54 protein-coding genes (2 of these 54 running past the window's edge) are annotated in these 57,263 nt (G+C 60.9%); 20 read left to right on the plus strand and 34 right to left on the minus strand.

Features of this window, described 5'->3' with window-relative positions:
• The 4 genes from EGM97_RS00565 to EGM97_RS00580 all read right to left on the minus strand — a co-directional run.
• Positions 1–1,035 carry the 5' portion of a CheR family methyltransferase gene (locus EGM97_RS00565; RefSeq protein WP_238961391.1) on the minus strand. 240 nt of this gene lie to the left of the window's left edge, so the window shows 1,035 of its 1,275 coding nt (coding positions 1–1,035); its start codon is at positions 1,033–1,035; its stop codon lies off the left edge, out of view.
• Entirely contained in the window at positions 1,032–1,568 is a 537-nt protein-coding gene (locus EGM97_RS00570; protein WP_238961392.1) for a chemotaxis protein CheW, read from the minus strand. Before EGM97_RS00570 ends, EGM97_RS00565 begins: the two co-directional genes overlap by 4 nt.
• Positions 1,568–3,190, minus strand: coding sequence for a methyl-accepting chemotaxis protein (locus EGM97_RS00575; RefSeq protein ID WP_238961393.1), 1,623 nt, complete (start codon positions 3,188–3,190; stop codon positions 1,568–1,570). Before EGM97_RS00575 ends, EGM97_RS00570 begins: the two co-directional genes overlap by 1 nt.
• 230 nt (positions 3,191–3,420) lie before the next feature.
• Positions 3,421–4,128, minus strand: coding sequence for a tellurite resistance TerB family protein (locus EGM97_RS00580; RefSeq protein WP_238961394.1), 708 nt, complete (start codon positions 4,126–4,128; stop codon positions 3,421–3,423).
• Positions 4,129–4,301: 173 nt separating this feature from the next.
• Between EGM97_RS00580 and EGM97_RS00585 the strand changes: the two genes are divergently transcribed.
• From EGM97_RS00585 to EGM97_RS00615, 7 genes are all read left to right on the plus strand, one after another.
• Positions 4,302–5,216 carry a LysR family transcriptional regulator gene (locus tag EGM97_RS00585; protein WP_238961395.1) on the plus strand — a complete coding sequence of 305 codons (915 nt, stop codon included), beginning with the start codon at positions 4,302–4,304 and terminating at the stop codon, positions 5,214–5,216.
• A 97-nt stretch (positions 5,217–5,313) separates the two neighbouring features.
• Positions 5,314–6,771 carry a gamma-aminobutyraldehyde dehydrogenase gene (locus EGM97_RS00590; protein WP_053152639.1) on the plus strand — a complete coding sequence of 486 codons (1,458 nt, stop codon included), beginning with the start codon at positions 5,314–5,316 and terminating at the stop codon, positions 6,769–6,771.
• 89 nt (positions 6,772–6,860) lie between these two features.
• Positions 6,861–8,012: a putative ABC transporter substrate-binding protein YdcS gene (ydcS, locus tag EGM97_RS00595; protein WP_238961396.1), complete on the plus strand. Its 1,152-nt coding sequence runs from the start codon at positions 6,861–6,863 to the stop codon at positions 8,010–8,012.
• Between the two features lie 226 nt (positions 8,013–8,238).
• The gene (locus EGM97_RS00600; protein ID WP_238961397.1) at positions 8,239–9,276 is read left to right on the plus strand and encodes an ABC transporter ATP-binding protein; all 1,038 of its coding nucleotides are present in this window, start codon (positions 8,239–8,241) and stop codon (positions 9,274–9,276) included.
• A 1-nt stretch (position 9,277) separates the two neighbouring features.
• Positions 9,278–10,225 (plus strand): ABC transporter permease, encoded by a 948-nt coding sequence (locus EGM97_RS00605; RefSeq protein ID WP_238961398.1) that lies wholly within the window; start codon positions 9,278–9,280, stop codon positions 10,223–10,225.
• Positions 10,215–11,036, plus strand: coding sequence for an ABC transporter permease (locus EGM97_RS00610; protein WP_238961399.1), 822 nt, complete (start codon positions 10,215–10,217; stop codon positions 11,034–11,036). The genes EGM97_RS00605 and EGM97_RS00610 overlap by 11 nt, the downstream gene beginning before the upstream one ends.
• A 130-nt stretch (positions 11,037–11,166) precedes the next feature.
• Positions 11,167–12,591: a gamma-aminobutyraldehyde dehydrogenase gene (locus EGM97_RS00615; RefSeq protein WP_238961400.1), complete on the plus strand. Its 1,425-nt coding sequence runs from the start codon at positions 11,167–11,169 to the stop codon at positions 12,589–12,591.
• A gap of 72 nt (positions 12,592–12,663) precedes the next feature.
• Here the strand turns inward: EGM97_RS00615 and EGM97_RS00620 are convergent, their stop codons facing one another.
• The 3 genes from EGM97_RS00620 to EGM97_RS00630 form a co-directional block, all read right to left on the minus strand.
• Complete coding sequence (locus tag EGM97_RS00620) at positions 12,664–13,065, minus strand: type II toxin-antitoxin system VapC family toxin (RefSeq protein WP_238961401.1); 402 nt, start codon at positions 13,063–13,065, stop codon at positions 12,664–12,666.
• The gene (locus tag EGM97_RS00625; RefSeq protein WP_238961402.1) at positions 13,065–13,358 is read right to left on the minus strand and encodes an AbrB/MazE/SpoVT family DNA-binding domain-containing protein; all 294 of its coding nucleotides are present in this window, start codon (positions 13,356–13,358) and stop codon (positions 13,065–13,067) included. Before EGM97_RS00625 ends, EGM97_RS00620 begins: the two co-directional genes overlap by 1 nt.
• A 65-nt stretch (positions 13,359–13,423) precedes the next feature.
• The gene (locus tag EGM97_RS00630) at positions 13,424–13,609 is read right to left on the minus strand and encodes a hypothetical protein (RefSeq protein ID WP_238961403.1); all 186 of its coding nucleotides are present in this window, start codon (positions 13,607–13,609) and stop codon (positions 13,424–13,426) included.
• A gap of 378 nt (positions 13,610–13,987) precedes the next feature.
• Here EGM97_RS00630 and EGM97_RS00635 point away from each other — a divergent pair, with 378 nt between their 5' ends.
• Positions 13,988–15,616: a glucan biosynthesis protein D gene (locus EGM97_RS00635; RefSeq protein WP_238961404.1), complete on the plus strand. Its 1,629-nt coding sequence runs from the start codon at positions 13,988–13,990 to the stop codon at positions 15,614–15,616.
• A gap of 181 nt (positions 15,617–15,797) precedes the next feature.
• Here EGM97_RS00635 and EGM97_RS00640 read toward each other — a convergent pair whose 3' ends face one another.
• The 3 genes from EGM97_RS00640 to EGM97_RS00650 form a co-directional block, all read right to left on the minus strand.
• Entirely contained in the window at positions 15,798–16,904 is a 1,107-nt protein-coding gene (locus EGM97_RS00640; RefSeq protein WP_238961405.1) for an NADH:flavin oxidoreductase/NADH oxidase, read from the minus strand.
• Positions 16,905–17,188: 284 nt separating this feature from the next.
• Positions 17,189–18,898, minus strand: coding sequence for a single-stranded-DNA-specific exonuclease RecJ (recJ, locus tag EGM97_RS00645; RefSeq protein ID WP_238961406.1), 1,710 nt, complete (start codon positions 18,896–18,898; stop codon positions 17,189–17,191).
• A gap of 169 nt (positions 18,899–19,067) precedes the next feature.
• The gene (locus EGM97_RS00650; protein ID WP_232776102.1) at positions 19,068–19,610 is read right to left on the minus strand and encodes a YaeQ family protein; all 543 of its coding nucleotides are present in this window, start codon (positions 19,608–19,610) and stop codon (positions 19,068–19,070) included.
• 130 nt (positions 19,611–19,740) lie between these two features.
• On the opposite strand from EGM97_RS00650, the gene EGM97_RS00655 reads away from it, so the two are divergent.
• Positions 19,741–20,940 carry a CaiB/BaiF CoA transferase family protein gene (locus EGM97_RS00655; RefSeq protein WP_238961407.1) on the plus strand — a complete coding sequence of 400 codons (1,200 nt, stop codon included), beginning with the start codon at positions 19,741–19,743 and terminating at the stop codon, positions 20,938–20,940.
• Positions 20,941–21,107: 167 nt separating this feature from the next.
• On the opposite strand, the gene EGM97_RS00660 is transcribed toward EGM97_RS00655, so the two are convergent.
• The 11 genes from EGM97_RS00660 to ffh form a co-directional block, all read right to left on the minus strand.
• Entirely contained in the window at positions 21,108–21,395 is a 288-nt protein-coding gene (locus EGM97_RS00660; protein ID WP_238961408.1) for a DUF3509 domain-containing protein, read from the minus strand.
• 187 nt (positions 21,396–21,582) lie between these two features.
• Positions 21,583–22,941: a transporter substrate-binding domain-containing protein gene (locus EGM97_RS00665; protein WP_238961409.1), complete on the minus strand. Its 1,359-nt coding sequence runs from the start codon at positions 22,939–22,941 to the stop codon at positions 21,583–21,585.
• A gap of 122 nt (positions 22,942–23,063) precedes the next feature.
• Positions 23,064–24,473 (minus strand): threonine synthase, encoded by a 1,410-nt coding sequence (gene thrC / locus EGM97_RS00670; protein WP_238961410.1) that lies wholly within the window; start codon positions 24,471–24,473, stop codon positions 23,064–23,066.
• 105 nt (positions 24,474–24,578) lie between these two features.
• Positions 24,579–25,883, minus strand: a complete 1,305-nt coding sequence (locus EGM97_RS00675; RefSeq protein ID WP_232776100.1) for a homoserine dehydrogenase — start codon at positions 25,881–25,883, stop codon at positions 24,579–24,581.
• A gap of 132 nt (positions 25,884–26,015) precedes the next feature.
• Entirely contained in the window at positions 26,016–26,747 is a 732-nt protein-coding gene (locus EGM97_RS00680; RefSeq protein WP_238961411.1) for a DsbC family protein, read from the minus strand.
• Positions 26,748–26,962: 215 nt separating this feature from the next.
• Complete coding sequence (gene xerD, locus EGM97_RS00685) at positions 26,963–27,859, minus strand: site-specific tyrosine recombinase XerD (protein WP_238961412.1); 897 nt, start codon at positions 27,857–27,859, stop codon at positions 26,963–26,965.
• A 133-nt stretch (positions 27,860–27,992) separates the two neighbouring features.
• Complete coding sequence (gene rplS, locus EGM97_RS00690) at positions 27,993–28,343, minus strand: 50S ribosomal protein L19 (protein ID WP_003175895.1); 351 nt, start codon at positions 28,341–28,343, stop codon at positions 27,993–27,995.
• A gap of 9 nt (positions 28,344–28,352) precedes the next feature.
• Entirely contained in the window at positions 28,353–29,162 is an 810-nt protein-coding gene (gene trmD, locus EGM97_RS00695; protein WP_172834632.1) for a tRNA (guanosine(37)-N1)-methyltransferase TrmD, read from the minus strand.
• Entirely contained in the window at positions 29,144–29,680 is a 537-nt protein-coding gene (gene rimM / locus EGM97_RS00700) for a ribosome maturation factor RimM (protein ID WP_238961413.1), read from the minus strand. Before rimM ends, trmD begins: the two co-directional genes overlap by 19 nt.
• 5 nt (positions 29,681–29,685) lie before the next feature.
• A complete protein-coding gene (gene rpsP, locus EGM97_RS00705) occupies positions 29,686–29,937 on the minus strand; it encodes a 30S ribosomal protein S16 (protein WP_007927680.1) in 252 nt (83 codons plus the stop codon).
• A gap of 230 nt (positions 29,938–30,167) precedes the next feature.
• On the minus strand, positions 30,168–31,544 hold the full coding sequence (ffh, locus tag EGM97_RS00710; RefSeq protein ID WP_053152599.1) for a signal recognition particle protein: 1,377 nt from the start codon (positions 31,542–31,544) through the stop codon (positions 30,168–30,170).
• Positions 31,545–31,747: 203 nt separating this feature from the next.
• On the opposite strand from ffh, the gene EGM97_RS00715 reads away from it, so the two are divergent.
• From EGM97_RS00715 to cmoB, 7 genes are all read left to right on the plus strand, one after another.
• Positions 31,748–32,560 (plus strand): cytochrome C assembly family protein, encoded by an 813-nt coding sequence (locus tag EGM97_RS00715; protein WP_238961414.1) that lies wholly within the window; start codon positions 31,748–31,750, stop codon positions 32,558–32,560.
• 12 nt (positions 32,561–32,572) lie between these two features.
• Positions 32,573–33,814: a transporter associated domain-containing protein gene (locus tag EGM97_RS00720; RefSeq protein WP_238961415.1), complete on the plus strand. Its 1,242-nt coding sequence runs from the start codon at positions 32,573–32,575 to the stop codon at positions 33,812–33,814.
• Between the two features lie 119 nt (positions 33,815–33,933).
• The gene (locus EGM97_RS00725) at positions 33,934–35,247 is read left to right on the plus strand and encodes an MFS transporter (RefSeq protein WP_238961416.1); all 1,314 of its coding nucleotides are present in this window, start codon (positions 33,934–33,936) and stop codon (positions 35,245–35,247) included.
• 166 nt (positions 35,248–35,413) lie between these two features.
• A complete protein-coding gene (gene lon / locus EGM97_RS00730) occupies positions 35,414–37,828 on the plus strand; it encodes an endopeptidase La (RefSeq protein ID WP_238961417.1) in 2,415 nt (804 codons plus the stop codon).
• A 207-nt stretch (positions 37,829–38,035) separates the two neighbouring features.
• Positions 38,036–38,428 carry a protease inhibitor I42 family protein gene (locus tag EGM97_RS00735; protein ID WP_238961418.1) on the plus strand — a complete coding sequence of 131 codons (393 nt, stop codon included), beginning with the start codon at positions 38,036–38,038 and terminating at the stop codon, positions 38,426–38,428.
• 57 nt (positions 38,429–38,485) lie between these two features.
• Complete coding sequence (gene cmoA, locus EGM97_RS00740) at positions 38,486–39,268, plus strand: carboxy-S-adenosyl-L-methionine synthase CmoA (protein ID WP_238961419.1); 783 nt, start codon at positions 38,486–38,488, stop codon at positions 39,266–39,268.
• Entirely contained in the window at positions 39,265–40,221 is a 957-nt protein-coding gene (gene cmoB / locus EGM97_RS00745; RefSeq protein ID WP_238961420.1) for a tRNA 5-methoxyuridine(34)/uridine 5-oxyacetic acid(34) synthase CmoB, read from the plus strand. The genes cmoA and cmoB overlap by 4 nt, the downstream gene beginning before the upstream one ends.
• A 39-nt stretch (positions 40,222–40,260) precedes the next feature.
• On the opposite strand, the gene tadA is transcribed toward cmoB, so the two are convergent.
• The 7 genes from tadA to EGM97_RS00780 all read right to left on the minus strand — a co-directional run bounded on the left by tadA (position 40,261) and on the right by EGM97_RS00780 (position 45,687).
• The gene (gene tadA / locus EGM97_RS00750; protein ID WP_053152582.1) at positions 40,261–40,758 is read right to left on the minus strand and encodes a tRNA adenosine(34) deaminase TadA; all 498 of its coding nucleotides are present in this window, start codon (positions 40,756–40,758) and stop codon (positions 40,261–40,263) included.
• Positions 40,758–42,134, minus strand: a complete 1,377-nt coding sequence (locus EGM97_RS00755; RefSeq protein WP_238961421.1) for a multicopper oxidase family protein — start codon at positions 42,132–42,134, stop codon at positions 40,758–40,760. The genes tadA and EGM97_RS00755 overlap by 1 nt, the downstream gene beginning before the upstream one ends.
• 148 nt (positions 42,135–42,282) lie before the next feature.
• Positions 42,283–42,807: a helix-turn-helix transcriptional regulator gene (locus EGM97_RS00760; protein ID WP_238961422.1), complete on the minus strand. Its 525-nt coding sequence runs from the start codon at positions 42,805–42,807 to the stop codon at positions 42,283–42,285.
• Positions 42,808–42,811: 4 nt separating this feature from the next.
• Complete coding sequence (locus EGM97_RS00765; RefSeq protein ID WP_238961423.1) at positions 42,812–43,087, minus strand: hypothetical protein; 276 nt, start codon at positions 43,085–43,087, stop codon at positions 42,812–42,814.
• Between the two features lie 243 nt (positions 43,088–43,330).
• Positions 43,331–43,726, minus strand: a complete 396-nt coding sequence (locus EGM97_RS00770) for a DUF6632 domain-containing protein (RefSeq protein ID WP_238961424.1) — start codon at positions 43,724–43,726, stop codon at positions 43,331–43,333.
• Between the two features lie 164 nt (positions 43,727–43,890).
• Entirely contained in the window at positions 43,891–44,754 is an 864-nt protein-coding gene (locus EGM97_RS00775; RefSeq protein WP_238961425.1) for a class I SAM-dependent methyltransferase, read from the minus strand.
• Positions 44,755–44,793: 39 nt separating this feature from the next.
• A complete protein-coding gene (locus EGM97_RS00780) occupies positions 44,794–45,687 on the minus strand; it encodes an NAD(P)/FAD-dependent oxidoreductase (protein WP_238961426.1) in 894 nt (297 codons plus the stop codon).
• A gap of 106 nt (positions 45,688–45,793) precedes the next feature.
• On the opposite strand from EGM97_RS00780, the gene EGM97_RS00785 reads away from it, so the two are divergent.
• Positions 45,794–46,441: a TetR/AcrR family transcriptional regulator gene (locus EGM97_RS00785; protein WP_238961427.1), complete on the plus strand. Its 648-nt coding sequence runs from the start codon at positions 45,794–45,796 to the stop codon at positions 46,439–46,441.
• A gap of 41 nt (positions 46,442–46,482) precedes the next feature.
• Here EGM97_RS00785 and EGM97_RS00790 read toward each other — a convergent pair whose 3' ends face one another.
• Positions 46,483–47,397, minus strand: a complete 915-nt coding sequence (locus EGM97_RS00790) for an NmrA/HSCARG family protein (protein WP_238961428.1) — start codon at positions 47,395–47,397, stop codon at positions 46,483–46,485.
• Positions 47,398–47,474: 77 nt separating this feature from the next.
• On the opposite strand from EGM97_RS00790, the gene EGM97_RS00795 reads away from it, so the two are divergent.
• Positions 47,475–48,512 carry a LysR family transcriptional regulator gene (locus tag EGM97_RS00795; RefSeq protein WP_238961429.1) on the plus strand — a complete coding sequence of 346 codons (1,038 nt, stop codon included), beginning with the start codon at positions 47,475–47,477 and terminating at the stop codon, positions 48,510–48,512.
• A 104-nt stretch (positions 48,513–48,616) separates the two neighbouring features.
• On the opposite strand, the gene EGM97_RS00800 is transcribed toward EGM97_RS00795, so the two are convergent.
• Positions 48,617–49,516 carry a LysR family transcriptional regulator gene (locus EGM97_RS00800; protein WP_238961430.1) on the minus strand — a complete coding sequence of 300 codons (900 nt, stop codon included), beginning with the start codon at positions 49,514–49,516 and terminating at the stop codon, positions 48,617–48,619.
• Positions 49,517–49,664: 148 nt separating this feature from the next.
• On the opposite strand from EGM97_RS00800, the gene EGM97_RS00805 reads away from it, so the two are divergent.
• Complete coding sequence (locus tag EGM97_RS00805) at positions 49,665–51,065, plus strand: alkyl/aryl-sulfatase (RefSeq protein WP_238961431.1); 1,401 nt, start codon at positions 49,665–49,667, stop codon at positions 51,063–51,065.
• A 153-nt stretch (positions 51,066–51,218) separates the two neighbouring features.
• On the opposite strand, the gene guaA is transcribed toward EGM97_RS00805, so the two are convergent.
• The 4 genes from guaA to EGM97_RS00825 form a co-directional block, all read right to left on the minus strand.
• The gene (gene guaA / locus EGM97_RS00810; RefSeq protein WP_238961432.1) at positions 51,219–52,796 is read right to left on the minus strand and encodes a glutamine-hydrolyzing GMP synthase; all 1,578 of its coding nucleotides are present in this window, start codon (positions 52,794–52,796) and stop codon (positions 51,219–51,221) included.
• A 79-nt stretch (positions 52,797–52,875) separates the two neighbouring features.
• Complete coding sequence (gene guaB / locus EGM97_RS00815; RefSeq protein ID WP_053152570.1) at positions 52,876–54,345, minus strand: IMP dehydrogenase; 1,470 nt, start codon at positions 54,343–54,345, stop codon at positions 52,876–52,878.
• Positions 54,346–54,523: 178 nt separating this feature from the next.
• On the minus strand, positions 54,524–55,072 hold the full coding sequence (locus EGM97_RS00820; protein WP_238961433.1) for a sugar ABC transporter ATPase: 549 nt from the start codon (positions 55,070–55,072) through the stop codon (positions 54,524–54,526).
• A 68-nt stretch (positions 55,073–55,140) separates the two neighbouring features.
• A complete protein-coding gene (locus tag EGM97_RS00825; RefSeq protein WP_238961434.1) occupies positions 55,141–55,908 on the minus strand; it encodes a sulfite exporter TauE/SafE family protein in 768 nt (255 codons plus the stop codon).
• 243 nt (positions 55,909–56,151) lie between these two features.
• Here EGM97_RS00825 and xseA point away from each other — a divergent pair, with 243 nt between their 5' ends.
• A protein-coding gene (gene xseA / locus EGM97_RS00830) for an exodeoxyribonuclease VII large subunit (RefSeq protein ID WP_238961435.1) crosses the window boundary here: on the plus strand, positions 56,152–57,263 show its 5' portion. It continues 268 nt past the right edge of the window; only the first 1,112 of its 1,380 coding nucleotides appear in the window; its start codon is at positions 56,152–56,154; its stop codon lies off the right edge, out of view.

Here is a 57,263-nt window from a genome sequence, read left to right on the forward strand (position 1 = left end):
GCGCAGATACTGCTCGCAGGCCGCACGGGCCTCGGCGCTTTTGCCGCTGTTGGCAAAGGTGGCGATATTGGCCAACAAGGTCGCGGCGTCACTGCCTTTGGACTCGGCAAGGGGGGTGACGCTTGCCATGAACGGCCGAGGCCGGACGACCGGGGGCGTAACCGGGGGAGCGACTCGGGCAGGCTGACGAACCGGAAGCGGTGTCGGCATCAGCGTGGGCAACGGCTGCGGATCGGGCGCGCCCTGGCGACTGAAGGCGAACGATTGGGGTACACCGATCGAACGCATGCCCAGCCGTCCGAGCAGACTGCCCTCGGCGGGACCGATAAACAACACGCCGTCCTGGTGGGTCAGGCGCTTGAGCACTTCGAACACCAGGCGCTGGGTCGGCTGGTCGAAATAGATCAGCAAATTGCGGCAGAACACAAAATCGTACGGGGCCTCATTCACCAGCAACGCCGGGTCCAGCAGGTTACCCACTTGCAGGCGCACCTGTTCGCGGACACGCTCGTCGAGGCGGTAGCCTTCCTCATCGGCGCTGAAATATCGCTCGCGAAAAGCCAGGTCTGCGCCCCGGAACGAGTTCCTCCCGTAACGCGCCCCCCTGGCTCGCTCTACCGACAATGGACTGACGTCCAGCCCGTCGACTTTGAACTGATGAGGCTCCAGGCCCGCATCGAGCAGGGCCATGGCAATGGAGTAGGGTTCTTCACCCGTGGAACACGGCAAGCTGAGGATGCGCAGCGCACGCAGGTGTCTGATCTCGGCCAGGCGATTGATAGCCAACCGGGCCAGGGTGGCGAAAGATTCCGGGTAACGGAAGAACCAGGTTTCCGGGACGATTACCGCTTCGATCAGCGCCTGCTGCTCCTTCGGCGATTGCTGCAGGCACTGCCAGTATTGATCAACCGTACGCCCAGGCTCGGCAACGATGCGCTGGCGTACCGCCCGTTCGATAATGGCGCTGCCCACGGAGCCGACATCCAGGCCGATGCGCTCCCTGAGGAAGTCGAAAAAACGCTGGTCATCGCTCATGGTCGGGCCTCAAGCACGTCAGGACTCAGCGGCGGCATGGGAAACAGTACAGCGCGGACCGATTCATCGAGCAGGTCATCGACCCGTACCCATTGCAACAATCCCTGGGCATCTTCGCGCACCGGCCCCAGGTACGGCGCCTGGCGATTGTCCAGGCCATAAGGCTGGAACTGCGCCGGGTCGCAGCGCAAGGTGTCGGTGGCCTGTTCAAGGATCAGCCCCAAGACCTGCCCCGTCTGCTGTCCATCGGGGTGATAATGCACCAGCACCAGTCGCGTGCTGGTACGGGCCTCGGCGCGCTGGCCGAAGGTCAGGCTACGCAGATCGATCACCGGCACCACCGCCCCCCGCCAGGCAAATACTCCTGCCACCCAGGCCGGCGCCTGGGCAATCGGCTTGAGGGGCATGCGCGGCAGCACTTCCACGACATCAGTGGCTTGCAGGGCGTAACGCTCGTTATCGATGCAGAACACCAGGAACAGGATCTGACGGGCCGCCGGCGCGGTGCCACGTCTGGCCTCGAAGTCACTCATCAGACTTTGAAACGCGAGACGCCGCTGCGCAGCCCCACGGCCACCTGGCTCAGCTCGTCGATGGCTGAACTGGCCTGGCGCAAGGACTCGACGGTCTGACTGCTGGCATCGCCCAGTTGCACCAGGGCGTGGTTGATCTGCTCGGCGCCGGTGGCCTGGGCCTGCATGCCTTCGTTGACCATCAGCACGCGCGGTGCCAGCGCCTGGACCTGATGGATGATCTGCGACAACTGCTCGCCCACCTGCTGCACCTCGGCCATGCCACGGCGCACCTCTTCGGAGAACTTGTCCATGCCCATCACACCCGCCGACACGGCGGACTGGATCTCGCGCACCATCTGTTCGATGTCATAGGTGGCCACGGCCGTCTGGTCGGCCAGCCGCCGTACTTCAGTGGCGACCACGGCGAAACCACGCCCGTACTCGCCGGCTTTTTCGGCCTCGATAGCCGCATTGAGGGACAGCAGGTTGGTCTGGTCGGCCACTTTGACGATAGTGGTCACCACCTGGTTGATGTTGCCGGCCTTCTCGTTGAGGATCGCCAGCTTGGCGTTCACCAGGTCGGCGGCGCCCATCACCGAATGCATGGTTTCCTCCATCCGCGCCAGGCCTTGCTGGCCGGAACCGGCGGCCACCGACGCCTGGTCGGCGGCGGTGGACACTTCGGTCATGGTGCGCACCAAGTCGCGGGAGGTGGCGGCGATTTCCCGGGAGGTCGCGCCAATTTCCGTGGTGGTGGCGGCGGTTTCCGTGGCCGTGGCCTGTTGCTGGCGGGAGGTGGCGGCGATCTCCGTCACTGAGGTAGTGACCTGCACGGACGAGCGTTGGGCTTGTGAAACCAGCGAGGTCAGCTCGGCCATCATGTCGTTGAAACCGGTTTCCACCGCACCGAATTCGTCCTTGCGCGCCAGGTTCAGACGCCCGCTCAGATCACCGCTGCGCATGACGTCGAGGATTTCCACGATACGGTTCATGGGCGCCATGATTGCCCGCATCAGCAGCAGGCCGCAAAGGATCGCAACGACCAGCGCGACGAGGAACGACAAGCCCATGGCGACCTTGGCAGCCGAGACCGCCTCGCCAATGGTCTCGGTGGCTTTTTCTGCCAGCTCACGATTACGCTCGATGATGTGATTCAAGTGGGTGCGGCCGCCGATCCATGCCGGCGTCAGCTCTTTGTCCAGCGTCCGCCGCGCGCCTTCGTAGTCCTTGCGCTGATAGAGGTCCAGCACTTTCGCCATGGCCTGGTCGAATGCCTGGTGCTGGGCCTCGAACTCGTCGAAAGAGGCTTGGTCGGCCGGGTTCTGTATCAGCTTTTGATAGTGCTGTATTTCTTCACGCAGGTGCTGCTCGAAGCCCTGGTAACGGGCCTTGTCCTCGGCGGTGATCTCCCGGTTCCCCGAGAGACCGACGATCTGCTGGGTCAGCACATAGCTGTCTACCCAACCACCTCGGATCATGGAGCTGTAATACACGCCCGGAACCGCATCGGCCCGTACCTTTTCTTCACTGTCCTGGATCTTCAACAACCGCGAATACGAGACAACGACCATCAACAGCATGATGGCGATGATCACCGCAAAACTCGCCAGGATGCGTTGGCGCAATGTCCAGTTCTTCACAGTAAAACCTCGGGGAACTTTGAAATGCTGGGGAGTATAGCCGAGGGTTGCGTGGTGCCGCGTGGGTTGGATAGTGCCTCAGCAAACGACGCAGCCCCCTTGTGGGAGCGAGCCTGCTCGCGAAGGCAGCGTCCCTGTCACCTACCATGTTGGATACCTACCATGTTGGATACAGCTCCGTTTCGCGAGCAAGCCCGCTCCCACAAGAAGCAATGTGCGCCGCGCGACGGTTATACGGCAGCCTGCCGCACCTGATTCTCCAGCTCCACCTTCAATCCCGGCTCCAGCTTGAGCTGCCGTGCCAGTTCATCGAGGTAGGACTTCTCCATGAAGTTTTCCTCGTCCACCAGCATCACGCTGGCGATGTACATCTCGGCGGCGATCTCCGGCGTACTGGCGGTGCGGGCAACGTCAGCAGGGTCCAGGGGTTTGTTCAGTTCGGCATGCAGCCAGCGCTGCAATTCCTGATCGTTGTCGAGCTTGGTGAACTCGCCCTCGATCAGTTGCCGCTCACGCTCGTCCACGTGACCGTCGGCCTTGGCCGCCGCCACCAGCGCCTTGAGAATCGCCTGGCTATGCAGCTCGACCTGCGCCGGGGGCACCCTGTCCAGCGTCTGCGGTTCGGTTTTCGTGATACCGCCCTGCTGGGCCTGCCAATTGCCATACGCCTTGTAGGCGATCACACCCAGGGCCGCCAGGCCACCATAGGCCAGGGCCTTGCCACCAAAATTGCGCGCCTTCTTATTGCCCAGCAACAAGCCCATGGCCCCGGCAGCGAGGGTTCCGCCCCCCGCGCCGGAAAGCAGGCTTCCCAGGTTGCCGCCCCCGAGCAACCCGCCCAGGCCACCGGACGACTTGCCCTGGGAACCGCCAGCCTTTTTCTCCAACATTTCCTGACCGGACTTGAGTAGCTGGTCGAGCAATCCACGAGTGTTCATCTGCAGCCTCCACGCATTCGGGTATGGATCATTAAGGCCATCAGCCTAGACCGAAAGTGCCCCTACTCCTCGGCTGACATTGCTTCGGAATGTTGCCTGTCTGATCGTCTTCCATTGAAAAAAACGATATACACTTCGACCCATCGATAAAACCGCCCCACAGGGTGCTTCCCATGATGACGTTGCGCCAGATTCGCCATTTCATCGCCGTGGCCGAAACCGGCTCGATCTCCTCCGCCGCGCAGGCAGCGTTCATCTCGCAATCCACCCTGACCCTGGCCATCCAGCAGTTGGAACAAGAGCTCGGCGTCGGCCTGTTCAATCGCCACGCAAAAGGCATGACCCTGACTCACCAAGGGCATCAATTCCTGCGCCAGGCCCATTTGATCCTGGCCACCGTCGATAACGCCAAGCGCAGCCTGCAGCACAGCACCGATCAGGTGGCCGGAAACATCACCATCGGAGTTACCAGCCTGGTCGCCGGCTATTACCTGGCGGATTTGCTGACCCGTTTCCAGCGCGCCTACCCCAACGTGGACATCCGGGTCATGGAGGACGAACGGCGTTATATCGAGCATCTGCTGGTCAGCGGTGAAATCGATGTCGGGGTGCTGATCCTGTCCAACCTTGAAGACCGTCACGCCTTGCAGACCGAGGTGCTGACCCATTCCCCCCACCGTTTGTGGCTGCCGGCACAACATCCGCTGCTGGAGCACGACAGCATCAACCTGACCGACGTCGCCCGCGAACCGCTGATCGAACTGAACGTCGACGAGATGGACCGCAACGCCCAGCGCTTGTGGCGCGGGGCCGGGTTACAGCCGAAAATCACGCTGCGCACCGCCTCGACCGAAGCGGTGCGCAGCCTGGTCGCGGCGGGGCTGGGCGTGTCGATCCAGCCGGACATGACTTACCGCCCCTGGTCACTGGAAGGCGACATCATCGAGGCCCGTGCCATTGCCGATCTCAACCAGACCCTGGACGTGGGCCTGGCCTGGCGCCGGGGTACGGCGCGACCGGCCATGGTCGAGCCGTTCCTGACGGTTGCCCGGGAGAATCTCCATGGGGGGCGCAAGCCATCGATTTAATCGAATACTTCCTTGAGTATTTAGAATTTGTCGGTATTGAAGCCGCGCACTAGTCTTGCTTCATCCCCGAGGCCGTCTGGAAAACGAGAAAGCGAACATGACTGGCATGCCCCCTGCGTTGTGTACCGCGCTGCTGATCGACGGGGAACTGGTCGCAGGCCAGGGCTTCGTCGAGCCGATCCTCAACCCGGCGACCGGCGAGATCCTGGCCCACATCGCCGAAGCCAGCACCGAACAGGTCGAAGCTGCCATCCTGGCTGCCCACCGCGCCGCTGACGGATGGGCGCGCACCACGCCGCAACAACGTGCCAGCCTGCTGCTGGACATTGCCGGCGCCATTGAAAGGAACGCCGATCAACTGGCCCGTCTTGAATCCCTGAACTGTGGCAAGCCGCTTCATCTGGCCCGACAGGACGACTTGGGTGCCACGGTAGACGTATTTCGCTTCTTCGCCGGCGCCGTGCGCTGTCAGACCGGCCAGCTCAGCGGTGAGTACCTGCCTGGCTACACCAGCATGGTGCGCCGCGACCCGATTGGCGTGGTGGCATCCATCGCACCGTGGAATTACCCGATCATGATGGCCGCGTGGAAAATCGCCCCGGCCCTGGCCGCTGGCAATACCCTGGTATTCAAGCCATCGGAGCACACCCCGCTGTCGATCCTGAGCCTGGCGCCGGTACTGGCCGAGATCCTCCCGCGGGGCGTGATCAACATCATCTGCGGGGGCGGCGAAGGTGTGGGCAGTCATCTGGTCAGCCACCCCAAGGTGCGCATGGTCTCGCTGACCGGGGATATCGTCACCGGGCAGAAAATCCTCCAGGCGGCGGCCAGGACCCTCAAGCGCACACACCTGGAACTGGGCGGCAAGGCGCCCGTGATCGTGTGCAACGACGCCGACCTCCAGGCCGTGGTCGAAGGCGTGCGCACCTACGGCTATTACAATGCCGGGCAGGATTGCACCGCTGCCTGTCGGATCTATGCCCAGGACGGCATCCACGATCGGCTGGTGGCCGAACTTGGCGCAGCGGTCAGCAGCCTGCGCTTCGCCGGCAAACGCGATGCCGATAACGAAATCGGCCCGCTGATCAGCACCCGCCAGCGCGACCGCGTCGCCAGTTTCGTCGAGCGTGCCCTCGGCCAACCGCATATCGAACGCATCACTGGCGCGGCAGCGCACTCAGGGGCGGGCTTTTTCTACCAACCCACGCTGCTGGCCGGCTGCAAGCAAAGCGACGAGATCGTCCAACGCGAAGTATTCGGCCCGGTCGTCACCGTGACCCGTTTCGACGAACTCAGCCAGGCGGTGGACTGGGCCAACGACTCGGAATACGGCCTGGCCTCCTCGGTGTGGACCCAGAACCTGGACAAGGCGATGCAAGTCGCGGCACGGCTGCAATACGGCTGCACCTGGATCAACAGCCATTTCATGCTGGTCAGCGAAATGCCCCACGGCGGCCTCAAGCGCTCGGGCTACGGGAAAGACCTGTCCAGCGATTCGCTCCAGGATTACAGCGTCGTTCGCCACATCATGGCCCGCCACGGCCAGCATTTGTAGTGATCGGCACTACTCTAATAACAGGCCTTCAATGGCGCTTCACCCGTTGAAACACTGCCCCGACCATAATTAAAGCAAGAGGGATTTCCATGTACGCGCACAAGACTGCATTGCTCAGCGCAATCACCACGACGCTGCTGACCAGCGTCGCCCTCCAGGCCGCCGAGCTGCCCAAGGCTGTTGGCGCTGGCGAAGGCCAATTGGATATCGTCGCCTGGCCGGGGTACATCGAACGCGGCGAAAGCGACAAGGCCTACGACTGGGTGACCGGTTTCGAGAAGGAAACCGGCTGCAAGGTCAATGTGAAAACAGCCGCCACGTCCGATGAAATGGTCAGTCTGATGAGCAAGGGCGGCTACGACCTGGTCACCGCCTCCGGCGACGCCTCGTTACGCCTGATCGCCGGCAAGCGCGTGCAACCGATCAATACCGCGCTGATTCCCAACTGGAAGAACCTCGATCCACGCCTCAAGGATGCGCCGTGGTACGTGGTCAACCAGCAAACCTATGGCGCCCCGTACCAGTGGGGCCCGAACGTGCTGATGTATAACACCGAGGTATTCAAGCAACCGCCTACCAGTTGGAGTGTGCTGTTCAGCGCCCAGGACCTCCCCGATGGCAAGCCCAACAAGGGTCGCGTGCAAGCCTACGATGGCCCGATCTACATCGCCGACGCGGCGCTGTACCTCAAGACCGCCAAACCCGAATTGGGCATCAAGGACCCGTATCAACTCGACGAAGCGCAATACAAGGCGGTGCTCGAGCTGCTTCGGGCCCAGCAACCGCTGATCCACCGCTACTGGCACGACACCACCGTACAGATGAGCGACTTCAAGAACGAAGGCGTGGTGGCCTCCGGCGCATGGCCCTATCAAGTCAACGGTCTGGTGAACGAGAAACAGCCCATCGCCTCGACCATTCCGAAAGAAGGCGCTACCGGCTGGGCCGATACCACGATGCTCCATGCCGACGCCAAGCATCCCAACTGTGCCTATAGGTGGATGGACTGGTCGCTGCAACCGAAGGTCCAGGGTGACGTGGCGGCCTGGTTCGGCTCCCTGCCAGCGGTGCCGGCAGCGTGCACGGCCAGTGAACTGCTGGGGGCCGAAGGCTGCAAGACCAACGGCTTCGACCAGTTCGACAAGATCGCCTTCTGGAAAACCCCGCAGGCCGAGGGCGGCAAGTACGTGCCCTACAGCCGCTGGACCCAGGACTACATCGCGATCATGGGTGGGCGCTAGCTTCATCAATGGCCACAAGAGCAGCGGATAAACGCTGCTCTTGTGGCGAGGGGATTTATCCCCACTGGGCTGAAGCAGCCCCAAAGCAGGCGATTCGATCTTTCTGACTGCTCAAAAGATTTTGGGGACGTTTTGCGCCCCAGCGGGGATAAATCCCCTCGCCACAGATCCGTGTCCGGCCCTGGCAGTGATTCAACGCCAGTCGCGCTTTTTGGAGCACCGCACCATGACACTTGCAGTCCAGTTCACCCAGGTATCCCGTCAGTTCGGCGAGGTGAAAGCCGTCGACCGGGTTTCCATCGATATCCAGGACGGTGAGTTCTTTTCCATGCTGGGCCCTTCCGGCTCGGGCAAGACCACTTGCCTGCGGCTGATCGCCGGTTTCGAACAACCCAGCACCGGTTCGATCCGCATCCATGGTGAAGAAGCCGCCGGGTTGCCGCCCTACCAGCGCGACGTGAACACGGTTTTCCAGGATTACGCCCTGTTCCCCCACATGAACGTACGCGACAACGTCGCCTATGGCCTGAAAGTCAAAGGTGTCGCCAAGGCCGAGCGCATCCAGCGTGCCGAAGAAGCATTGGCGATGGTCGCTCTGGGCGGCTATGGCGAGCGCAAACCGGTACAGCTTTCCGGCGGCCAGCGCCAGCGCGTGGCCCTGGCCCGTGCGTTGGTCAATCGTCCGCGGGTGCTGCTGCTGGACGAACCGCTGGGCGCTCTCGACCTCAAGCTGCGCGAACAGATGCAGGGCGAGTTGAAGAAACTGCAACGCCAGTTGGGCATCACCTTCATTTTCGTCACCCACGACCAGACCGAAGCCTTGTCGATGTCCGACCGCGTGGCGGTGTTCAACAAGGGCCGTATCGAACAGGTCGATACACCGCGCAACTTGTACATGAAACCGGCGACCACCTTCGTCGCCGAGTTCGTCGGCACATCCAATGTGATTCGTGGCGAACTGGCCCGGGAACTGAGTGGTTATCCACAACCGTTTTCGATCCGCCCGGAACACGTGCGCTTCGCCGAAGGCCCGTTGGCCGGCAATGAAATCGAAGTCCACGGATTGCTCCATGACATCCAGTACCAGGGCAGCGCCACGCGTTATGAATTGAAACTCGCCAACGGCCAGACCCTGAACCTCAGCCAGGCCAATACCCAATGGACCGACAACACGGCCCGGCATCAGGCCGGCCAGCCGCTGCGCGTTCGCTGGGCCCGTGAAGCGATGGTTGCGCTGCATGACACCGTCGGCGGCGAGGTATGAGATGACTACCCTGACCTTCCACCCGGCGCCCGCTTCCGGTTCGCCGTTGCGGCGCTTTTCCAACCTGCTGTACCGACGACCCAACCTGTACCTGTCGATGCTGCTGGTTCCGCCGCTGATCTGGTTCGGCGCGATCTACCTGGGCTCGCTGCTCACCTTGCTGTGGCAGGGCTTCTACACTTTCGATGACTTCACCATGGCGGTCACGCCCGACCTGACCCTGGCGAATTTCACCGCGCTGTTCCAGTCCTCGAACCTGGACATCCTGCTTCGTACTTTGGGCATGGCCATCGTCGTGTCCATCGCCAGCGCCATCGTCGCGTTCCCGATTGCCTACTACATGGCGCTCTACACCAGCGGCAAGACCAAGGCATTTTTCTATATCGCGGTGATGCTGCCCATGTGGGCCAGCTACATCGTCAAGGCGTACGCCTGGACGCTGCTGCTGGCCAAGGGCGGCGTGGCGCAGTGGTTCATCCAGCATCTGGGCCTGGAACCGGTCTTGCAGTTCGTGCTGGGGATTCCCGGCATCGGCGGCAGCACCCTGTCCACCTCACACCTGGGACGATTTCTGGTGTTCGTCTACATCTGGCTGCCGTTCATGATCCTGCCGATCCAGGCCTCCCTGGAACGTCTGCCGCCCTCGTTGCTGCAGGCCTCGGCGGATTTGGGCGCCCGGCCGCGCCAGACCTTCATGCAGGTGATCCTGCCCCTGTCGATCCCGGGCATTGCCGCCGGCTCGATCTTCACTTTCTCACTGACCCTGGGAGACTTCATCGTGCCGCAACTGGTAGGCCCACCGGGCTACTTCATCGGCAGCATGGTCTACGCCCAGCAAGGCGCCATAGGCAACATGCCCATGGCCGCGGCGTTCACCCTCGTGCCCATCGTGTTGATTGCCATCTACCTGTCTATCGTCAAGCGCCTGGGGGCTTTCGATGCACTCTGACTCATCTCGGGGGCGGGCGTCCTGGGGCCTGTGCGTCGCGGCGTGGGGCGGACTGATCTTCCTGCACTTTCCGATCCTGATCATATTTCTCTACGCCTTCAACACCGAGGACGCGGCCTTCAGCTTCCCTCCCAAGGGCCTGACCCTGAAGTGGTTCAGTGTCGCCTTCTCGCGCCCGGACGTACTGGAGGCCATCCAGCTGTCGCTGCAGATCGCGGCCATTGCCACGCTGATCGCCATGGTGCTTGGCACACTGGCCTCGGCGGCGCTGTACCGCCGGGACTTCTTCGGCAAGCAAGGGATTTCGCTGGTGCTGATCCTGCCGATCGCCCTGCCGGGGATCATCACCGGCATTGCCCTGCTGGCCACCTTCAAGACCCTGGGGATCGAGCCCGGGATGTTCACCATCGTGGTGGGACACGCGACCTTTTGCGTGGTGATCGTCTACAACAACGTCATCGCCCGCCTGCGTCGTACCTCCCACAGCCTGATCGAGGCATCGATGGACCTGGGGGCGGATGGCTGGCAGACCTTTCGCTACATCATCCTGCCCAACCTGGGCTCGGCGTTATTGGCCGGTGGGATGCTCGCGTTTGCCCTGTCGTTCGACGAAATCATCGTCACCACCTTCACCGCCGGCCATGAACGCACGCTGCCCCTATGGCTGCTCAACCAACTCAGCCGCCCCCGTGACGTGCCGGTGACCAACGTGGTGGCAATGCTGGTGATGCTGGTCACCATGCTTCCCATACTCGGCGCCTATTACCTGACCCGTGGGGGTGAGGGCGTGGCGGGTAGCGGCGGGAAATAACCCAGATGCTGACGATAACGAGCCAATGTGGGAGCGGGCCTGCTCGCGATGGCGTTTCTGAAACCGCCAGAAGCATCACGAGCAGGCTCGCTCCCACAGAAAACAACAGCGACAAAGCGAGGACAGGAACATGCAAACCAAACTGCTGATCAACGGCCATCTGGTGGCCGGCGAAGGACCCGGCCAGGCGGTGTTCAACCCGGCGCTGGGCCGGGTACTGGTGGAGATCAACGAAGCCAGCGAAGCTCAGGTCGACGCGGCGGTGCGTGCCGCCGACGGGGCGTTCGAAAGCTGGTCACAGGTTTCGCCCAAGGATCGCTCCCTGCTGTTGCTCAAACTGGCCGATACCATCGAAGCCCATGGCGAAGAACTGGCCAAGCTGGAATCGGACAACTGTGGAAAACCCTTGAACGCAGCGCTGAACGATGAGATTCCCGCCATCGCCGATGTCTTCCGCTTCTTTGCCGGCGCCAGCCGCTGCATGAATGGCTCGGCGGGGGGCGAATACCTGCCGGGGCATACGTCGATGATCCGTCGCGACCCGGTGGGCGTCGTCGCCTCCATTGCACCGTGGAACTACCCGTTGATGATGGTCGCCTGGAAAATCGCTCCGGCCCTGGCCGCTGGCAATACCGTGGTACTCAAGCCGTCTGAACAAACCCCACTGACGGCGTTGCGCCTGGCGGAACTGGCATCGCAGATTTTCCCCGCCGGCGTACTCAACGTGGTATTCGGCCGCGGGCAAACCGTCGGCCAGCCGCTGGTCACTCATCCGAAAGTCCGCATGGTATCGCTGACCGGCTCCATCGCCACCGGCTCGCACATCATTTCCAGCACAGCCGACAGCGTCAAACGCACGCACATGGAACTGGGCGGCAAAGCCCCCGTGATCATCTTCGACGACGCCGACATCGATGCGGCGGTGGAAGGCATTCGCACCTTCGGCTTCTACAACGCCGGCCAGGACTGCACGGCGGCCTGCCGGATCTATGCCCAGCAAGGCATCTACGAACAATTTGTCGAGAAACTCGGCGCGGCGGTCGCCAGCATCAAGTATGGGCTGCAGACCGCGCCAGACACCGAGATGGGTCCACTGATCACCGCCCAGCACCGCGACCGCGTGACCGGCTTCGTCGAGCGGGCCATCGCCCAATCGCACATCCGCCTGATTACCGGCGGCAAGGCCGTGGACGGCAATGGGTTCTTCTTCGAGCCGACGGTACTGGCCGACGCTCAGCAGGACGACGAGATCGTGCGCCGTGAGGTCTTCGGTCCAGTGGTATCCGTCACACCGTTCCTGGATGAAGCGCAAGTGCTGACCTGGGCCAACGATTCGGACTACGGCCTGGCCTCTTCGGTCTGGACCGCCGACATCGGCCGCGCCCATCGCCTGTCGGCGCGACTGCAATACGGCTGCACCTGGGTGAATACCCACTTCATGCTCGTCAGCGAAATGCCCCATGGCGGTCAGAAACGTTCCGGCTATGGCAAGGACATGTCCATGTACGGACTGGAGGACTACACGGTGGTGCGGCATGTGATGTTCAAGCATTGAAGCGCAGTGCAATGACGCCATGATCGGGCGACAAAGCCTGATCGTGGCCATTGGAACGTCAGGAGGGGAACGTCAGGAGGGCGCCACCAATTCGACCGAAGGGAAATAGCTGCGGTAACGTTTGGCATCTCTAGTAAGCAAAGTGAGACCTTTCACCGCGGCGTGAGCACCGATAAAAAAGTCGGCCAGCACATTATTTTTCCCACCCCCTACCTTGCGATAACGCACGAAGGCTTTGCCTGCCAAGAATAGCGCCGGCCTGGGTATCTCGAGCATCAGCAGGCCAAGTTCAGCAACAACCTCATCCAACGCCTCAAAAGTAGAGAAGGTCTGGGAAAGTTCGGCATAGACAATCGGGTTGATGGCGAGGTCATGAACCTGAGACTGGGCCCGTAACTGCTGGACAGACCAGTCAGCCCAAACGGGGTCGTCTTCAAGCACATCAATCAAAACGTTGGTGTCGACCAATACCATCAATCGTCACCTCGTAGCAGAGCCATCAGTTCATCTGTGCGCCATTTGATATCCGCCCTGCCACGAACGGCGTCGAAGCGATCACGAACTGCCTTTTTGGGTGATAGAGGTTTACCAGCCTGCAGTACTACTTCACCCTGGGCATTCACACTGAACTCGACGGCGCAACCTGGCATAAGGTGCAGCGCATCGCGAATAGGCTTGGGAATGGTGACCTGCCCCTTACTTGTCATTGTCGTCGACATCACCTGCTCCTTTGAAGTATTACGATAAAAAACAAAGTAATACTTCAAACACGAACCTGCAACCGCCGCTGATCGTAGGCAAAATCACTCCACTGGTTAGGAAACGTATCATTTCAAAACCTCGAAACACTCCTCATCGCATCCAGCAGACAACGCATCGCGATCCTGTCGTTCTCCGACAGTTCGCGGTAGCGCTCCACCAGTCGCAATTCCTCCAGGCTCAGCCGCCGTGACCGACGTCCATTCTGCAAACAGGGAAAGAGCCCCAGCATTTCGACAATGCCCTTTATTTTTGTCATGAACCTTGTCCTTCTCACGTCGGGTTGGATGCTCCGAATCCTGGTAGCGCCTTTTTTTGGATTGACGGGCTGAACCGTCTTCATGGGCTAAGCATAGGGATGATTCACATCGATAAAAGTGATTTTTAGAGTAATTAGTCAAAAATGGCAGATAGGCTCGATAAAAAAGAAATATCTGTAAGAAAATTTAACCAATCCACGCTTTCCCCTCTCACCCCGCCCCACGTATCCCCTATGATTTTGCGCCCCAGTGAACCGATGCGGTTCTCAGGCATCTGTTCTTACGTTTGTCGCGTTTGGCCAAAGGCCTGTCCGAACTCCTTTACCAGTCCCTGTTGCCAGGTACGGCTCGGGAATATTTCGAGAAAGGTTGTATTTATGCATCGCAGGAACCTGCTCAAGGCCTCCATGGCTTTTGCCGCCTACACCGGACTTTCCGCTTCCGGGCTCATGGCCGCCCGTGCCTGGGCCGCTGACCAGGCGGCAGACGGCGAAGCCCACCCCTTCGATTTCAAAGGGCTGAAAGACCAGGCGAAGCGGCTGGCCGAGCGTCGCTACGTCGACACCAAACAAGTGTTACCTGAGACATTGGCGCTGATGTCGCCACTGCAGTTCAATGCCATCCGGTACGACGCCAATCATTCGCTGTGGAACAAGGTGGAAGGTCGTCAACTGGACGTGCAGTTTTTCCACGTGGGCATGGGGTTCAAGCAGCCGGTGCGCATGTACAGCGTCGACCCGAAAACCCGCCTGGCCCGTGAAGTGCACTTCCGCCCCGAGCTGTTCAACTACGAGAAAACCACGGTCAACACCTCGCAACTGAAAGGTGACCTGGGATTCGCGGGGTTCCGCGCGTTCAAGGCTCCAGAGCTGGACCGCCACGACATTGTGTCGTTCCTGGGGGCCAGTTACTTCCGCGCCGTGGATGCCACCGGGCAGTACGGGCTCTCGGCCCGTGGCCTGGCGATCGACACCTACGCCAAGCGTCGTGAGGAGTTCCCGGACTTCACCCAGTTCTGGTTCGAAACCCCGGACAAGAACAGCACCCGTTTCGTGGTCTATGCCCTGCTCGATTCCCCCAGCGCCACGGGTGCCTATCGGTTCGACATCGATTGCCAGCCGACCCGGGTGGTCATGGAGATCGATGCCCACATCAACGCCCGTACCGCCATCGAGCAACTGGGTATCGCACCGATGACCAGTATGTTCAGCTGCGGCACCGTCGAGCGGCGCATGTGCGACACCATCCACCCGCAGATCCACGACTCTGACCGACTGGCCATGTGGCGCGGCAATGGCGAGTGGGTCTGCCGCCCGTTGAACAATCCCGCCACCCTGCAGTTCAACGCCTTCGCCGACAAGAACCCGAAAGGTTTCGGCCTGGTGCAGACCGACCACAGCTTCGAGAGTTATCAGGACACCGTGGACTGGTACAGCAAGCGCCCGAGCCTGTGGGTCGAGCCTACAACTGCTTGGGGCGAAGGCTCTGTCGATCTGCTGGAAATTCCTACAACCGGTGAAACCCTGGATAACATCGTCGCCTTCTGGACACCGAAGAAACCGGTGGCCGCCGGTGACTCGCTGAACTACGGCTACAAACTCTACTGGAGCGCCCTGCCGCCGGTGAGCACCCACCTGGCGCAGGTCCACGCGACGCGTTCGGGCATGGGCGGCTTCATCGAGGGCTGGGCTCCGGGCGAGCATTACCCCACCGTCTGGGCGCGCCGTTTTGCCGTGGACTTCAACGGCGGCGGGATCGACCAGCTACCGCCGGGCACCGGCATCGAACCCGTGGTGACCTGCTCCCACGGCGAGGTGAAGGACTTCAACGTGTTGGTGCTCGATGCCATCAAGGGCTATCGCATCACCTTCGACTGGTACCCCACCGACGACCGTGTGGATCCGGTGGAAATGCGCCTGTTCCTTCGCACCAAGGACCGGACCCTGAGCGAGACCTGGTTGTACCAGTACTTCCCGCCGGCGCCGGATAAGCGCAAGTATCCCTGAACATTTCGGGTGTCCGGACTGGCCCCATCGCGAGCAGGCTCGCTCCCACATTGGAATGCACTCCCCCCTGTGGGAGCGAGCCTGCTCGCGATGAGGCCGGCACAGACACCGGCTATCCCCACCAGATAAACAAGCCCCGGCCAGAACGACCGGGGCTTGTTGTTTAATCAGCATTCAGCATTCAGTCCCGAAGATCCGACTCATGGATCGGCTGGTCCCGATGCGTCGCCCGCTGGTACTGCGCCGGCCAGACGGCCTTGCGCCCGCCCAGGTCGTCATCGGCATGCAGCGCCCAGTACGGATCGCGTAACAGTTCACGGGCCAGGAAGATGATATCGGCCTGACAGGTCCGCAGGATGTGCTCGGCCTGGGCCGGCTCGGTGATCATGCCTACAGTGCCGGTGGCAATTTCCGATTCCTTGCGCACCCGTTCAGCGAAACGGGTCTGGTAACCCGGACCGGTCGGGATTTCCGCATTCGCCGCGGTGCCGCCCGATGACACGTCGATCAAATCCACCCCCAATGCCCTGAACCGGCGCGCCAGCTCGACGGTTTCATCGGGGTTCCAGCCGTCCTCGACCCAGTCGGTGGCCGATACGCGCACGAACACCGGCAGCTCCTGTGGCCAGACGGCCCTGACCGCCTCGGTGACTTGCAGCACCAGCCGGATACGGTTTTCGAACGAGCCGCCATATTGGTCGCGGCGCTGATTGCTCAACGGCGAAAGGAATTGATGCAACAGGTAACCATGGGCCGCATGGACCTCGACGACTTTGAATCCGGCCGTCAGGGCGCGCCTGGCGGCGTCCACGAACGCCTGGATGATCCCGTTGATCTGCCCCTCATCCAACTGGACCGGCTGGGTGTGTTGCGGATCGAAGGCAATGGGCGACGGACCGACCGGCGTCCAGCCGCCGTCCTCCGGCTTCACGCTGCCATGCTTGCCCAGCCATGGGCGCCAGGTACTGGCCTTGCGCCCCGCATGGGCCAGTTGAATGCCCGGCACGGAGCCTTGGGCGGTGATGAAACGTGTGATGCGTTGCAGGGGTTCGATCTGTTCATCGTTCCACAACCCCAGATCCTGAGCGGTGATTCGCCCGTCGGCAGTGACGGCGGTGGCTTCGGTGAAGACCAGGCCGGCGCCACCCACGGCACGACTGCCGAGGTGCACCAGATGCCAGTCATTGGCCAGGCCATCGGCGCTCGAATACTGGCACATCGGCGATACCGCGATGCGATTGGGCAGGGTCAATTGGCGTACGGTGTAGGGTTCCAGCAGCAGACTCATGGGGCACCTCTCGAATCAGTGGGCAGGCTCCAGGGTTCTGTTTGAAAAGTCGACGAGTGACAAAGGGTGCTGCACCCGCCCCCGCGGGCAAAGAAATGGACAAGACGTCACAACGGCTATCAACCAGTGCTTAGAGCCTAGTCGACAACCGGGGATAAGGCAGGGTTCAGAATCGAAAACAAGCCCCTGTGGCGAGGGGATTTATCCCCGCTGGGCTGCGCAGCAGCCTAAAACCTGTCATTGAGGTGTACCACAGGGAAACCATCGCCCGGGAATCCATGTGCCTACCGCGGCTCGATATGAGCAATCATCAACTGCACCGTTTCCTGACCGCGGAACTCGTTGAGGTCGAGCTTGTAGACCAGTTGGACCCAGCGAACGGTCGGGTTGGGCCAGATCTCGCGATCGATGCCAAAGGCAATGCCATCGAGCTTCACCGAGCCGCATTCACTCTTGAGCACCACCTTCAAATGCCGCTCGCCCACCACCCGCTGTTCGACCAACTGGAACACGCCATGAAACATTGGCTCGGGGAAGTGCTGGCCCCAGGGGCCGGCGTGACGAAGGGCCCGGGCGAGCTCTAGATGGAATTCTTCCACCGCAAGGGTGCCGTCCGACAACAGACGCCCGGTCAGGTCCTCTTCCCGCAGTTGCCTGCGCACTTCAGCGTCGAACGCCTCGGCGAACAGTGGGAAATTAGCCTCCGGCAAGGTCAGCCCGGCCGCCATGGCATGTCCGCCGTACTTACTGATCAGCGTGGGATGTTGCGCCGCCACGACACTCAAGGCATCGCGGATATGAAACCCCGGCACCGAGCGACCGGACCCCTTCAGCAACCCGTCCCCGGCGTCGGCAAAAGCGATGGTCGGGCGGAAATAACGCTCTTTCATCCGCGAGGCGAGGATGCCGATGACGCCCTGGTGCCACTGCGGATCGAACAGGCACAAGCCGAACGGCATCGTTTCCACCGGCAGGTCCTTGAGCTGGGCCAATGCCTCGCGCTGCATGCCTTGTTCAATGGACTTTCGGTCCTGGTTCATGCCATCCAGTTGCGCGGCCATGTCCCGGGCCAGGGCCGGGTCATCGGTCAGCAGGCATTCGATACCCAGGCTCATGTCGTCCAGGCGCCCGGCCGCGTTCAGACGCGGACCGAGGATGAACCCCAGGTCGGTCGAGGTGATGCGCGAGTGATCGCGCCGAGCCACTTCCAGAATGGCCTTGATACCCGGACGGGCGCGCCCGGCCCGAATGCGTTCCAGCCCCTGGTGCACCAGGATCCGGTTATTGGCGTCCAGGGGCACCACGTCAGCGACGCTGCCCAAGGCCACCAGATCCAGCAACTCACCGATGTTCGGCTGGGGTTTGCTGGCGTACCACCCCAGGCTGCGCAGACGCGCGCGCAAGGCCATCAGCACGTAGAAAATCACCCCGACGCCGGCCAGCGCCTTGCTCGGAAACTCGCAGCCCGGCTGATTAGGATTGACGATGGCATCGGCCGCCGGCAGCTCGGGGCCGGGCAAGTGGTGATCGGTAACCAGTACTTTGAGCCCCGCAGCTTTTGCCGCCGCCACGCCCTCGACGCTGGAAATGCCGTTGTCCACCGTAATCAGCAACTGCGGCTCGCGGGTCAGGGCGACCTGGACGATTTCCGGGGTCAGCCCGTAGCCATATTCGAAGCGATTGGGCACCAGGTAGTCGACATGGGCCGCTCCCAGCAGACGCAGTCCCAACATGCCGACCGAACTGGCCGTCGCGCCGTCGGCGTCGAAGTCACCGACAATCAGGATCCGTTGGCGCTGCTCCAATGCCGTCACCAGCAGATCCACCGCAGCGTCGATGCCTTTGAGCTGCTGGAAGGGGATCAGGCGCGCAAGGCTCTTGTCCAGCTCGACCTCGGATTGAACGCCCCGCGCCGCGTACAGGCGAGTCAGCAGGGGCGGCAGATCGCCGAGAAACGGCAAGGTATCGGGCAATGGACGGGGTTCTATGCGCATGGGATAGCAGACATTTCTCTATGAGTCGTGGGATGTATTTTGGCAAAGGGATCCGAGTGGGAGCGGGCTTGCTCGCGAAAGCGGCAGGTCAGTCAATGCGAGGCGATATGATCCGCCGCTTTCGCGAGCAAGCCCGCTCCCACAGTTCACTTGATACCGACTTACTGGCTCAACCGCGCTCGCCCAGCAACCATTGCAACTGCACTTCATGCTGCCCACGGTCGTCGGTCACGAAAATCGTCCCCTCGCTGATCATCACATCCCACTTGATCACGCGGGGCATGTCCTGAGCCAGGGTTTCCAATACGTCTTGGGGCACAGCAGCGATGTTGACGTTCTTGAGGGCTTTGACCGCCGGCACCACCTTGCCCTCCCAGACCCGCAGACTGCCATAAGCCAGCAGGCTGGTGCGTTCGGTACGGCGCGAGCACCAGGTCAGGCGCTCGGCATCGGGCTGGCCGACTTCGATCCAGTGCAGCACACGGTCATCCAGGCTTTTTTCCCACAGGGCGGGTTCGTCGACATCCGACAGACCACGGCCAAACGCCAGCAGCTCGTTGTACCAGAAGGCGTAGGCCAACAGGCGCACGGTCATGCGCTCCTCGGTTTCCGAGGGGTGACGGGCGATGGTCTGCTTGACGTTCTCGTAGACGCCGCGGTCGAGGTCGGTGAGGTTCAGTTCAAACTTATAGGTCGTGGACGGCTGGGCCATGAACGGGCTTCTTGATACAGGGAAAGGCGGCAAGTCTAACCGATGATGCAGGCAATCCACGAATTGCCGATCACTGACCCGCGGTGATAAAACGCTCTATCCGTTCTGCCTTTGTCCTACAGGATTGCTCATGTCGCTCACTGCCAAACCCCTCGCCGGCGTCAAAGTCATCGAACTCGGCACCCTGATCGCCGGGCCTTTTGCCTCGCGAATCTGCGCCGAATTCGGGGCCGAAGTGATCAAGGTCGAATCGCCTGACGGCGGCGACCCACTGCGCAAGTGGCGCAAGCTGTATGAAGGCACGTCCTTGTGGTGGTTCGTCCAGGCCCGTAACAAAAAGTCCCTGACCCTGAACCTCAAGCACCCCGAAGGCCTGGGCATCCTGAAAAAGCTGATCGGCGACGCCGATATCCTGATCGAGAATTTCCGCCCCGGCGTGCTGGAAAAGCTGGGCCTGGGCTGGGACGTGTTGCATGCACTGAATCCGAAACTGGTGATGGTGCGCCTGTCGGGCTTCGGCCAGACCGGCCCGATGAAGGATCAACCGGGATTCGGTGCGGTGGGCGAGTCCATGGGGGGCCTGCGCTACATCACTGGATTCGAGGATCGCCCGCCGGTGCGTACCGGGATATCCATCGGTGACTCCATCGCGGCGCTCTGGGGGGTGATCGGCGCGCTGATGGCCCTCCGTCATCGAGAAGTGAACGGCGGCACCGGGCAAGTGGTGGACGTGGCCTTGTACGAAGCGATCTTCGCCATGATGGAAAGCATGGTGCCGGAGTTCGACGTGTTCGGCTTCATCCGCGAGCGAACCGGCAACATCATGCCCGGCATCACCCCGTCGTCCATTCACACCAGCGCCGACGGCAAACACGTGCAGATCGGCGCCAATGGCGACGCGATCTTCAAGCGCTTCATGCAGATCATCGGCCGTGACGATCTGGCCAACGATCCACAACTGGCCAGCAACGACGGTCGGGACAGTCGCCGCGACGAGCTGTACGGGGTCATCGATCGCTGGGTCAACTCACTGCCCCTCGACAGCGTTATCGAGCAATTGAACCGGGCCGAGGTGCCCGCCAGCCGCATTTTCAGCGCCGAAGACATGTTCAGCGACCCGCAATTCCTGGCCCGGGAGATGTTCTTGCAGGCCCGGCTGCCGGATGGCAAGCCGTTCAAGATGCCAGGCATCGTACCGAAGCTCTCCGACACGCCGGGTACGTCCGAATGGGTCGGCCCATCACTGGGCGAACACAACGCCCAAGTGCTCGACGAGCTGGGCTACGATGCGCAGCAGATCACCCGCCTGCGTGCCGAGGGGGCCATTTAAAAAAACCGGACAAAAAGAAACCCCGAGAAGTGGGGAGACAACTCGGGGTTAAACGAGACCATTTTGTGGTCCGTGCAACAAGCGACAAGCACCGGAGCACAATGCTTGATCTTGCTGGTAAAGAGTCTGACTCACCAAGACGTAGGAAGGTTCCCACGACCTGCCATTCAATTCGCGGCGGCCATGACCTTGTCGCGAGCCAGATTACGCAGTGCTGCGGTCACACAGGGCTCCAGGCGTCCCTCGGCAATCAGCACATCACGATGCAGGCCATCGACGACATCCGTCAGTTGACGCTTGTCGGTCAATTGCGCCTGATTGAACATCCGTTCAACCATGATGCCCCCGGAGGCGTTCCTGAGCGTCACCAGGCATTCGCCCTTGGCGCCGGAGGGCGTCAGCGTGACCTGATACGGGCTCAAGGCCTCACCCAGCAATAGGCTGATACTTTCCATTCGATCACCCTTCAATAGTCCGAAAACAACTGCATGTGCACAGTAAGTGACCGTGAGCCGCAGCAGAAAGTTCTTCAGCGCACCGAAACGGCTTGCTTCCAACCTGTCCGATCGAGCATGCGCGTGCAATATGACAGGCAAATAACTGCCTTCGGTGTAAGGCGGCACTTGTCGTGCCGCAGCGTTTTCATTCAGAACGATGCCAACGCCGCCCCGCATCGCTCCAGCCCCCCAGAAGACCTCGCAACTGCCCATCGGCGCCATAGAAGGGTACCGACCAATGGTAGGTATTGCACAATCGGCCATTGAACAGCAGTTGCCGATCGATGAACCGTGACTGGCCGGTTCGCAGCTGCTGCATCATTTCTCCATGCAGCAACTCGGCAGTCGCTGGTGGGAACGCCGCTGAGTCCATCAGGCGCGTACCTCGCAGCTTTTCGAAGCGGATCGCGAAGTGCTCCTCGTAACTCTTGTTGCACATCAGCAGGCGCCCCTCCAGATCACGGATGAAAATCGGGTCGGGAATGGCGTCCATCAACGCCCGCTGGAGCATCAACTGGTCGTTGAGAACGGTCTCGGCCTTGAGACGCTGGTCGATCTGCATCTGCAGGCGCCGGTTCCACAGCAGCGACAACAGACCGAACACAGCGATCACCACCACGCACCAATAGCCCCAACGAGACACGCGCAGCCACAACGATGGCGCCTGACCAGGCAGGACGCCTGCCATCCATTTGGTACGCAGGGCACGCATTTCTTCGGCGGGGAACGCCTCCAGGGCCTTGTTCAGAATACCCAACAGGGGCAGCAGATCCTGACGGACAGCCAGGTAATCCGGTTCCCACTTACCATCCAGACTGTTTCCCACTTTTAACTGCCCGGCCGGATACAAATGGACCCCGGTTTCGTTTTCGATGGTGGCGTGGGCTTCGCCGCTTTCCACCAGCGCCCTCGCCTCCCCGTAAGTCTTGACCGTGTGCAGTTCAATGGTGGGGTATTCGCGCCTGATTTCCGCCTCCAATGCATGACGGGCTGGCAGTGCCAGCACCTTCCCTTCGAGCTGTTCCAGCGAATGAAGCTCGGAGTCCCCGTCGCGCCCTACCAATACCCAGCCAGAACCGCCAAACGCGTGGCTGAAATTCAGAAAGTCCCGACGCTCGTCATTCATCGCCAGGGTGGTGGTCATATCGGCTTCGTGCCTCTCCAGCATCGCCAGCAATTGGCCTGGGGAGAATGATTCGCGGTGAACGAATTCGAGTCCGGTCATGTGCGCGATCCGCTGGAGAATGTCATGGTTCAACCCGTTCCACTGCCCCAGTTCGTTTTTGAACAGGTACAACGGAAACTGCATCGAAGCCACGACGACCCTGGGGTTCTCCTCGATCCACTTCAGCTCCTGTGCGTTCAGCACCAGCCGCTCGCCGACATTGGACGGCCGTGATTCGAGGGCCGCCAGTTGCGCCGTGCTCGCCAATGTCATCCAGCACATCAGCGCCAGACCTGTCATCCAGCTCAGCGCTGGTTTGCATTTGATAAAAAACAACATCTGCCTTTCCTTCGAGATGGCTCGCCCCGTCCCTCCAAGGGGCGAAAACCCGATCAGTTTGGCATGCAGAAACAAGAAAGCCCGTCAGGAGACGGGCTTCAAAATGTGACAGGTTTCAGCGGTCAGAGTGGCTTGCCACGGTTGCCATGCTGACTGACAAAGGCCTGCACGGCTTTCAAGTCGTTAGGCAGCACAGTGCAACGCTCTTCTCGCTCAAACAAATCAGAAAGATGTGCGGGTAGTTCAAGCGCTTTTCCTACGCCCGCTTTCTCCACTGCGTCCGGAAACTTGACCGGGTGGGCGGTGCCCAGAATGACCATCGGGATATCCAGGCTGCGACGACATTCACGGGCGGCCTTTACGCCAATGGCCGTGTGCGGATCGAGGAGTTCGCCGCTCTGGGCGAAGACTTCGGCAATGGTTTCGCAGGTCTGAGCGTCATCCACGGCCAGGGAATCGAACAGTTTACGAGCTTCGGTCCAGCGCTCAGGCTCGACGCTGAAGCCATCACCCTGCTTGAAACTGTCCATCAGGCCCGCTATCGCCGCACCGTTGCGGCCGTGCAGGTCGAACAGCAGGCGTTCGAAGTTCGACGACACCATGATGTCCATGGATGGCGACAGCGTCGCGTGCAGGGTTTCCTTGACGTACTGGTTGCCGCTCATGAAGCGGTGCAGGATATCGTTGCGGTTGGTGGCGACGACCAGTTGATTGATCGGCAGGCCCATGTTGCGCGCCAGGTAGCCAGCGAAAATATCACCGAAGTTGCCGGTAGGCACCGAGAACGACACCGAACGAGCCGGGCCGCCCAGTTGCAGGGCCGCATGGAAGTAGTAGACGATCTGGGCCATGATCCGCGCCCAGTTGATCGAGTTCACCGCCACCAGTCGCGTGCCCTTGAGGAAGCCCTGGTCGGCGAAACTGGCCTTGACCATTTCCTGGCAGTCGTCGAAATTACCTTCGATGGCGATATTGTGGATGTTTTCGCCGAAGATCGTTGTCATCTGACGACGCTGGACTTCCGAAACCCGGTTGTGCGGGTGCAGGATGAAGATATCGACGTTCTCGCACCGCTTGCAGCCTTCGATGGCGGCCGAACCGGTGTCGCCCGAGGTTGCGCCGATAATCACCACACGCTCGCCACGCTTTTGCAGCACGTAGTCCAGCAGGCGACCGAGTAGCTGCAGGGCGAAATCCTTGAACGCCAGGGTCGGACCGTGGAACAGCTCCATCACCCATTCGTTACCGTTGAGCTGACGCAACGGCGCAATGGCATTGTGGGAAAAGACGCCATAGGTCTCTTCCAGGATTTTCTTGAAATCGGCATCCGGGATGCTGCCGGCGACGAACGGGCGCATGACCCGGAAGGCCAGTTCGTGGTACGGCAGGCCCGCCCAGGAAGCGATTTCCTCCTGGGTGAAACGTGGCAGGTTTTCCGGCACATAGAGGCCGCCGTCCGTGGCCAGGCCGGCCAGCAGGACATCTTCGAAATTCAGGGCCGGTGCCTGGCCGCGGGTGCTGATATAACGCATAAGGGCAAACCTTTGGTTTGAGCTTCGAGCTTCAAGCTGCAAGCTACAAGTTGAAAGCGGATCGGCTTTTACCTGGAGCTTGCAGCTTGCGGCTTGCAGCTTTGATTAATTCAGATGCTCAACGCGGATCCGGACCACTGGCCCCACCACGCCCTGGAGTGCTTCCAGCGCAGCGATCGCGTCGTTGATACGCTGCTCGACCACACGGTGGGTCAACAGAATCATCGGCACCAGGCCGTCGTGCTCCTCGACTTCCTTCTGCATGATCGACTCGATGTTGATACCACGCTCCGAAAGAATACTCGCCACTTGCGCCAATACGCCCGGATGATCCTTGGCCTGGATACGCAAGTAGTAGGAGCTTTCGCACGCTTCTATTGGAAGAATCGGGTGAGCCGACAGCGAGTCTGGCTGGAAGGCCAGGTGTGGCACACGGTTTTCCGGATCCGAGGTCATGGCGCGAACCACGTCCACCAAGTCGGCCACCACCGAAGAAGCGGTCGGTTCCATGCCGGCACCTGCACCGTAGAACAATGTCGAGCCGGACGCATCGCCGTTGACCATCACCGCGTTCATCACGCCGTTGACGTTGGCGATCAGGCGGTCGGCCGGGATCAGTGTCGGGTGCACGCGCAGCTCGATGCCGCTGGCGGTGCTGCGCGCCACGCCCAGGTGCTTGATGCGATAGCCCAAGGCTTCGGCATAATTCACGTCGGCGGTGGTCAGCCGGGCAATACCTTCGGTGTAGGCTTTGTCGAACTGCAACGGAATGCCGAACGCGATGGATGCCAGGATCGTCAGTTTGTGCGCCGCGTCGATGCCTTCCACGTCGAATGTCGGGTCCGCCTCTGCGTAGCCCAGAGCCTGGGCTTCGGCGAGTACGTCCTCGAAGGTGCGCCCCTTCTCGCGCATCTCGGTGAGGATGAAGTTACCGGTGCCGTTGATGATGCCGGCAACCCAGTTGATCCGGTTGGCCGAGAGGCCTTCGCGGATCGCCTTGATGACCGGAATACCGCCGGCCACGGCGGCTTCGAACGCTACAATTACGCCTTTCTCGCGAGCCTTGGCGAAAATTTCATTACCGTGAACAGCGATGAGCGCCTTGTTCGCGGTGACCACATGCTTGCCATTGTCGATGGCCTTGAGTACCAGCTCGCGGGCAACGGTATAGCCGCCCAGCAGCTCTATGACGATGTCGATCTCAGGGTTCGTGGCCACTTCGAAGACATCGTTGGTAATCGCAATACCGGTCGTCTGGAACTGAGGCTTTGGCGTGCGCATGGCAATTTGTGCCACTTGAATCCCACGCCCGGCACGACGAGCAATTTCCTCGGCGTTGCGCTGAAGTACGTTGAAGGTGCCGCCACCGACGGTACCTAACCCACAGATGCCTACTTTGACCGGATTCACTCTTGACTCCCCATGAAACGGCCGACACAAGGTCGGCCGTGAAATACAGCCGCGCAGCAACGCGACTTCGTGTTTAACGGCCCGACGAAGATTTTCGCCGAGCCGTGATCTTCAACAGCGGATCATTCATGCTCATTTCGCGCCAAGAGCCAGTTTGGCGACTTGTGGCGCCGGCTGGTAGCCCGGAATTACCTGACCATCGGCCAAAACAATGGCCGGTGTACCGTTAACACCTATTGACTGACCGAGTGCAAACTGCTTGGAGACCGGGTTTTCGCATTTGGCGGACTTGATCTCCTTGCCATCGACCATCTTGTCCATGGCCGCTTTCTTGTCCTTGGAACACCATACCGCCTGCAATTGCTCATCGCCCGGCGACCCCAGGCCCTGGCGCGGAAACGCCACATAGCGCACTTCAATGCCGCGCTTGTTCAACTCCGGCACTTCGGCGTGCAGCTTGTGGCAATACGGGCAGGTGGTGTCGGTGAACACGGTGATGTGGGACTTGGTCTCGCCCACTGCCGGATAAACCACGGTTTCGGCCACCGGGATGCCGTTGATCAGCTTGGAAATGCCCTGGCGCTCGGTGAGTTCCGTCAGGTTGACCGGCTTGCCGTCCTTGAGCTCGAACAGGTTGCCCTGGACGATGTACTGACCGTCGGCGCTGGCGTAGAGCACACGACTGCCCTTGAGCTTGACTTCATACAGGCCGGACATGGGGCTGGCGGAGATGGCTTCGATCGGTACTTCGAGCTGAAGGTTCTCCAGGCTCTTGCGAATAGCCTTGTCGGCCGCATCGTCGGCGATAGCGAAGGTGCTGGCCAGCGCAAGGGCGGCAGCGGTGAACATATGGATCAAGCGCATGAGGACTCCTGAGGCGAACAAATGGGACGGGGAAACGCCAAGGCAAAATCGGGTTTCAGCCGCCCACTGTGCAAACCGCCCAAGCCTATCACATAAGGCTGGCGTGACCGAATGCCGGTGATACAAGGCACTGGAGGAGAAGACCCGTCGGAGCAAGGCCTGACCTCTACAGCGGCCGCCCCCCCCCCCGACACCATGCTCCCGCAGGGGTTTCTTCAACCCCGCGGGTGATGCTTGGCGTGCAAGTCCTGCAATCGGGCCCGGGCGACATGGGTATAGATCTGGGTGGTGGACAGGTCGCTATGACCCAACAGCATCTGCACCACCCGCAGGTCGGCACCGTGGTTGAGCAAGTGAGTAGCGAAGGCATGGCGCAATGTGTGGGGCGAGAGGGATTTACCGATCCCCGCCACCTTGGCCTGATGCTTGATACGGTGCCAGAACGTCTGGCGGGTCATCTGCTCGCCGTTGCGGCTGGGAAACAGGACATCGCTGGGGCGCCCGGCCAGCAGCTCATTGCGGCCATCGCGCAGGTAACGCTCCACCCATACAATCGCCTCTTCACCCATCGGCACCAGGCGCTCCTTGCTGCCCTTGCCCATCACCCGCAGCACCCCCTGGCGCAGGTTGACCTGTTCCAGGGTGAGGCTGACCAGCTCGGTGACCCGCAGGCCACAGGCATATAACACCTCCAGCATGGCCCGATCACGCTGGCCGATGGCTTCACTGAGATCCGGTGCTGCCAGCAGTGCCTCTACATCGGTTTCAGACAAGGACTTAGGCAGCGGACGCCCCAATTGCGGCATTTCCACACGCAAGGTCGGGTCGACCGCGATCAGCTTTTCCCGCAGCAGGTAGCGATAGAACCCACGCAGGCCGGAGAGAAACCGTGCGGTCGAGCGGGGTTTGTAGTTTTGCTCCAGGCGCCATGCCAAATGGTCGAGAATCAGCTCCCGCCCGGCGTTGAGCAGTTCCAGGTTCTTTTCCTGCAACCAGCCATTGAACAACGCCAGGTCGCTGCGATAGGCACCTCGAGTGTTATCCGAGAGGCCCTTCTCCAGCCACAGGGCATCGAGAAACTGGTCTATCAGGGGATGATCGATCGCAGGCATAGACACTCATGAAGGACTGGTGGCGCGCACACACCGGAATGGAAAGCGAAAGTATGCAGGGTGCTCAAAGACCAAACTCCAGGCAACAAAAAAGCAGCCCGCAGGCTGCTTTTTTTTGCATCGGACGCTGGACTTAAGCCAGTTTTTCCTTGATGCGTGCTGCTTTACCAGACAGGTCGCGCAGGTAGTACAGCTTGGCTTTACGCACGTCACCGCGACGCTTGACAGCCATGCTGTCGATTTGCGGGCTGTAGGTCTGGAAAGTACGCTCTACGCCAACACCGTTGGAGATTTTACGAACGGTGAAAGCACTGTTCACGCCACGGTTGCGCTTGGCGATAACGACGCCTTCGAATGCCTGCAGACGGGAACGGTCACCTTCCTTCACTTTCACCTGAACGACGATGGTGTCGCCTGGGGCAAAGGTAGGGATTTCTTTGGTCATCTGCTCTGCTTCGAGTGCAAGAATGATTTTGTTGGTCATGCTGTGCTCCTAAGGCAAGTCTTTGGACTTACCATCGATACGTTGTGAACTATCGTCCCGCTCGTGGATATATTCCTCGAGCAGCTTCTTCTCTTCTCCAGAAAGCGAGCGGCTTTCCAGAAGATCGGCGCGTCGTTCCCAGGTCCGACCAAGGGACTGCTGTAAACGCCAACGCCGGATGTGCGCGTGGTTGCCACTCAGCAACACGTCGGGAACACGCTGATCCGCATACACCTCCGGTCGGGTGTAATGCGGGCAATCCAGCAGACCATCCGTAAAGGAATCTTCCTCAGCGGAATCCGCATGCCCTAAAGCTCCAGGCAGCAGTCGTGTAACCGCATCGATCAGGACCATCGCCGGCAGCTCGCCGCCAGACAGTACATAGTCGCCAATCGACCACTCTTCATCGACATGAGCTTCAATAAAACGCTCGTCAATGCCTTCATAACGACCGGCAATCAGGATCAATGCATCCGAATTCGCCAGTTCGCGTACCGCCGACTGAGTCAGCTGACGGCCTTGGGGCGACAGGTAGATCACCTTCGCACCCTCCCCGGCTGCCGCCCTGGCCTGAACCAGCGCATCTTCCAGGGGCTTGATCTTCATCACCATGCCCGGACCACCGCCAAACGGGCGATCGTCCACAGTGTGATGTCGATCCGTGGTGTAGTCCCGCGGATTCCAACAGGTCAGCTGCAACAGCTCCTGTTTCACCGCGCGGCTGGTTATGCCGTACTCGCTGATGGCGGAAAACATCTCGGGAAACAGCGTAATGACTTCAACGCGCAGATTAGCCACGTTCAGAAATCCGCATCCCATTCCACCTTCATTTCGCCTGCCTCCAGGTCGACGGCCAACACACACTGCCCGGTATAGGGCAACAGGCGCTCGCGATCATCCAGGCTGCCGACGCACGGTTTTACCACCATGACATCGTTCGAACCGGTCTCGAGCAGGTGATCGATTTTCCCGAGCAATTGCCCGAGTTGGTCGATGACCTTCAGACCCACCAGCTGGTACCAGTAGTACTCGCCGTCGGTCAGTTCAGGGAACAGGTTGCGCTGCACACAGATCTCATAACCGGCCAGAAGACGTGCTTCTTCACGGTCATCGAGACCCTTGAGCTTCGCGACCAGGAACTTGTCGTTCCCGCGTCCGCTGACCAGCTCAACCTGTTTCACGCTGCCTTCGCGCTTGAGCGTCCAGGCCTTGTAGTTCAACAGGTTCTTGATCGGATCAGTAAAGGAATAAACCTTCACTTCGCCGCGAACGCCATGTACAGAATAGATTTTGCCGACAACGATCAGATCATCAGCATCTTTTGGCGTCGCGTTCATATTGCTCAGGCCGCAGCCTTAGCCGATTCCTTCAACAACTGAGCAACGCGCTCAGAAGGTTGTGCACCAACGCTCAGCCAGTAGGCAACGCGCTCTTGGTTCACGGACAGACGAACTTCCTGACCACGGGCGATAGGGTTGAAGAAACCAACCTGCTCTTTGTGGGAACCGTCACGCGGGTTGCGGCTGTCGGTTACGGTCAGGTGGTAAAACGGGCGCTTTTTGGAGCCGCCAAGGGCAAGACGGATTGTTAGCATGTGAACATCGTTCCTGTAGTCGGTGCTGCAAATCTAAATGCACAGCGGGCATGGGTGCCCGAAAGGCCGCATATTCTAAGGAATATCCAGACTTTTGCAAATGACTTTTTCCGGCGAGTGCCGGCCTGCCATTCAGATCTGCCACGTTCAGCGCCCGCCGGAGACGGGTCGGCTGGAGATCCCGCGTCCCCGCGGGCAACGCCGGCAGGATTGCCGGCGCCTGGGATTGGTTACAGCTTGGGCATGCCGCCGCCGGGCAACATACCGCCCATGCCGCGCATCATCTTGGCCATCCCGCCCTTGGCGGAGAATTTCTTCATCATCTTCTGCATCTGCTTGTGCTGCTTGATCAAGCGACCGATGTCCTGCACCTGGGTACCGGAGCCCATGGCGATCCGACGCTTGCGCGAGCCGCTGATCAGGTCAGGGTCGCGGCGCTCGGCCGGAGTCATGGAATTGATGATGGCCTCCATCTGTTTGAACTGCTTTTCGGCCGCGCTCTGGGCGTTGCCCATCTGCGCCAGGTTCACGCCACCGATGCTCGGCAGCTTGTCCATAAGGCCGCCGAGGCCGCCCATGTTCTTCATTTGTTGCAGCTGGTCGCGGAAATCCTCGAGGTCGAAGCCCTTGCCCTTCTTCAGCTTCTTGGCCAGCTTGTCGGCCTTTTCCTTGTCGAGGGTCTGTTCGGCCTGTTCGATCAGGCTGAGCACATCGCCCATGCCCAGGATGCGCGACGCGATACGCTCGGGGTGGAACGGTTCGAGCGCTTCGCTCTTCTCGCCCATACCGATGAATTTGATTGGTTTTCCGGTAATGGCGCGCACCGACAGGGCGGCACCGCCACGGGCATCACCATCGACCTTGGTCAGGATCACACCGGTGAGTGGCAGCGCATCGCCGAAAGCCTTGGCGGTGTTGGCCGCATCCTGGCCGGTCATGGCGTCGACCACGAAAAGGGTCTCCACCGGATTGACCGCGGCGTGCAGTGCCTTGATCTCGCCCATCATCTCTTCATCGATGTGCAGGCGACCGGCGGTATCGACGATGACTACGTCAATGAACTTGAGCTTCGCTTCCTTAATAGCCGCCTGGGCGATGTCCACCGGCTTCTGGCTCAGGTCGGACGGGAAGAACGTCACGCCGATGTCGTTGGCCAGGGTTTCCAGCTGCTTGATCGCCGCCGGGCGATAAACGTCCGCCGACACCACCATCACCGACTTCTTCTTGCGCTCCTTGAGCAGGCGCGCCAGCTTGCCGGCGGTGGTGGTCTTGCCCGCGCCCTGCAGGCCGGCCATCAGCACCACGGCTGGTGGCACGGCGCTCAGGTTCAGGTCTTCGTTGGCGGCGCCCATCAGGCTTTCGAGTTCAGCCTGGACGATCTTCACGAACGCCTGGCCCGGCGTCAGGCTGCGTGACACCTCGGTGCCAACGGCGCGTTCCTTGACCGAATTGACGAAGTCCTTGACCACGGGCAGGGCGACGTCAGCCTCAAGCAACGCCATGCGCACTTCGCGCAAGGTGTCTTTGATGTTGTCCTCGGTCAGTTTCGCCTTGCCGGTGACATGGCGCAGCGTCTGCGAGAGACGGTCGGTTAGGTTTTCAAACATGCGCGATCCTTTCAGGCCCGGATGAGGCCGGGATAATGGCGGCCCAGACCGTGAAAAAATGTGCTCGGCGAGCCTGCGGCGTGGGCAGGTCGCGGATTATAGCGAAGAAGCGTGCGGCGTACACCTGGTGACTCCGGTGGTCTTTCGTACGGTATGGGTTCTATGCCAAACTCAGCGACTTTCGGGCCTGCCTAACAGGATTTATGCTCCCCTTGTCACCCAGCTTGCTTGCCTCCCTCGCCGCCGCCTGCCTTTATGCCGCTGCGACCCTTTACCAAGGCACCCGCCTGGCTTCCGGCGCCAAGGCGAACAAGCGCCTGCTGGTCACGCTCGGCGTACTGGCGGTGTTCGGCCACGCGGCCAGCCTTTATACCCATCTGGTGACGCCGATCGGCCTGGGCCTGGACTTCTTCAATGCCGCCAGCCTGATCGCCGTGGCCGTGATCGGCCTGACGCTGCTGGCCTGTTCGCGCATCCCGGTGGAGAACCTGCTCGTGCTGCTGTTCCCGCTGGGGCTGGCCACGGTGCTGCTGGCGCAGTTCGCGCCATCGGGTACGGTCCAGATCATCGATGAGGAACCGGGGATCCTGGCTCATATCCTGCTGTCGATCCTGGCCTATGGATTATTCACCATCGCGGTGTTCCAAGCCTTGCTGTTGCTCGTACAGGACCACCAGCTCAAGCACAAGCACCCTTCCGGGCTGATCCGCAACTTCCCGCCGCTGCAGACCATGGAGAGTCTGCTGTTCGGTTTCCTCTGGGCCGGCTGGACCCTGCTCTCGCTGTCGCTGATCTCCGGCTGGCTGTTCGTCGAGAATCTGTTCGCCCAGCACCTCGTGCACAAGACTCTGCTGGCCTGTCTGGCCTGGGTGGTGTTCAGCGTGCTGCTCTGGGGCCGCAACCGTCTCGGCTGGCGCGGCCATAAAGCCATTCGCTGGACCCTGGCCGGTTTCTGCCTGCTGATGCTCGCGTATTTCGGCAGCAAACTGGTCCGTGAATACATCCTGCATATCTGACGGACGGCGCTGATGGATAGGTTGCCCGCGGGGCCGCTGTTGGCCGTACTGGTGGTGCTGATCCTCTGGTCAGCCCTGTTCACCGCCATCGAAGCTGCCCGGCAGCACCTGCTGGCCAAACGCAGGGCTTCGCGTGCCGGCGATAAACCGTCGGCGAGACTGAGCTTTCCCCTGACCAGCCTGATCCTGTGCAATACCCTGTGCCGCACCCTGGCGGTGGTGATCTGCACCTTGCTGGGTATTTTCACCTGGCTGGAAAACGGCCCATGGGTCGCGTGGCTCGCCAGCGGTGCGGTGCTGCTGGTCTTTGCCGATTACCTGCCGCGCATCCTGGCCACCCGTCACCCCGATGCGGTACTGGCATTGGGCAACGCCTTGCTGGGCGTGCCCTTGAAAATGGTCTATCCGCTCGCCTGGTTGCTGGACGGCCTCAGCAAATTGCTGCTGCGCCCTTTTTCCCGCAAGGCTGTCGTCGTGCAGCAAAGCGACGACGACATGCCCACGCCGCCGCGTACCGAACAGGAACACGAGCATGGCACAGGACGCCCCCACGGGACTCCCGGCATCCATGCCCTGGACAACATCACCGTCAACGACATCCTGGTGCCCCGCAGCGAAGTCGACGGCATCAACCTCGATGACCCCATCGACGAAATCATCGAACAACTGCTGCTGAACCGTCGAACCCGGTTGCCGGTCTTCCACAGTGACATCAACCAGGTCGAAGCGGTGCTCAACACCCGCCAGGTCCGCCATCTGCTGGCGGACGCAAGCCTGACCAAGGAAGCGTTGCTTGCCGCCTGCCACGAACCTTACTTCGTACCCGAAAGCACACCGCTACAGCTGCAACTGCTGAACTTCCACAAGCAGCAGCGACGCCTGGGCATGGTGGTGGATGAATACGGAGAGGTGCTGGGCATCGTTACCCTGGAAGACATCCTTGAAGAGATCGTCGGCGAGTTCGAAAACGAGCACAACCTCGACAACCCGCACGTTCATCCCCAACCCGACGGGCGCCTGATAATCGATGGCGCGGCGTCAATCCGTGAATTGAACAGGGCCCTGGGTTGGCACTTACCCTGCGACGGTCCCAAGACACTCAACGGGCTGGTGACCGAAGCGCTGGAAACCATCCCCGAAAGCCCGGTATGCCTGAAGATCGGTCGCTACCGGCTGGAAATCATCGAAACTGTGGACAATCGTGTCAGCCAGGTGCTGATGTGGCATAACGGGTCGGCGCCAAGCGTCGCCTGAGTTGCGGATAGAATCACTGCGGGGGCAAAGCCTTGCTCCTGCAGAATTCAGGTCTTCCCCAAAGCGTTCAACAATAATAAATCGCTCCAACGGAGCACATGACTGTCAGGGATAACTGCATGACGACCACTACCCTCAACGACACCGCGGCGGCCCAGCCGACGAACTCCACCACCCGCGTGGCGACTGCGAGCTTCATCGGCACGGCCATCGAATTCTATGACTTCTATGTGTATGCCACGGCTGCCGCCCTGGTGATCGGGCCGGTGTTCTTCCCGCAGACGTCGGGCACGGCACAGATGCTGTCGTCCTTCCTTACCTTCGGCATCGCCTTTCTCGCACGACCGCTGGGTTCGGCGCTGTTCGGCCATTTTGGCGATCGGATCGGGCGCAAATCCACCCTGGTAGCCTCCCTGTTGTTGATGGGCATCTGCACCACCCTCATCGGCGTGCTGCCCGGCTACGCCAGCATCGGCGCCTGGGCACCGATCCTGTTGTGCCTGCTGCGCTTCGGCCAGGGGTTGGGGCTGGGCGGTGAATGGGGCGGCGCCGCGCTGCTCGCCACCGAGAACGCCCCCAAGGGCAAGCGGGCCTGGTTCGGCATGTTTCCTCAACTGGGCCCTTCCATCGGTTTCCTGGCGGCCAACGGGCTGTTCCTGAGCCTGGCCATGGGTCTGGACGACGAACAGTTCCGCTCCTGGGGCTGGCGCATTCCATTCCTGCTCAGCGCCGTACTGGTGGTCGTCGGCCTCTACGTGCGCCTCAAGCTCCATGAGACACCGGTCTTTGCCAAGGCCATGGCTCGCCAGGAACGGGTGAAAGTGCCGTTGGTGGAACTGTTCAGCCAATACTGGGCCCCGACACTGCTGGGCGCGGCGGCGATGGTGGTGTGCTACGCATTGTTCTATATCTCCACCGTGTTCTCGCTGAGCTATGGCGTAGCCAGCCTTGGCTACAGCCGCGAGACGTTCCTCGCCTTACTGTGCTTTGCCGTGCTGTTCATGGCCGCCGCCACGCCATTGTCGGCCTGGGCCAGTGATCGCTTCGGTCGCAAACCGGTGCTGATCGTCGGAGGCGTGCTGGCGATTGCCTCGGGATTCCTGATGGAGCCGCTGCTGACTCACGGTTCGACCTGGGGTGTCGCCCTGTTCCTGTGCATTGAGCTGTTCCTGATGGGCGTGACCTTTGCCCCCATGGGCGCCCTGCTGCCAGAGCTGTTTCCGACCCATGTGCGTTATACCGGCGCCTCGGCGGCTTATAACCTGGGCGGCATCGTCGGGGCCTCGGCCGCGCCATTCTTCGCCCAGAAGCTGGTGGCGATGGGTGGCTTGAGCTATGTCGGCGGCTATGTGTCGGCGGCAGCGGTGCTCAGCGTGATCGCCGTGCTGTGCCTGAAGGAAACCCGCCATAACGACTTGAACCAGATCGCCTGAAACCCGTGTGGCGAGGGGCCCGCCCCCTCGCCACAGCCACCTTTGTCGCCAAACCTGTCACAAACCTGAACACCTCCCAATGAAATAACCGCTAACAATCCCCCCCCATTGAAACCGCCCTCCACCTGCCCCATCTAAGACGCATACTCCATTGCGCAGGTGCCCCATGAGCGACCAGCACTCTACTGAAGCCACGAACGACTACGCTGATCCCGAACACATCGAACACACCGTTTCCGGCACCGGCCTGGCCCTGCCCGGCCAGAGCCTGCCGGACAAGGTCTACATCATTCCAATCCATAATCGCCCGTTCTTCCCGGCCCAGGTGCTGCCGGTCATCGTCAATGAAGAGCCCTGGGCCGAGACTCTGGAACTGGTGGCCAAGTCCGAACATCATTCCCTGGCGCTGTTCTTCATGGACACGCCCCAGGAAGACCCGCGCCATTTCGACACCTCGGCGCTGCCGCTGTACGGCACCCTGGTCAAGGTGCACCACGCCAGCCGCGAAGCGGGCAAACTGCAATTCGTTGCCCAGGGCCTGACCCGCGTGCGCATCCGCACCTGGCTCAAACACCATCGCCCGCCGTACCTGGTGGAAGTCGAATACCCGCACCAGCCGAGCGAGCCGACCGACGAGGTCAAGGCCTACGGCATGGCGCTGATCAATGCGATCAAGGAACTGCTACCGCTCAATCCGTTGTACAGCGAAGAACTGAAGAACTACCTCAACCGCTTCAGCCCCAACGATCCCTCGCCCTTGACGGACTTCGCCGCCGCCCTCACCTCTGCCACCGGCAACGAATTGCAGGAAGTGCTCGATTGCGTGCCGATGCTCAAGCGCATGGAAAAAGTGCTGCCGATGCTGCGCAAGGAAGTGGAAGTCGCGCGGCTGCAAAAAGAGATTTCCGCCGAGGTCAACAGCAAGATCGGCGAACATCAGCGCCAGTTCTTCCTCAAGGAACAGCTCAAGGTCATCCAGCAGGAACTGGGGCTGACCAAGGACGACCGCAGCGCCGACCTCGAGCAGTTCGAGCAACGGCTGGAGGGCAAGGTATTGCCCGCCCAGGCCAAAAAACGCATCGATGAGGAAATGAACAAGCTCTCGATCCTGGAGACCGGCTCACCGGAATACGCCGTTACCCGTAACTACCTGGATTGGGCCACCTCGGTGCCGTGGGGCGTCTATGGCCAGGACAAGCTCGACCTCAAACATGCCCGCAAGGTCCTCGACCAGCACCATGCCGGCCTGGACGACATCAAGGACCGCATCCTGGAATTCCTCGCCGTGGGTGCCTACAAGGGTGAGATCAGCGGCTCCATCGTATTGCTGGTGGGTCCGCCGGGCGTGGGCAAGACCAGCGTGGGCAAATCCATCGCCGAATCCCTCGGCCGGCCGTTCTACCGCTTCAGCGTCGGCGGCATGCGCGACGAAGCCGAGATCAAGGGCCATCGCCGCACCTACATCGGCGCCCAGCCGGGCAAGCTGGTGCAGGCTCTCAAGGACGTCGAGGTGATGAACCCGGTGATCATGCTCGACGAGATCGACAAGATGGGCCAGAGCTACCAGGGCGATCCGGCCTCGGCCTTGCTGGAAACCCTCGACCCGGAGCAGAACGTCGAATTCCTCGACCATTATCTGGACATGCGCCTGGACCTGTCCAAGGTGCTGTTCGTGTGCACCGCCAACACCCTGGACTCGATCCCCGGCCCGCTGCTGGACCGGATGGAAGTGATTCGCCTGTCCGGCTACATCACCGAAGAAAAGGTCGCCATCGCCAAGCGCCATCTCTGGCCCAAGCAGTTGGCAAAGGCCGGCGTATCCAAGGGCAGCCTGACTATCAGCGACAGCGCCCTCAAGACCTTGATCGACGGTTATGCCCGTGAAGCCGGGGTGCGACAGTTGGAGAAGCAACTGGGCAAACTGGTGCGCAAGGCGGTGATGAAGCTGATCGACGACCCCAAGGCAGTCATCAAGCTCGGGCCGAAAGACCTCGAGGCCTCCCTGGGCAAACCGGTGTTCCGCAACGAGCAAGTATTGTCCGGCGTTGGCGTGATCACCGGCCTGGCCTGGACCAGCATGGGCGGCGCCACCTTGCCCATCGAAGCGACGCGCATCCATACCCTCAATCGTGGCTTCAAGCTTACCGGGCAACTGGGGGAGGTGATGAAGGAATCGGCGGAGATCGCCCACAGCTACGTCAGCTCGCACCTGAAGCAGTTCGGCGGTGACCCGAAGTTCTTCGACGAGGCGTTCGTGCACTTGCATGTACCGGAAGGCGCTACCCCCAAGGATGGCCCGAGCGCCGGCGTGACCATGGCCAGCGCCCTGCTGTCCCTGGCCCGCAACCAGCCACCGAAGAAAGGCGTCGCCATGACCGGCGAACTCACCCTCACCGGGCATGTGCTGCCGATTGGCGGCGTGCGGGAAAAAGTGATCGCCGCGCGACGGCAGAAAATCTTCGAGCTGATCCTGCCCGAAGCCAACCGGGGCAACTTCGAAGAACTGCCGGACTACCTCAAGGAAGGTGTCACGGTGCATTTTGCCAAGCGGTTTGCGGATGTGGCGAAGGTGTTGTTCTGAGGGTTATGCAGGGCCAGTAATGGCCTCATCGCGAGCAGGCTCGCTCCCAAAGTAGACAGGTGTCGTTCACAAATTCTGTGTTCCACACAATTCCCTGTGGGAGCGAGCCTGCTCGCGATAGGCCCTGATAAACCATACATTCCCTGCTGACACACCCAGCAGCATCTTCGGTTATGCTCCCCATTCGTCGTGAATGCCGGAGCCTCTATGTCCCTTACCCGCCTGCTCGTCCCCTTGAGCCTCGTCTTGCTAAGCGCCTGCGCCACGCAGTCGAAACACAACGTGACCGTGGAGAAGCTGAGCGAATGCCCGGTGCGGCTCAACAACGGACAGAACCTGATCCTGAGCCTGCCCAGCAACCCCACCACCGGCTATCGCTGGGCAATCCAGGATTCCGCGGGCGGTGTGCTGAAAGCCCTGGGGCCTGAGGTTTATCGCAATCCGGAAGACGCTGGCATCGTCGGCGCCGCGGGCGTCTCGACCTGGCGCTTCCAGGCCTTCAGCGCCGGAACCGGCCGCTTGCGCCTGACCTATCAACAGCCCTGGGCTCCGGAAGTGCCGCCGGTGGAAACCTTTGACTGCGCCATTGCGGTGAAGTGAACGCAGGCTGGCGTTTACTTCCAGTGATGGCTCGCCCCCGCAGTTTTTTTGGTTAAAATGCCGGCCCTTTTCACCACCCATGCCGCTGGAATCGCCGTGAGCAAAGAGTCCGATCGCCTGTTCGCCCAACCCTTGGCCCAAGTGCCCGACTTCGCCTTCAACGAGGACGTGGTGCGAGTGTTCCCGGACATGATCAAGCGTTCAGTACCCGGCTACCCGACCATCGTGGAAAACCTCGGCGTGCTCGCCGCGCAATTCGCCCAGCCGGGCAGCGTCCTCTATGACCTGGGGGCGTCCCTGGGCGCGGTGACCCAGGCGCTGCGCCGCCATGTGCGCACCGACGGTTGTCGGGTGATCGCTGTGGATAACTCGGCGGCCATGGTCGAGCGTTGCCGTGAATACCTCAACGGTCAGGACTCGATGTTCCAGGAGCTGCTGCCTGTGGAAGTCATCGAAGGCGATATCCTGGCCCTGGACTTCCAGCCGGCCTCGGTGGTGGCGCTGAACTTCACCCTGCAGTTCATCGCGCCGGACCAGCGCACCGCACTGCTGGGCCGCATCCGCCAGTCGCTGCTGCCCGGTGGCGCCCTGATCCTTTCGGAAAAGCTGCGCTTCAACGATGCCCAGGAACACGCCCTGCTCACCGATCTGCACGTGGCGTTCAAACGCGCCAACGGCTACAGCGAACTGGAGATTGCCCAGAAGCGCAGCGCCATCGAAAACGTCATGAAGCCCGACAGCCTCGAAGAACACCGCGAACGCTTGCTGGCGGCCGGGTTCTCGAAAGTCGTGCCGTGGTTCCAGTGTCTTAACTTCGCCTCGTTGATTGCCCTGCCATGATCGATCTTTCCCCCCTCGCCCGCCGTCTGGCCGGAACACCCTTGGCCGACTGGGCTGCGACGCTACAATCGCAACTCGACATCAAGATGGAAAAAGGCCATGGCGACCTCGAGCGTTGGCAAAGCGCCCTGGATGCCTTGCCGGTGTTGCAACCGACCGAGGTCGATCTACTCAACGGTCTGACGCTCGATACCGACTGCGACGACGAAACCCGCGCCCGGATGCGCACCGCCCTGATGGGCCTTTCGCCATGGCGCAAAGGCCCGTTCGACTTGTTCGGCGTGCATGTCGACACCGAATGGCGCTCGGACTGGAAGTGGTCGCGAGTGGCCCCGCACCTCGACCTCAAGGGCAAGCGCATCCTCGACGTGGGTTGCGGCAATGGTTACTACATGTGGCGCATGCTCGGTGCCGGCGCCGACACCGTCATCGGCGTCGACCCCAACTGGCTGTTTTTCTGTCAGTTCCAGGCCGTTCAGCGCTATCTTTCGCAACCCAACGCCTGGCACCTGCCATTCCCATTCGAGGACCTGCCACCGGATCTCGAAGGCTTCGACACGGTGTTTTCCATGGGCGTGTTCTACCACCGCCGCTCGCCGATCGAGCATTTGCTGGCCTTGAAAGACTGCCTGGTGAAGGGCGGTGAGCTGGTACTGGAAACCCTGGTAATTGAGGGTGACGAGCACCAGGTACTGGTGCCCGAAGACCGCTACGCGCAGATGCGCAACGTCTGGTTCCTGCCTTCGGTGCCCGCTCTCGAACGCTGGCTGCGCCGCGCCGGATTCAGTGACGTACGGTGCGTGGACGTAAGCCTGACCACCGTCGAGGAACAGCGCAGCACGGAGTGGATGAAGTATCAGTCGCTGAGTGACTTCCTTGACCCCGAGGACCACAGCAAGACCATCGAAGGCCTGCCGGCGCCGATGCGGGCGGTGATTGTGGCGCGTAAATAAATAGTTCAAACAACCCCAAAACCCTGTGGGGGAACTGTTTCAGTCTGCCGGTTTGGCCCTACGCGCCTTGAAAAACTCGCTCAGCACCGTGCTGCATTCCTCAGCCAGTACCCCACCCTCGAACATCACTCGGTGATTCAGGAAACCCTGGCTGAAGAACTGCCCTTGGCTCTGGACGATGCCGGCCTTGGGTTCCAGGGCGCCGTAGACGACCCGTGCGATGCGTGAGTGGACGATCAGCCCGGCGCACATGCTGCACGGTTCCAGCGTCACATAAAGCGTGCTGCCCGGCAGGCGATAGTTGCTCACGGCTTGAGCGGCCGCGCGGATAGCGACCATTTCCGCGTGGGCACTCGGGTCGTGGCCGCTGATCGGGCAATTGAAGCCACGGCCAATGATCTCGCCATCCTGCACCAGCACCGCCCCCACCGGTACCTCGCCCAGGGCCGCACCTTGCGCGGCGAGGGCCAGGGCTTCGCGCATGAAGTCCTGGTCACGGCTGCGGTCGATGATCCGGGCGGGACGAATCTGGCGCATCACGCCACCTCGATGGCGGCCATCAGGCCGGTTTCCATGTGATCGATCACATGGCAGTGGAACATCCATACTCCAGGGTTATCCGCCACCAACGCCACCTGTGCCCGCTCGTTCTTGCCCAGCAGGTAGGTGTCGGTGAAGTAGGGAATGACCTTGTGCCGATTGGACGCGATCACCTTGAAGCTCATCCCGTGCAGATGGATCGGGTGCTGGTACTGAGTCATGTTCTTCAATTCGAAAATGTAACTCTGGCCTTTCTTCAGCGTCGCAATCGGCCGGTCGGCGCAGGTCTTGTCGGTGATGTCCCAGGCCTTGCCGTTGATCTGCCACAGGCTCGGCGGCTTGCCGTTGTCCACATTGACCGACACCGAACCGACCCACTCGAAATTGAAGTTGAGTTTCTCGGCATTGACCAGGTCCGGCTCGGACACCGGGTTGGCCGGCAGGGCGGGAGGCCAGGCGGTGGGCGCATCGCTGTTGGGCACCGAACGCAGGGTGCCCAGGCGCACCGGGCCGTTGCGCAACGACAACTCTTCCCCGGCCGGCGGTGCCTTGATCGCCAGACAGATGCGCATGCCTGGGCCGAGCCAGTATTCCTTGCCCAGCGGCCGGGGCTCGACGGGATTACCGTCCAGCGCATAGATCTGCGCCTCGACACCGGGAATGTTGATGCGGTAAGTCAGGGTGTTATCCAGGTTGAGCAAACGTACCCGGGTGATCTGCCCGGCAGGCAGGTCAATCACCGCCTGCGGCACGCCGTTGATGGTCGCCAGACGCCCAGCCGTACCACCACGGGCAGCTTCACGGGGAATGCTGAATTCAACGAACTGACCTTGCTCGTCCACATGCCAGCTTTTGAGGCTCAGGGTCTGCTCGTACTTGAACCCGGTGGGCTCGCGCTCCTCGATGATCAATGGCCCCACCAGTCCACGCCCGAGCTCTTCGCTGCTGTTGACGTGCGGGTGATACCAGTAGCTGCCGGCGTCCGGTACACGGAATTTGTAATCGAAGTATTCCCCCGGCAACACCGGGAGTTGCGAGACATACGGCACACCGTCCATTTCCAGCGGCAGGCGGATGCCATGCCAATGGATCGTGGTCGCCACCGGCAGGTGGTTGATGAAGCGCACCCGCAGCCACTCACCTTGGCGCACCCGCAACTCAGTGCCCGGCGCCGACGGACCGAACGCCCAAGCCTGGGTCTTGTGCCCGGCCACCAACTCGACATCCAGCGGCGCCGCGATCAACTCATAGTCATGACCGGCGTCGGCATCCGTCCGCTTGCCCAACCAATACCGCGATGCGCCTCCCGCGCCTACGCCCACGACAACAAGACCGGCCAGGCCACCGAGTATTTGGCGACGGGTGAAGGACATGTACGCAACTACCTCTGATTCTGCGACGGACCGGCGGGCCCGCAAAAGGCGAATACGATACACCTGCAGTTGAGAAAGATTAAGTGAAGGATTGTCGCGCTTTAGCAATGATTGCCTGATGTAACAATTGGCGATTCGACCGGGGTTGTCACCCGACCAGAGTTTCCAGTTCTTTGAGAGCCAACGCAGGTAACCGTCGGCCTTCTTTTGCAACGTTGATCTGCGACGCTACCCTGGCTACCTCCAGAACACTTCTGGTAAGCGAATAGCTTCCCCTGGCCTGTAGCCAAGTCAACACGTCCGCCAAGTGCCAGATAGATGCGCTCCCTTCGTGTACGGGTGTCGGAAAGCTGCTCGGATGGGTCAACATCAGCTTGCGCATATTCTGTCGGGACACGCCCACGATCTCAGCTACGTCGGTCAACCCGACCAAATCAGGAGCAACCTCGATCAGTTTCGCTGACGCCACCGCGCGACGAACGTCGCTCAATGCGCTGAGCACTGCCTGTTCCGCATCAGTAGCTTCACGAGTGAACTCAAGAGCCAGCCGTCCCGGCTGCCCAATGCCCACCAGGGCATCGTCACAGCCAGATTCCGCCAACCGCTCGACCAATTCATCAGAGGTACAGCCATCATCAGCGAGCTGATACTTCAACGTAAAGGTGTATTCCACTGTTCTACTCCTCAGCCTCGTCACAGGCGTGGCGCCGATTACGATGCGCGGTGCAATTGTCCACAACGCGCCGCAATGCTCGCGCATGATTGCCAGGGTTCTTGGGCGTGCTCCATATCGATGTGATGCAGAACTCGCCGCAGCGGCACTCCTGATCGTTATGCGGGCAATATGTCCGTCCCCAGGCGTGATTACCGCCGACTTCTACGCGCCAGCCCTGCGCCTCAGCATACCTGAGCGCTTCTTCGACCTCTTTCTTTGGATGCGAGGCACGAGCCATTAATGCTCTCCAGTATTCCCACGACATATTAGGTTGTCAACTGACAACCAAAGTAAGGAAGACATCGCCAGACGGGTAGAAGCCTTTCGCCAGCCATGCCAACGCCCCCCGTAGGACGATACGGCTCGATGGTAAGCGTTTCTCGGCGTCCGCTCAGGAGGCAAATCGTAGCGAAAAATGACGCCACGGCCAGACGATACCGTCAGGACAAGCCGTCGCGATTGGAAGCGTTATAAAGTTGAGCTAGTACGCCTTGTCGACCCGCGGCGTGAAGAACGCCAGAGCCGCCGCAACAACGAACAACGCAGGCACGTCGCCAAGCAAGTGGCCATAGTGGCTCATTCCGTCCAACCCGACACCGAAGGACTGCACGGCCATGATCGCGCCATGCACCACGCTCGACCATATGGTGAACCAGATCAGACTCAGGTGTTTCATGGGATCGCGGGATGCCCGTAGCAGGAACACCCCGAGCGTGGCGTAGATACCAACGATCATCAGCGGGTAGTCGGAATGGCCGCTGTGCCACGTCCAGCCGGAAGGCCACAGGACCATCAGGGGCCAGATAGCAAACACGGCGATCAGGCCGACGGCAATCAAGACAATGCGCAAAGCAGCAAGTTGCTGGGTGTCGTTCATGGCGGGCTCCTTATTGCGGCGAATGGGTCGCCGTAACTGGATGCCAGGGAGTATAGAATGCGTTGGGAGAGGCCTCCCGTCCTCGATACTGTCCGTTCAATCTGACCGGCCGTAGGTGCCCCGCCCCACTTCACCAAGCGCAGGCATCCCCCTGCTAATGCCTCTCAGCTCACCGGATTCCGTGCCGTGACGATCCACGCCGCGCCGTCGATCATCACCGACCGTTCGCCGGGGAGACCCGCGAAGGCGGCGCGAACCGCGGCCCAGGCATGGGCGCGGACGTCGTCGGACTGATCAGCAAGCACAAGCGACAGCGGGCCGCCCTCGAATGCCATCTTCACCGCGTCGTCGATCGCCGCGTTCCGAGTATCGCCCTGACCGAGCGAGATGGAAGCCTCGAAGGGCGCGATAGTGATATCGGTGAAGCCGGCCGCCGTCAGGATACGTGCCACACGCCCCGGGTCGCCGAACGAGAATGGGCCGGGCGCTTCGGGGCCAGGCGGCGCGGGCAGCGGGACGATGTCTTTGATCGCGACCATCGGCAGACGCACCCAATCGTTCTCGGCCACGCCGCGCCAGCAGACGAAAGCGACCCGCCCGCCCGGCCGGAGCGCGCGTCGCATATGAGCGAACGCCGCTGTCGGATCGTCGAAGAACATCACCCCGAAACGCGAGAACAGGATGTCGAACGCACCCTCGGGCAGCTCGGCGCTGCTGGCGTCGGCCACCTGGAACAGGACCGGCCTATCCTGTGGCGCAAGCGCACGCGCTCGGCCGATCAGCGGTTCGGATATGTCCACACCCAGCACTTGGCCCCTCGCGCCGACGCGTGCGGCCAGAGCCAGACTCGACGCACCCGCGCCGCATCCGACGTCAAGCACGCGCTCCCCTGCCGCTGGCGCGGCGGCTTCGATCGCGGCCTGACCGAACGACGCCAGCATGGCGTCGAGCCGGGTCTGGTTGGCGACCCAGTACTCCCCGCTTTGGCCATTCCAGTCGGCGACCTGATAAGAATTTTGCTCTGCCATGATATTTCCTCGTACTGTTCGAGAAGGGAATCTGCGCTTTCAAACCAACATCGATTGCTGAGCGGAGATACCCGCCGTCGCGCCGTGCGCTATGGCCTGGGTGACGGAGGCCATGAGGGGATTGGCGAGATCGCCCGCGGCGTAGATGCCGGGCATGCTGGTTTCGCGGCGCTCGTCGACCTTCAGGGCAATGCCGAAGGGCGTATCCACCGTGGCGAGGCCCAGTGATTCATGCAGGCTCGCGGACGGCTTGTTGCGCGGATGGGCGAACAGGATGTCGACCGCGACAGAGGGGCCATCGTCGAGCCTGACGGTGGTGTTATGGCTCTCGTCATGGTCGATTTCGGTGATCCGGCCATCGACGACAGGGAGGCCGCGGCGCACCAGATCGGCCCGAACGTCGGGTGGGATGTCATGCCCATTGGCAAAGACCGTCAATGTGTCGGTCCAATCGTGGTACAGCCTGACATAAGTGTGCGACTGCGGGCCGGACCAGACGAGGCCCCAATGCCGGCCGGCGACTTCGAAGCCGTCGCAATAGGGACAGGGCACGATGGAGGAGCCCCAGCCTTCGGCAAAGCCGGAAACTTCAGGCATCTGGTCGGCGACGCCATAGCTCAGGATCAAGCGACGCGCCCTGAGGCTTTTGCCATCGCCAGTGAGCACGGAGAAATCGTCGATGGCGCCGGAGATACTCTCGGCCCGGGCGCTGACCAGCGTGACCGTGGGATAGCGCGCCAGTTGCTGCCGCGCTTCGGCCAGGATGTCCAGCGGTGGCTTGTGATCGTGGCCGAGCAGGCCATGTGAATGGTCGGCGAAGCGATTGCGCGGCAACCCGGTATCGAGAACGGTAACCTTGCGCCGGGCACGACCAAGCTGCAAGGCGGCGGCGAGACCGGCAAAGCTGCCGCCGATAATGATGACGTCATTCATGGTGATGGGCTCCGCGCTGTGGACAAAGGGAGATTGGCTTGCAGCTTTAAGATACTTTGAAGTACCATAAATCAAGGATTACGATACTGTAAAGTACTTGAATTTTATGACTGAAAACAGCCAGAACCGGCGTGGCCGGCCCGTCAACGAGGCGCTTGGCCAGACGATAATCGACGCGGCGTTCGAACTTTTTGTGGAATTGGGGTTTCAAGCGACGACCATGGACAAGGTCGCCCAGCGGGCGAAGATATCCAAGCTAAGCATCTACCGGCACTTCGAGAACAAAGAGGCGCTGTTCAGCGCGGCCATCGCGACCCGCTGCCATCAGTTTGCACCACAGGCCCTTTTTGAAGGCGTCGACGGTTCGGCCGAAGATCAGCTCATGGCCGTGGGATCGACCCTGCTTCGTACGCTGTTGAACCCGGACGTGCGCAGTGTCGAAGCCATGATCATGGCCGACAAGACAAATCAAGCGTCGCTAAGCAAGCGCCAGTACGAAGCCGGCCCCGCCTATGTCATCGCCCAGATCGAAGCCCTGTTGCGTCAGTTGCATGCGAAGGCGGTTCTGAACGTGCCCGACCCTCGCCAGTCCGCCCGCTTGTTTGCCGCACTGATCAAAGGATCCGATCTCTTGATCATCGCCCGCTTCGATGAAGCGAGAGCAGAGGACGATAACGAAATCGAATCCTACTGCCGGTCGGCCGTCGCCATGTTCATTGCTGCGCACGGTGGCAACGACCATGCGGGAGGATAGCCTGTACGAGGCCACGAAGGAGTACTTGATATCGCGGATGCTCAGACTGCGGAAGCGGCACCGAGTCGGAAGTTTTCCCGAGCCCATGATGCAAATGTCGTCGGCATCTTACCCGCCACCTTGTTCGCGAGCGAGATCCCAGCGTCGTGGGAGCCCGGCCCAAGATATGTATAGGTCTCGTAGTAGGCCAGCGTTTCACCCAACGCGTCAGCGCCAGGAAAGAAGCCGGCGTATACCTCTCGAGGGATCTGGGTGAACGAGACCTTGTGGCCCAACTGATTCAAGGTGTCTACGAGGTCGTTGAAGCTCAGGAAATTGCCAACCAGCGGAAGATAAGCGCCATTGCCAGTTTCTTCCGGATGTGTAAATGCACCTGCCACGATGGTGCCCAGCTCATTGATGTCACCAGTGTGAAGGCAGCGTACCGTTGGATCGATAGGCAGCATCCAACCCAAGCTTCCGTCCTGCTGCATTTGCGGACCGTATGGTCCCGCGAAGTTCTGATAGTAGGCGGGCGGCATGACAAAGGTATGCCGCGCAAATCCAGCATTCTTCACAATCGAGTCAACCTTCGCCTTCCCAGTGAATTGGGGAACGTTGAATTTGCCGCCGCTGATGACCTCAACGTTTGGAAGGGTCGACCATATCAGGTGATCCACGCCTGCAGCTTTCGCGGCCTGAACCGCCGCCGCTGCCTGCTTGATCTCATCGGTGCCGTCTTGCCAGAAGTTGGTGACGAGAAAGACGCCATGGGTACCTTCGACCGCCGCTGCAAGGGTCTCAGGCCGTTCCAGATCTGCTGCGACAACTTCGTCAGCGACGCCCTTGTACGTGGCCGGGTCGCGCGAAAGCGCACGTACTCTGAACTGACCGCTTTCCTTTAGGGCGCGTACGACGCCGCCTCCTTGATTTCCCGTCGCGCCGAACACGGCGATCAGTTTCTTTTCGATAGTCATTATTTACCCTCTTCAGTTTTGATCAGGCGCTTGGGGCAAATGCGCAGCGCTGCTGTCGATTTGTCCTGGATGAGATCTTGCAACCGATCGTTTTTTGGATCAATTCCACAAAAACTGGAATCACTTGCTATTATTCGATCCATATGAGCGATCCCATCGAGACATCAGAACTAATCGCCTTCACCAAGACGGTTGACGCTAAATCACTCTCGCGTGCCGCCGCCGAGCTGCGCATTCCTCGCGCCACCGTGAGCCGGCGTCTTGCGCGCCTCGAGGAGCGTCTTGGCGCACGTCTCCTGCGCCGCACCACGCGAAGCCTAGTCCTGACTGATGTCGGTGAGGTGTTCTACCGGGAGGCCTGTCTCGCGCTGGAGGCTGTGCGCCTCGCCGAGCAGAGCGTGCGAAGGACAGATGGCGTCATCCGCGGTGATTTGCGCCTCTCGGTTCCGCCGATAACGAGCGTTGACTTCCATGCGATGCTCTGCGAGTTCGCGGCGCGCTACCCTGAGCTGCGCGTCCACGTCCACACCTCGAATCAACACGTTGACCTTCTCCGCGGCGATTACGACGTCGCTCTCCGGGCCAGCAGCCAGATCGAGCCCGGCCTAATCGCACGCACGCTCTTGCGCGACACAATGATCGCAGTCGCATCACCCGCTTACCTCGCCGATCGCGGCGCACCGCGCACGCACCGTGATCTCAAGAATCACCGCTGCCTCATCGGCTTCACACGCGGCGAACTGCCGGGGACCCACTGGCCCATGGTTTCCGGAGGTAAGCTCCATGTAGAGGGCACATTCTTCTCCAACGACATCGCCCTGTTGTGCGGGGCTGCCGTAAGTGGGCTTGGCATCGCGCTCCTCCCTCATGAGCTTGTATCGCCACATCTGGAAAGCGGCGCGCTCGTGCAGGTGCTCGCTGGCATCGTCGGCACCGAATTGCACATCGCGCTGGTCTACCCCGAGCGTACGTTCCTGCTGCCTCAAGTACGGGCCTTCATCGATGCAGTCGCCGCCTGGGTGCCGCGCGAGCATGCCGCGAACCAGCCGGGAGCGACCTCCGAGAGGAAGAAGGCTGCCCCGCGTTCTTCGAGCAAGAAGAACTCTCGCGCTTAACCTACGTACGAGCCATCAGATCAATCGCCAACCCAAACGCAGTGCTCATCACGGCCCGTAGGGGCAGGCCCGGCACTTCAACTCTCCCTTCCACCCTGCCTTGCTCACGGCCGATATCCGATGTCGCAGGCATGAAGAATTTTCGGGACATAATTCTGGCAGAAGGTCAGGTATGTCCGAACAATAGTCGAGGGATGGCGATGGGAAGGATAAAGAAGGTTGATGGGCTGCTCGGGCAAGGGAAGCTGCGGCAGCAATTGCACGAGGCGCTTCTCCTGAATAGGCGCAGCCGCCAGAAAAGGCGGCAATTCAGTTACCACATCACCTGCGAGCGCACGCACGCACAAATGATGATAATCGTTGGTAGACAGAAGGGCCTTTGGCTCGATGATATGCCCAGCCAAGTCCCATCGTGCCGGAGCATCGACACGCGACATCCATACAGCGCACGGGAAGCGATGAAGTTCGTCGGGTGTTGCCGGTACACCGAGGCGGTCCACTAGCTTCGGGCTAGCGACTAGAACATGGCGATAGGAAAAGACGTGTCGCGCCACCATGGCCTCATGAACGATGGAGCCGATACGTAGGGCGACATCGATGCCGTCCTCGATTAAGTCCACTCGACGCTCAGTTGAGTAGACGTGGACTTGGATGTCCGGATAGCGGCGCTGGAACGCTGCTAACAAGTTCCACCATGGCTCGAAAGATTGCGGGAACGATAGCCGTAAGCGCCCTCTCAACTGCGCCTGATCACTTACAACGGCTTGCTCGGCCTCGAGTAGCGCCTCGATGCCACGACTAGCCTGCTCGTACAGCCTAGTTCCGGCATCAGTCAGCCTCACCCCTCGCGCCGAGCGCTCCAGCAACTGCACCATGAGCTGCCGTTCCAGCTCCCGTATTCGACGGCTCAGCGTTGGCAGTGGGATTCCAAGGCGGCTCGCCGCCGAAGAAAGGCTACCCGTCTGGACGACGGCGACAAACATGTGAGTAGCGTTCAGGTCCATATGTATATCTCTCATATTTGAGAGGGAGCCTCTAATTTCTGCAAATGTTAATTCATTTACGAAAAGAATATCGTGTTGCCTGCAGATCTTAACTTCGAAAATAAGGGCGCTTATGCAACAGATGTGGACATGTCGAATCAGGACATTTATGGCGATAGTCACAACAATAGGGACGCTTACCGCGGTAAATGGCGTTGCCGCGCATGATGAATTCCCGAGCGAGAAGCTGAAGGCCCACTCCGAGGAATTTCGCAAGCGCATCGTCGAAGTTACGAACGGCGTGTACACCGCCATCGGCTACTCCGCCAGCAATGTCACGCTGATCCAGGCCGACGGCGGATCGATTATCGTCGATACCTCGGCCAACCCCGTCGATGCTCAAGCGATCATCAATGCCTTCGGGGATCGCATGACCAGACCTGTGCGGGCGATCATCTATACGCACAACCACCCCGACCATTCAGGCGGTGCGACGATATTCGCGGGCAATGACAAACCCGAAGTCTACAGCCACCAATTGCTGGTCTCGGCCAAACCAGACACGGGACGCGGCCGGCGCGATGGCGGCGATGCGTTCGGAACCGCTCTGCCCGACGACCAGTTCATCAATGCTGGCACTCAGCTCGAATACGGTAGGAAGACGCCGCACACGCGCGAGGGTTTTCTCCCGCCCACGAAAACCTTCGACGGCGAGCAACAAAGCCTGACGATTGCCGGCGTGCGAACGCAGCTCATCCTGACCCCCGGCGAGGCTGACGAAAACATCTCCGTCTGGCTACCGGAGCGCAAGGTACTGATTGCAGGCGATGTATTTCTGAAAACATTCCCCAATGTTGCCCCCCTTCGCGGACTCCCCACGCGTCCGGCGGACAAATGGGTCAACAGCCTAGACAAGCTGATCGCCCTGAATGCGGAATACGTCATTCCCGGACACATGAGCACGCTAGCCGGTGCGGACAAAGTCAGGGACGCTCTCACGGCTTATCGTGACGGCATCAAGTTCGTCTATGACAAAACCATGGAAGGGATCAGCAAGGGCAAGACCCCAGATGAGTTGGTTCAGGAAGTGAAACTTCCGGTGCGATTAGCACAACACCCATATCTACAAGAGTATTACGGCACTGTTGCTTGGGCAGTGCGCGGCATCTATTCGCAAAATGCTGGTTGGTTCGACGGCAACCCGACGCATATCTTCCCGCTGACCGAGAAGGAACGAGCGGAAAAAGTCGTTGAACTGGCAGGGGGAAAAGAAAAAATGTTGAACGGCGCGGAAGCATCGCTCTCTGCCAGTGAGTTTCAATGGGCCGCCGAGCAGGCAGACTATGTTCTCGCCATCGCACCGCAGAGCAATCGGGCAACCATGTTAAAGGTTCGCGCACTTAGAGAACTGGGCGAACATCAGATGAATGCCACGGCCCGCAATTACTATCTGACAGTAGCGCAGAGCCTAGAGCAAGGTCTCCAAGCCGGTGGCCCAATTAAGATCAGTCTAACAGAACCGAGACGTAGTCTCTGCGTAGGGCCGGGACGAGGGGATTTGCAGCCCTAACCGCTGGGACCACAAAGCTATTACCGATCCGCCACAGAAACGGGATGTTTGGCGATGCAAAACTTTCAGACAGTGCCAAGCCGAGAATAAAAAAAGCCCGCATTACGCGGGCTTAGAGGGGCTCATTGCTGCCGGGCTATACCGGACGCAGGATCACTCCCACTCAATCGTCGCCGGTGGCTTGCTCGACACGTCATACGTGACGCGGGAGATACCGTCGATCTCATTGATGATCCGCCCGGAAACAGTCTCCAGCAGCTCGTACGGCAGGTGTGCCCAGCGAGCGGTCATGAAGTCGATGGTTTCCACGGCACGCAGGGCTACGACCCAGGCGTAACGGCGGCCATCGCCCACCACGCCGACCGATTTCACCGGTTGGAACACCACGAACGCCTGGCTGACCTTGTGGTACCAGTCGGCCTTTCGCAGTTCTTCGATGAAGATGTGGTCGGCGCGACGCAGCAAGTCGGCGTATTCCTTCTTCACTTCACCGAGGATCCGCACGCCCAGGCCCGGGCCTGGGAATGGGTGGCGGTAGACCATGTCGTACGGCAGGCCCAGTTCCAGGCCGAGGCGACGAACCTCGTCCTTGAACAGCTCGCGCAGCGGCTCGACCAGCTTGAGGTTCATCTCTTCCGGCAGGCCACCGACGTTGTGGTGGGACTTGATCACGTGGGCCTTGCCGCTCTTGGCGCCGGCCGACTCGATCACGTCGGGGTAGATGGTGCCCTGGGCCAGGTACTTGATGTTGTCCAGCTTGCAGGATTCGGCGTCGAACACGTCGATGAAGGTGCGACCGATGATCTTGCGCTTCTTCTCCGGGTCGGACTCGCCGGCCAGGTTGGCCAGGAACTGCTCCTCGGCGTTGGCGCGGATCACCTTGACGCCCATGTTCTCGGCGAACATGGCCATCACTTGCTCGCCTTCATGCAGACGCAGCAGGCCATTGTCGACGAAGACGCAGGTCAGCTGATCACCGATAGCCTTGTGCAGCAGCGCGGCAACCACCGAAGAGTCGACGCCGCCGGACAAGCCCAACAGCACGTTGTCGGTACCGACCTGGGCGCGGATGCTGGCGATGGCGTCTTCAGCAATGTGCGACGGCGTCCACAGGGCTTCGCAACCACAAATATCGAGGATGAAGCGCGACAGGATGCGACCGCCCTGCTTGGTGTGAGTCACTTCGGGATGGAACTGAACGCCGTAGTAGCGGCGATCATCGTTGAACATGCCGGCAATCGGGCAGCTCGGGGTGCTGGCGAGGATGTGGAAGTCTTCCGGCATCATGGTGACCTTGTCACCATGGCTCATCCACACGTCCAGCCCGAACAGGCCATCGGCATCGACATGGTCTTCGATACCATCCAGCAGGCGGCTCTTGCCGACCACGTCGACGCGGGCATAGCCGAATTCACGCAGGTCGGAGCCTTCCACCTTGCCACCGAGCTGCTCGGCCATGGTCTGCATGCCGTAGCAGATGCCGAAGACCGGTACGCCCAGGTCGAACACCGCTTGCGGGCAGCGCGGGCTGTTGGCTTCGTGCACGGACTCAGGGCCGCCGGCGAGGATGACGCCTTTGGGCGCGAATTCGCGAATCGCTTCATCGTCCATGTCGAACGGATGCAGCTCGCAGTACACGCCGATTTCACGCACGCGGCGGGCAATCAGTTGGGTGTACTGGGAACCGAAGTCGAGGATCAGGATGCGGTGAGCGTGAATGTCGAGGGCCATGACTCATTCTCATGTAGGGAATCAGAAACAACTCGGGGCTGAATGAACAGCCCCGGTGATTACGTTTTTGCTGAAGGCCTTAACCTACGCGGTAGTTCGGCGCTTCCTTGGTGATCTGCACGTCGTGGACATGGGACTCGGCCATGCCGGCACCGGTGATGCGTACGAACTCAGGCTTGGTGCGCATTTCTTCGATGTTGGCGCTGCCGGTATAGCCCATCGAAGAACGCAGGCCACCCATCAGTTGATGGATGATCGCGGTCAGGGTGCCCTTGTACGGTACGCGACCTTCAATGCCTTCCGGTACCAGCTTCTCGGCACCCGCCGAGGAGTCCTGGAAGTAGCGGTCGGAAGAGCCCTGGGCCTGGGACATCGCGCCCAGCGAGCCCATGCCGCGGTAAGCCTTGTAGCTACGGCCCTGGAACAGTTCGATCTCGCCTGGTGCTTCTTCGGTACCGGCGAACATGGAACCCATCATCACGCTGTAGGCACCGGCCACGATGGCCTTGGACAGGTCACCGGAGAAACGGATGCCACCGTCGGCGATCAACGGGATGCCAGTGCCTTCAAGGGCTGCGGCGACGTTGGCGATGGCGCTGATTTGCGGCACGCCGACACCGGCGACGATGCGGGTGGTGCAGATCGAGCCAGGGCCGATACCGACCTTGACCGCGTCGGCGCCGGCTTCGGCCAGGGCCTTGGCGGCGGCGCCAGTGGCGATGTTGCCGCCGATCACCTGCACGTCAGGGAAGTTCTGCTTGACCCAGCGAACGCGGTCGATCACACCTTTGGAATGGCCATGGGCGGTATCGACGACAACCACGTCCACGCCGGCATTGACCAGGGCGGCGACGCGATCACCGGTGTCCTTGCCGGTGCCGACCGCAGCGCCGACGCGCAGGCGACCCTGGTCGTCCTTGCTGGCCAGCGGGTAGGCTTTGGCTTTTTCGATGTCGTTGACGGTCATCATGCCCTTGAGGGTGAACTTGTCATCGACGATCAGCACGCGCTCGATGCGGTGCTTGTGCAGCAATTCGCGGACTTCGTCCTTGCTGGTGCCTTCCTTGACCGTGACCAGGCGCTCTTTCGGCGTCATGACCTGACGGACGGTGGCGTCCAGGCGATTCTCGAAACGCACGTCGCGGGAGGTGACGATGCCGACCAGATCGCCATCGTGCAGCACCGGAACGCCGGAGATGTTGTGCATGCGGGTCAGTTCGAACAGATCGCGCACCGTGGCATCAGCCTCGATGGTGATCGGGTCCTTGACCACGCCAGCCTCGAACCGCTTGACCTTGCGCACTTCGGCGGCCTGCTGTTCGATGGTCATGTTCTTGTGGATGATACCGATACCGCCTTCCTGGGCCATGGCGATGGCCAGACGGGCTTCGGTCACGGTGTCCATGGCGGCGGAAACCAGTGGGATATTCAGCTCGATGCCACGGGTAAGACGGGTTTTGAGACTGACTTCGTTAGGCAGCACCTCGGAATAACCGGGCACTAGGAGAATGTCGTCGAAGGTCAGGGCTTCTTGGCTGATACGCAGCATCGCGGGGGCTCCCGAGCGGGAAAATGGAAGCGCGCCATTATACTCATGCACCCCGCCGGGCTCAATGTAAAACTCTGTCTATTATTGGCGGGGTGATTGATGGGCCAAAACAGGTTCAGCGCTGCATTTGTGGCGAGGGGATTTATCCCCTCGCCACAGGGGCCGCGTGCTGGCTCCCCTACAACTCCACCCGCACCCAACTCACCGGCTGATCCAGCCAATCAGCAAATTCATCCAGAAACGCTTGCTTGAACCCGGCCTCCAGCCAGTTGTTGAAAATGAACCCCAGGTTGGAAAATGCGCAAGGTTGCAAGAACAGGAATCCGTTGATGTCGTCTTCATGCCCGCATTCAGGGCAGGTGAAGTTGTCGGTGCGGCCCGGCATCCAGTCTTCCAGGCTTTCGAACAGTGCCTCGCCGATTTCCTTGCGGCATTCGGCGCAGCCGGCTTCTTCGAGAAAGCCCTTGGCCGGTGTATAGATGCAACGCTTGGTGATGATTTCAAGGCCGTTGATCGCGTCGCCGAACGGCAAGACGTCGGGGTGCAGAACCACTTCGCGGGCACCCGGGGCGATGGCGTAGCCCATGCGATTGCCGGTGCGTCCGCATGTGGTCAGTTGTTCCTCGACGATATTCTTGCGCACCAGCCAGCGAAGGATGGCCCGGGCCCGAGGTTCGTGGACCGGCAGAGTGGAAATTCTCGGGACGATGATGCTTTGCGAATTCATGGTACGGCCTGGCGATATGCGTTGCGGTGCGATGGGAGGGCGGCAGCTTAATCCCTGGCCGAGTCAGGTCAAGCGCTCAGGTATCGCACGATCAAGGCGATGCCGCTGGCGAGTACCAGCCAGGTTACCAGGCGCACGAACGCCTCGCGGGACATCCTCATGGTCAAGTGACGCCCTATCCACAAACCCAGCGCCATGGCCGGCAACAAACACAGCGCCAGTACCAATAAGGGTAGTTCGGCATACACGCCTGCGACAGCGAACAGACTCAACCGCACCACGGTGCTGCAACTGATCAGCGCGCTTTGAGTGGCGCGCGCGGGGTCCTTGGGCAGCCGGCTGTTCAGATAGATGGCATACAAGAAGCCACCGCTGCCGAACAAGGCTCCGAACAATCCACCCACCGTGCCCATCGGAATCGCCCAGAGGGCCGACAATTGCGCGGGCCGGGCCTTTATCCACAGGCTGTAGATTGCATAGGCGCTGATGAACAGGCCCATCAACAACAGCAACAGATCGGACTTGAGGTTGAGCAGGAAAATCACCCCCAGGGTGCAGCCCACCGCCATGCACGGCAATAGCCGCAGCAGCTCCGTCCGGGACACATCCCGGCGTGAAGGCAGCAGGTTGCCGAACGCGGCGACAAAGTCCAACAGCACCAGCAGCGGGACGATCTTCGACAACGGCATGAACAGCAACAGGATCGGCGCAGCCACCAGCGCGGTGCCGAACCCGGCGATGCCGAACACGATGTAAGCCAGGGCGATGGCGAGGCCGATGACCAGCCAATCCATTGGAGCGAAGGCCCACTGGCCCAACCACGGCAGAAGATTCATCCGGCACTTCCTTGCTGACGAAGCGGCGACTTTAGTCAGATGCGGGGGGCATATCCAGCATTTGTGGTGACTGTTCCGCCGTCATCGCGAGCATGCTCGCTCCCACAGTGGGCCTGCATGGACACAAATGCCGTGTACGACGCAGAGCCTTTGTGGGAGCGAGCCTGCTCGCGATACTGGCGACTCGGTCTAATTGTCTCGACACATGGAGCTTCAGGCACAAATGCCCTTATCATGCCGCCCATGATTAAAGATCCCTTTGCCCGACTGGGCCTGGACCGCGAGGTCCTGACTGTCAGCCAGCTCAACGGCCGTGCGCGGGTGTTGCTTGAAGACGTGTTCAGCAACATCTGGGTCGAGGGCGAGATTTCCAACCTGGCCCGGCCGGCGTCCGGCCACGTGTACTTCACCCTCAAGGACAGCGGCGCCCAGGTGCGTTGCGCACTGTTCCGGCAGAACGCCGCTCGGGTGCGCCAGGCGTTGAAGGACGGGCTGGCGGTCAAGGTGCGCGGCAAGGTCTCGCTGTTCGAGGGCCGTGGCGACTATCAACTGATCCTCGACACCGTGGAGCCGGCTGGCGATGGCGCCCTGCGCCTGGCCTTCGATGCCCTGAAGGAAAAGCTCAGCGCCGAGGGCCTGTTCAGTGCCGAGCGCAAGGTCCCGCTGCCGGCTCATCCGCAACGCATCGGCATCATCAGCTCGCCCACCGGCGCAGTGATCCGAGACATCATCAGTGTCTTCCGCCGCCGCGCGCCGCAGATCGCTCTGACGCTGATCCCTACCGCGGTCCAGGGCCGCGAGGCCACCGCGCAGATCGTCCGCGCCTTGAAACTGGCAGACGCCCGGGGCTTCGATGCGCTGATCCTGGCCCGGGGCGGCGGTTCGTTGGAAGACCTGTGGTGCTTCAACGAGGAAGCCGTGGCCCGTGCCGTGGATGCCTGTGTCACGCCCATCGTCAGTGCTGTCGGCCATGAAACCGACGTGTCCATCAGCGATTTCGTCGCCGACGTGCGCGCCCCGACGCCATCCGCCGCCGCCGAACTGCTGGCGCCGGATGCCGGTGACCTGGTGCGCCGGGTTGAGAGCTTGCACCGCCGATTGGTGATGCGCATGCGCGACCGCTTGATGCGCGATCAATTGCGCCTTGAAGGCCTCATGCGACGCCTGCGCCATCCGGGCGAACGCCTGCGCCAGCAGGCCCAGCGCCTCGACGATTTGGACATGCGTCTGCGCCGGGCCTTCGAGCGCAGCCTCAATACCCGTCGCGAACGACTGATCCGCCTGGAAACCCGCTTGGCCGGGCAACATCCCGGTCGACAGCTGGCGTTGCTGCGCCATCGCCTGGACAGCCTCGC

Origin of the sequence: Pseudomonas sp. AF32 (genome assembly GCF_022342325.2) — a bacterium.
Taxonomy (GTDB): Bacteria; Pseudomonadota; Gammaproteobacteria; order Pseudomonadales; family Pseudomonadaceae; genus Aquipseudomonas; species Aquipseudomonas uvaldensis.

Bases quoted from the DNA above. Each gene is read 5' to 3' on its own strand.
- EGM97_RS00585 (WP_238961395.1), top strand. From the start codon at position 4,302: ATGATGACGTTGCGCCAGATTCGCCATTTCATCGCCGTGGCCGAAACC.
- EGM97_RS00785 (WP_238961427.1), top strand. From the start codon at position 45,794: ATGACTGAAAACAGCCAGAACCGGCGTGGCCGGCCCGTCAACGAGGCG.
- EGM97_RS00630 (WP_238961403.1), bottom strand. From the start codon at position 13,609: ATGACAAAAATAAAGGGCATTGTCGAAATGCTGGGGCTCTTTCCCTGT.
- EGM97_RS00825 (WP_238961434.1), bottom strand. From the start codon at position 55,908: ATGAATCTTCTGCCGTGGTTGGGCCAGTGGGCCTTCGCTCCAATGGAT.
- xerD (WP_238961412.1), bottom strand. From the start codon at position 27,859: ATGCCTGCGATCGATCATCCCCTGATAGACCAGTTTCTCGATGCCCTG.
- EGM97_RS00635 (WP_238961404.1), top strand. From the start codon at position 13,988: ATGCATCGCAGGAACCTGCTCAAGGCCTCCATGGCTTTTGCCGCCTAC.
- EGM97_RS00755 (WP_238961421.1), bottom strand. From the start codon at position 42,134: ATGTCCTTCACCCGTCGCCAAATACTCGGTGGCCTGGCCGGTCTTGTT.
- EGM97_RS00615 (WP_238961400.1), top strand. From the start codon at position 11,167: ATGCAAACCAAACTGCTGATCAACGGCCATCTGGTGGCCGGCGAAGGA.
- rpsP (WP_007927680.1), bottom strand. From the start codon at position 29,937: ATGCTAACAATCCGTCTTGCCCTTGGCGGCTCCAAAAAGCGCCCGTTT.
- EGM97_RS00570 (WP_238961392.1), bottom strand. From the start codon at position 1,568: ATGAGTGACTTCGAGGCCAGACGTGGCACCGCGCCGGCGGCCCGTCAG.
- EGM97_RS00725 (WP_238961416.1), top strand. From the start codon at position 33,934: ATGACGACCACTACCCTCAACGACACCGCGGCGGCCCAGCCGACGAAC.
- rplS (WP_003175895.1), bottom strand. From the start codon at position 28,343: ATGACCAACAAAATCATTCTTGCACTCGAAGCAGAGCAGATGACCAAA.
- EGM97_RS00805 (WP_238961431.1), top strand. From the start codon at position 49,665: ATGGCGATAGTCACAACAATAGGGACGCTTACCGCGGTAAATGGCGTT.
- EGM97_RS00650 (WP_232776102.1), bottom strand. From the start codon at position 19,610: ATGGCCCAGCCGTCCACGACCTATAAGTTTGAACTGAACCTCACCGAC.
- EGM97_RS00665 (WP_238961409.1), bottom strand. From the start codon at position 22,941: ATGTTGTTTTTTATCAAATGCAAACCAGCGCTGAGCTGGATGACAGGT.
- EGM97_RS00600 (WP_238961397.1), top strand. From the start codon at position 8,239: ATGACACTTGCAGTCCAGTTCACCCAGGTATCCCGTCAGTTCGGCGAG.
- cmoA (WP_238961419.1), top strand. From the start codon at position 38,486: ATGCCGGCCCTTTTCACCACCCATGCCGCTGGAATCGCCGTGAGCAAA.
- EGM97_RS00620 (WP_238961401.1), bottom strand. From the start codon at position 13,065: ATGGTATTGGTCGACACCAACGTTTTGATTGATGTGCTTGAAGACGAC.
- rimM (WP_238961413.1), bottom strand. From the start codon at position 29,680: ATGAACGCGACGCCAAAAGATGCTGATGATCTGATCGTTGTCGGCAAA.
- EGM97_RS00820 (WP_238961433.1), bottom strand. From the start codon at position 55,072: ATGAATTCGCAAAGCATCATCGTCCCGAGAATTTCCACTCTGCCGGTC.
- EGM97_RS00610 (WP_238961399.1), top strand. From the start codon at position 10,215: ATGCACTCTGACTCATCTCGGGGGCGGGCGTCCTGGGGCCTGTGCGTC.
- EGM97_RS00605 (WP_238961398.1), top strand. From the start codon at position 9,278: ATGACTACCCTGACCTTCCACCCGGCGCCCGCTTCCGGTTCGCCGTTG.
- thrC (WP_238961410.1), bottom strand. From the start codon at position 24,473: ATGCGTTATATCAGCACCCGCGGCCAGGCACCGGCCCTGAATTTCGAA.
- EGM97_RS00715 (WP_238961414.1), top strand. From the start codon at position 31,748: ATGCTCCCCTTGTCACCCAGCTTGCTTGCCTCCCTCGCCGCCGCCTGC.
- EGM97_RS00775 (WP_238961425.1), bottom strand. From the start codon at position 44,754: ATGGCAGAGCAAAATTCTTATCAGGTCGCCGACTGGAATGGCCAAAGC.
- cmoB (WP_238961420.1), top strand. From the start codon at position 39,265: ATGATCGATCTTTCCCCCCTCGCCCGCCGTCTGGCCGGAACACCCTTG.
- EGM97_RS00780 (WP_238961426.1), bottom strand. From the start codon at position 45,687: ATGAATGACGTCATCATTATCGGCGGCAGCTTTGCCGGTCTCGCCGCC.
- ydcS (WP_238961396.1), top strand. From the start codon at position 6,861: ATGTACGCGCACAAGACTGCATTGCTCAGCGCAATCACCACGACGCTG.
- lon (WP_238961417.1), top strand. From the start codon at position 35,414: ATGAGCGACCAGCACTCTACTGAAGCCACGAACGACTACGCTGATCCC.
- EGM97_RS00655 (WP_238961407.1), top strand. From the start codon at position 19,741: ATGTCGCTCACTGCCAAACCCCTCGCCGGCGTCAAAGTCATCGAACTC.
- EGM97_RS00720 (WP_238961415.1), top strand. From the start codon at position 32,573: ATGGATAGGTTGCCCGCGGGGCCGCTGTTGGCCGTACTGGTGGTGCTG.
- EGM97_RS00800 (WP_238961430.1), bottom strand. From the start codon at position 49,516: ATGGACCTGAACGCTACTCACATGTTTGTCGCCGTCGTCCAGACGGGT.
- EGM97_RS00680 (WP_238961411.1), bottom strand. From the start codon at position 26,747: ATGCGCTTGATCCATATGTTCACCGCTGCCGCCCTTGCGCTGGCCAGC.
- EGM97_RS00580 (WP_238961394.1), bottom strand. From the start codon at position 4,128: ATGAACACTCGTGGATTGCTCGACCAGCTACTCAAGTCCGGTCAGGAA.
- EGM97_RS00590 (WP_053152639.1), top strand. From the start codon at position 5,314: ATGACTGGCATGCCCCCTGCGTTGTGTACCGCGCTGCTGATCGACGGG.
- EGM97_RS00640 (WP_238961405.1), bottom strand. From the start codon at position 16,904: ATGAGTCTGCTGCTGGAACCCTACACCGTACGCCAATTGACCCTGCCC.
- EGM97_RS00660 (WP_238961408.1), bottom strand. From the start codon at position 21,395: ATGGAAAGTATCAGCCTATTGCTGGGTGAGGCCTTGAGCCCGTATCAG.
- EGM97_RS00790 (WP_238961428.1), bottom strand. From the start codon at position 47,397: ATGACTATCGAAAAGAAACTGATCGCCGTGTTCGGCGCGACGGGAAAT.
- recJ (WP_238961406.1), bottom strand. From the start codon at position 18,898: ATGCGCATAGAACCCCGTCCATTGCCCGATACCTTGCCGTTTCTCGGC.
- EGM97_RS00770 (WP_238961424.1), bottom strand. From the start codon at position 43,726: ATGAACGACACCCAGCAACTTGCTGCTTTGCGCATTGTCTTGATTGCC.
- tadA (WP_053152582.1), bottom strand. From the start codon at position 40,758: ATGCGCCAGATTCGTCCCGCCCGGATCATCGACCGCAGCCGTGACCAG.
- ffh (WP_053152599.1), bottom strand. From the start codon at position 31,544: ATGTTTGAAAACCTAACCGACCGTCTCTCGCAGACGCTGCGCCATGTC.
- guaA (WP_238961432.1), bottom strand. From the start codon at position 52,796: ATGGCCCTCGACATTCACGCTCACCGCATCCTGATCCTCGACTTCGGT.
- EGM97_RS00735 (WP_238961418.1), top strand. From the start codon at position 38,036: ATGTCCCTTACCCGCCTGCTCGTCCCCTTGAGCCTCGTCTTGCTAAGC.
- EGM97_RS00765 (WP_238961423.1), bottom strand. From the start codon at position 43,087: ATGGCTCGTGCCTCGCATCCAAAGAAAGAGGTCGAAGAAGCGCTCAGG.
- guaB (WP_053152570.1), bottom strand. From the start codon at position 54,345: ATGCTGCGTATCAGCCAAGAAGCCCTGACCTTCGACGACATTCTCCTA.
- trmD (WP_172834632.1), bottom strand. From the start codon at position 29,162: ATGGGATGCGGATTTCTGAACGTGGCTAATCTGCGCGTTGAAGTCATT.